Source organism: Vibrio sp. MMG023 (assembly GCF_021654215.1).
In the GTDB taxonomy this organism is placed as follows: Bacteria; Pseudomonadota; Gammaproteobacteria; order Enterobacterales; family Vibrionaceae; genus Vibrio; species Vibrio jasicida.
Map to the genome: position 1 here is coordinate 401,118 of NZ_JAKFZP010000002.1, position 57,671 is coordinate 458,788.

Genomic DNA, 57,671 nt, shown 5'->3' on the forward strand with positions numbered 1-57,671 from the left:
AACGGTCTTATCCCTGGTACTGAGTTCGAAGGCAAAACACTAGAAGAAATCATCAAGACTTCTACTGGTGGCGTATTCAACAACGCAGCACAGATCTGGAACCACACGTTCTACTGGCACTGTCTAGCGCCAAACGCAGGCGGCGAACCAACAGGTGCAGTTGCTGACGCGATCAACGCAGCGTTCGGTTCTTTCGAAGAATTCAAAGCAAAATTCACTGATTCAGCAATCAACAACTTCGGTTCTTCATGGACTTGGCTAGTTAAGAAAGCTGACGGTTCTCTAGAGATCGTTAACACGTCTAACGCAGCGACTCCTCTAACAGAAGAAGGTACTACTCCACTTCTAACTGTTGACCTATGGGAACACGCTTACTACATCGATTACCGCAACGTACGTCCTGATTACATGAACGGCTTCTGGGCTCTTGTAAACTGGGACTTCGTAGCAGAGAACCTAGCGAAGTAATTTACTTCCCTCTAAGTTCAATTTAGTCATATTTAAAAGCTCGCACTATTGCGGGCTTTTTTATTGCTCCTAAAACCAGTTTATTCAATTAATCCCCTCTTTTTCCTAAAGTTCTTTCCGTTGTTGCCGTTAAAAGTGCATCAAGCGAGGAACATCATGCAAATCCATACTTTAGACAAAGCAGCAATCATCAACGAACTTCAGTTCGGTAATGGTATTAACCATGCCGTACACGAAGGTCGTCGCGCTGATTTCTCGCTGATCCTGTCTATGTTCTCTAATGATGTTCGCGATGTGGTTCCGGTTGAAGAAGTCCAAGAAGTACTCACGAGTGATGACATTCTTCGCCAACAGTTCGGGTTATCTCAACCTCAAGCGCTTCGCTCAGACAGCAGCAGTTACGAGCTAGCTGCAGAGCAAGCAAAACAGTTCCATGATGCAGGATTGCCCTCAGCAAAACTGAGCCACTACTTAAAACCAGATGCGCTAACCTATTTGCCTCAAGACACGTTCAACCTACCGGAAAACGTCTATCACAACCTTTCCGGTCATGAGCGCCGTAGTTTAGGCGAACGTAACAAAACACTGATTCCTGACGCTGGGCTTTACAATCAATTAGTGACGGCACAGCGTCAGTATCAAATCCAAGCGCAAGCTTAACACTCCGTGTTCACCCCAACAGATTGCATTCTGCACACGTCAGAAATGTGACGCCTTACAAATTCCCAAACAATAGTTGCGGTTCAAAAGCGTTACTTTGAAGCTTTTCACACTGAGCTCATAAAAATTCATCCATGCTGTTAGCACAAACCACTGATGTATTGTTAACACAAGAAATGACAGTGTAGGTGCTATGGATATTAAAGAATCAATCATTCTCGTCACTTCCGCAGGAACTATCCTCGGCAGAACATGCTCTAGTCACTTTGCCCATTTAGGGGCAACGATTGTTCTTTGCGACCAGAATCCAACGGCCTTGAGAGCCAGTTATGAGCAAATTAGCGCCTTTTCAGATAAGGTGTACGCCATTAATGTGTGCAGTGATAACACCACGTCCATCAATTTATTGTTTGACCAAATAGAATCTCAGCTTGGTGCGACACCAGATGTCATCGTCAATTGTTGGACTAGTTCACCAATGCCAAGTTTGATGGCTCCAGAACCAATGAGTACTTATATCGATCATCTTTCATCTGCGGCTCGCTTTCTTTATACCTATGGTCAAGTGAGCGCAGAGCGCTTCCGCTCCAGAGAAAAGAAAGGCGTAATCGTCAATGTCATTTCTCATGATAATCATGAAGATCTCACGGGTGTGGAAAGCATGGCGGCATTAGTCTCTGGTTTTACCCACAGCTGGGCAAAAGAACTGACCCCTTTCAACATCCGAGTTGGTGGTGTCATCCCTTCAGTAAATCATACGAGTGAAGATGTAGATGAACGACATTGGGCTCAGATCCAAGATGAGCTAGTGAGGAATACGGCTTATATTGTTGCTAACGAGTACTTTAGCGGTCGAGTCGTAACGACCGAAGTCTGAGTAAACCTCCTAACCAAAACACCTCTTCAAGCAGAACTTCTCATAATCATAAAAAAAGCCCCAGTCTCTCGACTGGGGCTTTGCTTTTTCCCGATGGTAGATTTCGTGCTAGCGAAAACCTATCCCATAACTAACGTCTTGCTTATGCGTTAGCTTTTTCTTTCTTAGCTTTTGGTGCTGCTTCTTTCGCTACTTGGTCTGCTTTCTTTTTGATAACAGTTGTACCTTCGAAAGTTTCGCCTTCAACGAATGCTTTACCGTAGTAAGAAGCCATTAGTACTTCTTTTAGCTCTGTGATTAGAGGGTAACGTGGGTTCGCACCAGTACATTGGTCATCGAACGCTTCAACCGCTAGCTCGTCTAGCTTCGCAACGAAATCTGACTCTGCAACGCCTGCTGCTTGAATCGACAGCGGGATGTCTAGGTCACCTTTCAGCTCTTCTAGCCATGCTAGTAGACGTTCAATTTTCTGAGCAGTACGGTCACCAGCTTGGCTTAGGCCTAAGTGGTCAGCAACTTCAGCGTAACGACGACGTGCTTGTGGACGGTCGTACTGAGAGAATGCAGTCTGCTTAGTTGGGTTATCGTTCGCGTTGTAACGTACAACGTTCGAGATTAGTAGCGCGTTAGCAAGGCCGTGTGGTAGGTGGAACTCAGCACCAATCTTGTGCGCCATTGAGTGACAAACACCTAGGAATGCGTTCGCAAACGCGATACCAGCGATAGTTGCCGCGTTGTGTACTTTCTCACGAGCGATTGGGTCGTTTGCACCGTTTGCATAGCTTGATGGTAGGTATTCTTTAAGCATCTTAAGTGCTTGTAGAGCTTGACCATCAGAGTATTCGTTAGCAAGAACAGATACGTAAGCTTCTAGAGCGTGAGTTACTGCATCGTAACCACCGAATGCTGTTAGAGACTTAGGCATGTTCATTACTAGGTTCGCATCAACGATAGCCATGTTTGGCGTGATTTCGTAGTCAGCTAGTGGGTACTTAGCACCAGTCTTGTCGTCTGTAACAACCGCGAATGGAGTAACTTCTGAACCCGTACCTGAAGTTGTAGTGATACATACAAGCTCAGCTTTTTGACCCATTTTAGGGAACTTGTAGATACGCTTACGGATGTCCATAAAGCGCATTGCTAGTTCTTCGAAGTGAGTTTCTGGGTGCTCGTACATTACCCACATGATCTTCGCAGCATCCATTGGTGAACCGCCACCTAGAGCTAGGATTACGTCAGGTTGGAAGCTCTTCATTGCTTCTGCGCCTTTCTCAACAACAGATAGTGTTGGATCCGCTTCTACGTCGAAGAATGTTTGAACTTCGATGCCTTGCTCTTTAAGCAGTTTAACTACTTCGTCAGCGTAACCGTTGTTGAATAGGAAACGGTCAGTTACTAGGAATGCGCGTTTCTTACCTTCTAGGTCGCTCATTGCGATTGGAAGGCTACCACGACGGAAGTAGATAGACTTAGGTAGTTTGTGCCACAACATGTTTTCAGCTCGCTTAGCTACAGTTTTCTTGTTGATAAGGTGCTTAGGACCAACGTTTTCAGAGATAGAGTTACCACCCCATGAACCACAACCTAGAGTTAGAGAAGGTGCTACGTTGAAGTTGTAAAGGTCACCGATACCACCGTGAGTAGTTGGGATGTTTACAAGGATACGTGCAGTCTTCATCTTGTCACCGAAGTAACGGATGCGGTCTGCGTTAACGTCTTGGTTAGTGTAAAGACCAGATGTGTGACCGATACCACCGATTTCAACCATTGTTACTGCTTGAGCAACTGCGTCTTCGAAGTCGTCAGCGCGGAATAGACCAAGAGTTGGAGATAGTTTCTCGTGAGCGAATTCATCATCGTAAGAAACTTTACCTAGGCCTTCACCTACAAGTACTTTTGTATCAGCAGGAACTTTAACACCAGCCATTTCAGCGATTGCAGGAGCAGGTTGACCTACGATTTTCGCGTTTAGTGCGCCGTCGATAAGAAGTACTTTACGTACTTTATCAGCGTCAGCTTTAGATAGAACGTGAGCTTTGTGAGAAGCGAAGCGCTCTTTCACTTCGTCGTATACTTCACCAACTACGATTGCAGCTTGCTCAGAAGCACATACTACGCCGTTATCGAAAGTCTTAGACATAAGGATAGAAGCAACAGCACGTTTGATGTCAGCTGTTTCATCGATAACTACAGGAACGTTACCTGCACCTACACCGATTGCTGGCTTACCAGAAGAGTAAGCTGCTTTAACCATGCCTGGACCACCTGTTGCAAGGATAAGAGCGATGCCATCGTGCTTCATAAGAGCGTTAGAAAGCTCTACAGATGGTTGGTCGATCCAACCGATGATGTCTTTTGGAGCACCCGCTGCTACTGCTGCATCTAGAACTAGTTTCGCAGCATCGTTAGTTGAGTTCTTCGCACGTGGGTGTGGCGAGAAGATGATGCCGTTACGAGTTTTTAGAGATATTAGAGATTTGAAGATTGCTGTAGAAGTTGGGTTCGTTGTTGGAACGATACCACAGATGATACCTACAGGCTCTGCGATAGTCATCGTGCCTAGGTTGTCATCTTCTTCCAAGATGCCACATGTTTTTTCATCTTTGTATTTGTTGTAGATAAATTCTGAAGCGAAGTGGTTTTTGATTACCTTATCTTCAACAATACCCATTCCAGATTCAGCAACTGCTTGTTGTGCCAGTGGGATACGAGCATGGTTAGCTGCAAGAGAAGCTGCGCGGAAGATTGCGTCTACTTTCTCTTGTGAGAACGTTGCGAATTCTTCTTGTGCTGCTTTAACGCGTGCTACTAGAGCATCTAGTTCAGCTAAGTTAGTTACAGGCATGGTGGATCTCCTAAAATAATAAATATTAAAAACTTTTTAGTAAGGCTATTGTCTTTCGTTTTGACTGTTTATCAGCGTTTTAACTAACAACCATCTTAGTAAATTGCTTTCAGGGCTGAGTATAATATTTCAGAGTGTGAAAAAAATTGACTTGGATCAGTTCTCACAACTGAAATACCCCCAAAGTAGTGGTTTACCACAACAAAACCAGCTAAATAATTGATAAACAAACAAATTAAGCTTAATTTTTAATTGCACAAAAAAGAAGCAAACGAACTAAAAAATAAAAGAAACAACAACAATCTGTAAAAAAGTTTCATTTTTAGCCAACAAAATTACATGTGGACCCTAATTTTTGTGCTACTGAGAGTATATCGAATGCGTCATATCTCTCTACAAACCACCCTTCTTTTTGTGAAAAATGTGCGAATGTTAACGTTTGTGTAAATCAGTTCAGGTTCTCACCAGCCTTCTACGTAACAATTCGTTTCCAGAATGCATACATTTCTTTCAATAATTAGTTTTTCTCACAAATACTAGCCCAAATACGTTAGTTTTTTTCATTTCTTCCCAACGCACTTTTGCCTTACATTACCGCCTAAAATTACCCCCTCTCTTTTTCACTATTGTGAACGTTTACGAGTAAGCAACATGCAGACTTTAGAGTTAGCTATTTTCCTACAGTTTTTCTTAGGTTTGGTCGCAGCAGTGAACCCTGTTGGTATCATGCCTGTGTTCGTATCACTAACCGGTCATATGACGCCAGAAGAGAAAAGCAAAACCGCCACGACAGCCAATATTGCTGTCGCGAGTATTCTGATTATTTCTTTGTTTGCTGGTCAGTTGTTGCTGGACATGTTCAGTATTTCGCTCGATTCGTTTCGCGTAGCTGGCGGTTTACTGCTTCTAAGCATCGCATTTTCGATGATGAGTGGTAAGTTGGGTGAAGATAAGCAAAACAAGCAAGAAAAGACGGAATACGTAAGCCGTGAGCAAATTGGTGTCGTACCACTTGCCATGCCGTTAATGGCAGGTCCAGGTGCAATTAGCTCAACCATCGTTTACGGTGCACGCTACCCTAGCGCGCTGGATACAGTTGGTATCAGCTTAACGATCGTTTTGTTTTGTTTCTGCTCTTGGTTACTGTTCCGCTCCGCGCCTTTAATTGTGCGTTTCCTTGGACAAACTGGCATCAACGTGATCACTCGTATTATGGGCCTAATCCTCGGCGCGCTTGGTATTGAGTTTATCGCGAACGGTCTAAGAAACCTGTTTCCTGGTTTAGCCTAAGTTTCTTAACTTCTGGTATGATGTTGCAATCCGTTTCATTTTAACGTCGATAGTGCAACATCATGCCTCGCAAGTCTCTAAAGCATCATTTATATGTGATTATTTTCGGTACTCATACTCGTGCCGGACGCATCTTTGATATCGCGCTGATCGTCGCGATCATCGCATCTCTCGTGGTTCTTATTCTGGAATCTCTGCCGACTGTAATGACAGAATGGTCGCAAGAGTTGCGCTACGTGGAATATACTTTCACCGCTTTATTCACCATTGAGTATCTGCTGCGACTGTATTGTTCGCCCAAACCTAAGTCCTACGCCACCAGCTTTTATGGTGTCGTCGATCTCTTAGCGATACTGCCAACCTACTTAGCTATCATCTTCCCTGGCGCTTCCTTTATGGGGGTAGTCAGACTGCTGCGTGTTATGCGCATCTTCCGTATTTTAAAGTTAGTTCGCTATTTGCAAGACTCGAATATTTTATTGCGCTCCCTTTTAATGGCGCGACGCAAGATTATTATCTTCTTTAGTACGGTGGGAATTCTCGTCACCATCTTTGGTGCGTTGATCTTCGTAATTGAAGGGCCACACAACGGTTTTACGAGTATCCCAAAAAGCATCTACTGGGCGATTGTGACGATTACTACGGTAGGCTATGGCGACATGGTGCCGCAAACGCATCTCGGTAAAGCAATCGCGTCATTAACTATGTTGCTTGGTTATTCGATATTGGCAGTTCCAACCGGGATTATTACCGCAGAACTGAGCAATGAGATGAATGCTCACAAAGAGCTTGTGAAATGCCCCAACTGTAATCGCTCCGGTCATGATTCGGATGCCATGCATTGTAAGCATTGTGGTAGTGAGCTGGCAGATCCTGATAATCGCGTCGTCAGAGCGGATGAGGAAGATTAGAATCGGGAATCGGGAATCGGGAATCGGGAATCGGGAATCGGGAATCGGGAATCGGGAATCGGGAATCGGGAATCGGGAATCGGCGATATTTTGTCTTTCTGGGGACAAATTCTGTCAACGCCTTTTAGAACGTAGTTTCTTGCCTAGCGCTCCAACAAAATCCTCTCGATTCTTAAAGCAGAGTGCTCCCAAGTATTGGAGCGTAGCGTTCCCAACGACCCTGTACTCCAACTCTACGATTAAAAAAGCCGATGAACTCACATCGGCCTTTGCATAGCTGTAGGCTCTCAGGAAATAAACAAACCCTAAGGAAAAGTCTATTCTCGATTTAACAACCGTCAGTAAACACTTCCACGTTGTATTCGTCACCCGGCTCCATTGCAGCGGTGTACTTAACATAGCATTGCGTATCTTCAATTGCTTTGTTGTACGCACTTTCATCATCAGGAGCTGCGTCAATATATTCAGAGCGAGTCACAATCCAAGTGTCAGGATTACTTACTGACCCATGGTTGTGTGCACCCCATACCCACTCTTTTGTTAGATCATGGTATCCAGATTCGATATCTAAGAAGTTTTCCATCCCTCCCCTTTGAACAGCTGGATAACCATATTGAACGGAACCATAGCCTTCAACACTATATGACTCCTCATGTTCCATTCCCTCTACAGCCGTTTTGCCGAAAGCCATCTCCGAAGCATTATGGACAGAGCCACCTAGTCCCTTAATTACCGCTTCTCTCGCATCATGTTGAAGATTTAAAAACTTAGGTGCGGCAACGACGGCTAGAATGCCGAGTATGACGATGACAACCACTAACTCTATGAGAGTAAAACCTTTTGTATTTTGTTTCATTACCGCACTCCAATGGATTAATTTCGCGGCAACGGTATGCAACAAAAGTCAGCTTACTGTCATTGTAATATCAAAAAAGCGCCCAATTGGGCGCTTTCAAAATGACCATCTCAACATTGAGACAAATTAAGCTTTCTCAGCAAGTATGATTCGTAGAGTGCGGCGTAGTGGCTCAGCAGCCCCCCACAATAGTTGGTCACCTACTGTAAAGGCATTTAGGAAGTCATCACCCATTGCCATCTTGCGTAGACGGCCTACTGGAATAGACAACGTACCTGTCACTTTCGCTGGTGTAAGTTCTTGAGCCGTAATGTCACGATCGTTAGGAACGACTTTCACCCAATCGTTGTGCGTTGCGATGATCTCTTCGATCTCATCCATTGGTACATTTTGCTTCAGCTTGATTGTCAGAGCTTGAGAGTGACAGCGCATCGCACCAATGCGGACACATGTACCATCGATTGGCACTGGCGCATTTTGGAAGCCCAAAATCTTATTCGCTTCTACGCCCGCTTTCCACTCTTCTTTGCTTTGGCCGTTATCACGCTTGACATCAATCCAAGGGATAAGAGAGCCAGCTAGTGGCACACCAAACTTTTCTGAAGGGAAAGAAGAGCTGCGCATTGTGTCTGCAACTTTCTTGTCGATATCGAGAATAGAGCTTGCTGGATTAGCCAATTCAGAGCTTACAGAATCGTTGATCACACCCATCTGAGAAATCAGCTCACGCATGTTTTGTGCACCTGCGCCAGACGCCGCTTGGTACGTCATTGCGCTTGTCCACTCAACCAAACCCTTCTCGAATAGGCCACCAAGACCCATTAGCATTAGGCTTACTGTGCAGTTACCACCAACAAATGTATTGGTTCCACCATGAATACCTTGCTGAATTTGCGCAAGGTTTACTGGGTCTAGGGTAATAATAGAATCTTGTGCCATACGTAACGTAGAAGCAGCATCAATCCAGTAACCTTTCCAACCCGCTTGGCGTAGTGCTGGGTAAACTTTTTCAGTGTAACTACCACCTTGACACGTAACGACCGCATCAAGCTGTTTTAAACTTTCAATATCGAACGCATCTTGAAGTAGACCAGCATCTTTACCTAGGTTTGGTGCAGGAATACCTATTTGAGACGTGCTGTAGAAAACTGGCTCGATCAAATCGAAGTCTTTCTCTTCGACCATGCGCTGCATAAGGACTGAACCAACCATGCCACGCCAACCAACTAAACCTACTCTCATCGCATTAACTCTCCATGTATATTTCTGAAACTTTCTCCATAGTTCAATTTTCGACACAAAATCTCAAGCCCTAATTTGCAAATAAACGCAACTTTTTTAACGTTTGCGGCGAAATTTTATAATCAAGTCCATTTTCTTCCTTTTTCTTTACGCTCAACTGGATAGATGAAGAAAGAAAAGTGTGAAATCAACACCGATGGTCCTACCACCCAATGAGAAAACAACATTTGAAGCACATAATTTTTACATCACAAAACATTTCAAACCGTTAATATTAATAATTAATGGTGATTAATTTCACAAGCAAACGTTTTTACCGACGAACATCAAGATAAAGCACCAAATGTTCGAAATATAATTTTTGTTAATGTATGTTAGGCGCCGATTAAAACAGGGAGCGGCCTTCCTCTATTGCTCCAAGAACGACAGAGGCACATATGAAGCAAGTTACAACACGCTTACCTAGTCTGATACAGGTATTTATCTCACTAGGTTTGTTTCTACTTTTGGCATTTTCATTTACTGCCAAATTAGACCTTCCTATTCAGCTAGCGCTGTACATTGGTTGGTTCATTATCATACTGTTGGGTTTAAGGCTCGGCCATCAATACAAAGACCTAGAAAAAGCCGCATTAAGTGGCATTTCTAATGGCCTAGGTGCCGTGCTAATTCTTCTTGCTGTAGGAGCCTTAGTCGGTACTTGGATCTCAGGTGGTATTGTTCCGACCATCATCTATTACGGTTTGAAAGCAATCCACCCTTCTATCTTCTTGCTTGCTACCATGATCATCTGTTCTTTGACTGCGCTAGCAACGGGAACTTCTTGGGGTGCTGCGGGTACAGCCGGTATTGCCATGATGGGTATTGGTCAAGGTCTTGGAGTTCCAGCCCCAATCACCGCAGGCGCGGTGCTATCGGGTTGTTACTTTGGTGACAAAATGTCTCCACTTTCAGACTCTGTGATCCTTGCTTCTTCTATGTCGAATGTAGAAGTCGTTGAGCACATCAAGGGTATGCTACCTATCGCGCTGATCAGCTACATTATAACTGGTATCATGTTTACCGCATTTGGCTTTCACTTCGCTGGCAAAGTGGACATGAGCCAAGTGGATTCTGTTATTCAGGCAATGGAGCAACAATTTTTCATCACGCCTTATTCCTTTGTTCCAGTGGTCATCGTATTGGCTCTACTTGCGATGCGTATGCCTTCTTTCCCTGTGATTAGCTTTGGCTCTCTGCTAGGTATTATCTGGGCAGTGATGATTCAGGATGTGGACTTCCTGACAGCGTTTAACACGGCTTGGGCGCCATTTGCGATTTCTTCAGGAGTCGACTTCATTGATTCGATTCTCAACCGTGGCGGCATGTCTTCTATGTTGGGCTCTGTAGCGGTAATCGTGTTTGGTCTTGGTTTCGGTGGCCTGCTCGACAAAGTAGGCGTGCTTGAGACTATTGCAAAGCTGTTCGAACGACGTGTTCAGAGCGCGGGTTCACTTGCGACGAGCACGATTGGTACGGCCTTCATGGGTAACGTATTTGGCTCTGCGATGTACGTATCACTGATTCTTACGCCTAAGATCTGTGCGAAGAACTACGACCGCCTTGGCTACAAACGCAAAAACTTATCTCGTAACGCAGAGTTCGGTGGCACACTGACATCAGGTATGGTGCCGTGGAGTGACAACGGAATCTATATGGCAAGCATCTTGGGTGTGGCAACATTATCATACGCACCGTTCATGTGGCTGAGCTTCGTATGCATTATCGTTACCATCTTTACTTCTTACATGGGCTGGTTTGTTGATAAATGCGAGCCGACGGCTCCAGCAACAGAAGAACAAACAGAAGCTGAACTCAAGCAGCAAACGGCTTAAATCAGCTTTCCATAGATAGAAACTTTCCGTAAATAAAAAAGGACCGAATCATCGGTCCTTTTTTATGTTTGTCATTTAGTATTTACGCACAGGTAATCAAGCTGATTTAGACCCTGCTCTTACTGCTGAACGCTTACCTAATGCATAACCCAGTACCAACGGAGCAAAGAAGATAACCAAAATAAATAGAATGAAGTAAATAATTGTGCTCTTAACCAATTGAATCAATTTGTCCATCGCTAGATTCACAACTTCTTGTGAAACATGGTCTAGGTCTTGTGCAAACTTCTCACGCTCATTCGTAATAATTTGTGCGATTTCTTGGCGCTCTCTTGCCACCATCAATTCCAGAGCTTGACGCTCTTCACTCAACTGAGACAAACGCTCTTCCGTTTTCTGGTCAATGTCTTCAACCAAAGGCTGTAACTGTACCGCCATTTGCTCGGCTAAGTTACGCATGTACTCAGGGTTATTATCGATAAAGTCCTTTAACGACTCAGAAGTCACCTTCAAGCTATTTAGTGCTGCGTTTACTTGCTCAATACTTGCGGAACTATTTAACGCCAATAGTTGCGCTTTCCACGTCATGATCTTAGGCGTTTGCTCAGACACCAAACTTAAGCGGTCAGAAACATCACCGATGGCTTCTGGCATCGTGCCCAATGTTGTGACAGCTTCTTCTTCACTGATTTGGTTAGCCTCAAGCCAAGCACGGTAAGCGGGTGTACGAATCATGCTTAGATCCGCGAATGGGTATTTCTCTACAAAGTCAGCGACAAACACTTTGGTGTTTTCATAAACGTCTTTTTTCAAAAGAGACTGAGCGAGTTTATCGACTTCTTTGGCTAGATGTGCAGAGACTTGTTTAGCTTCACCCGTCGCAAACAAATCTTTGCCCGCACCTTCACTATAGAACTGGTTCATCTGGTGAGTGAACACCCACGTATCTATGAGCGCAGCCATTGGGGAAACTTGGTAAGCCGCCGCTTGAAGACCTTCTTCAGCATTGATCTTCCACAGCAGAATATAAGATTGGTTTACTTTGTCGCTCGGCTCATAGTTTTTTTGGAGCACATCAGCAGCTTGTTCGACTTGAGCAAAAAACTGTTGTGCGTATTCACGCGTCATTATACGCATGTTGAGTTCTTGTTTGGTGAGCGGTACAGTTTGGCTGTCGATTTTCACCTCTAGCAGGGAACACCCTGAAAGACTCAAAACCAAGCAAGCTACCATCAAAGAGGACAGTCGACGGATGGACATGAAATTACCTATGGTCAAAATGTGTAGAACAGGAACAGAACGAACCAAGGCATCAGGTTCGTGAACGCACCTTTAATACCTCAGCACCCTATATTTTAAGTCAGAGGAATATCAATCCGTTAGCACTTCTCGAATGTTTTCACTAATGAGAACTCTTTCGGCAAAAAGTGTCGTTTTCTTTAACGTATCTTCTAACTGACTCAATTTATCGTCTGAGATTTGCTCGCCTTGTTTAATTAAAGATTCGATATCTCCAGAGATATAGTGTAGAGGCATTGCACCTATACTGCCCGATACCCCTTTCAAGCTGTGCGCAACTCGCTGAGCATGTTCTTTATCTTCCAGTAACAACCTTCTTAGCTTACTGCCGTCATCAGTATGATCTTGAATAAACACGTCTAACAGCATGCGCACGGACTCTTCATCGTCGGACAAAGAATCAAGCATTCTTTCTATATCAATGTAAGGTTCGGGACTTTCATTTAACAACTGTTGGTGGGACTCGGAATCGCTTCTCTCAGGCCCGTTCGTCACCTCAGTTGAATTTGCTGGTTCAAGCTCCGTCTGCTCACTCCCCCGCTCAACCCTATCAAGTTGGTGAGAGAGTGGTTGTATTGGCGAATTTATGTTTTCTGAATCGGATTGATTTCCTTCGGTTAGAACTGACTCTTTAGAAGACAAAGCCCAACAAACACATACAAGTAAGGAAGCACTTACCATTATCAACAGCGAGAGGTAAACCAACAGTTTTTGTTCTAGCGAAGCACTAATCGCAGCCAGCTGGTTCGGGAATTCAGGGTTGAGCAATTGGCTCGCAAGATGACTGCCTTTTGCGTGAGCAGCAAGCACGCTGGATGTTTGAGCAAGGCGACGTTGGAAAGAGGACTGTTCTTCAAGCGCTAAAGTTTTCGATTCTGTAAACAACAAATCTAATTCTTGATAAGTGTCTGCACTCGTCGCAGAGTCACTAAACATCGCTTCTAGCACTAATGCGCCGAGCCGAAAGTACATCGTCTGTAGTGATTGAGAGTTGCTTGCCGACTCTCGACTGTTGCGTAATTGGTCTGCGAGCGCGACGAGTTCACTATCACTACCAATAAAGCTCTTCGCACCCTCTAAAAAACGGTCTGTCGAATAAAGAAGTTGGGTTAAGTCTGGAGCACCCAGTCCTTGGCCCTGTTCACTTTCGAGTTGTAAGCGAACCGCATAAACCAATTGGAGCTTAAGAGAAACTTGATCGACATGTTGAGCACGATATGGAAGTTCGAAATGAAAAATATTTCTTACTTCATCTACTTTGCTACCAAGTTCGTCCACGGTAGACATCGTTCTCATGGTCTGTTGCGCCTGAAGCCATATACCTACGGCAAACGCACACCACACAACAAATAAAATCCAGACGACTCGTCTTATTCCCTCTTTTAATTGCTGCAACACTCATTCCTCGACTATTTCTATTAATAACAAGCATATACCATGATTCATGCTCAAACTGTGCACACTTCACATAAAAAAAGAGAGCACATGGCTCTCTCTTTCTTGAATTAGTTGCGACTCAACTGATCTTTCAGATTCGGAGGCGTCCCTTTAATGGTCAGCGTATCCGTCTCCGGATCGTAGAAAATACGCTCGCCAAGCAACAGGCTGTCAAAGCTAATGTTCAAACCGCCACCTGCTCCTACGTATTTCGTCAATTTGCGTACGGTTGAGCGATCACCTGGGAAAGACTCTTCCAACTCGTAACCTTGTTCTTTAGTAAAGTCCATGAAACTGGTGCCATCTTGGCTAGGCGGTAATTCACCAGATAGCTCAGAAATTTGAACTTCATCACCAGTTTTAATTTGCTCGTTACAGTAGTTGTAAACTTGCTTTTTGTACTCATTCGCTTCTTGCTTCTCAAGCTTAGAGTCTGCACAAAAGTCTTCAACTGCCTGCATCAACACTTGGTTTTGCTGTTTGGTATCTAAGCCAACATCGGCTTGTAAGAAATCTAAGAAGAAGTCTGCCACTTTACGGCCAACACGTCCTTTGATGTAAGAAAGGTAACGATTTGATTCACGGTCAGTATCGTAGCTTGATAGGTCAATGCGCGCAGCAATATCCATTTTAGTGATGTCTAGATAATCTGTTGCATCAATATCCAAGCCTTCAGTTACCTTTAGGCTCTGGTTCATAGGCAAAATGCCGATAAACAAGTAATCCGTTGCTAAACTTTGGTATTCCGCAAACACTAAAATGCCTTCGTCTGCAAATGGGTACTTAATCAACTCTTCTTTCAAGCGATTTGCACTAATTTGTGAGAAGTCGTAAAAATCTCGCTCTCCTTTGCGCATTTCTTGAAGCCAAAATTGAAATTCGCTGTCTGACTGGAAAGAGCCAAAACCTTTACCTGCTTTAGAATGGAATACGCGATGCAGTTCCGCGACGAGGTTTTCTGTAGCGGTATCGTTCTCTAACGATGCCGGGCGAAGTTTAACAACCAGTTCGTCCTGATCGTTTTTGCACAATTGATGCAGAATAACGTTTGAAAGATGAAGGCTCATAGTGATTTTATCTTGCTACAAGGTTTAAGTTGTTGGGCATTGTAGGTTATCATAAGCCGCTTTTACTATCATTATTAGAGTCTTTATGCCGATTACATCTAAATATACTGACGAACAAGTAGAGAAAATTCTTGCTGAAGTGGGCGCTGTACTAGAAAAACACGCCGCCTCTCCTGAGTTGACGCTAATGATTGCCGGAAATATCGCAACCAATGTCTTAAATCAACAAGTTGCTGCTTCACAACGCAAAGTTATTGCTGAAAAATTTGCTCAGGCGCTCGTATCTTCTCTTGAAGTGCCAAAATCACACTAATAACGGATAATAGAACAAGTACATGGTAGACAGCGGAAACTCATACGGCGAACGTGTATCTCGACTGGTTGGTTGGGGTCACTGGTTTGCATTCTTCAACATCGTTGCATCGATGTTGATAGGTACGCGCTATATCGTTCAGTCGCCTTGGCCAGAGACCCTAATGGGGCAATTCTATCTGGCGGTATCCTGGGTTGGCCATTTTGGCTTTCTTGTTTTCGCGCTCTACTTGTTGGTTCTATTCCCGCTGACGTTTGTCCTGCCATCTAGGAAGCTTTTCCGTTTGGTGGCAGTGATATTCGCAACCGTCGGTCAAACGGTCTTACTGATCGATACCCAAGCTTACCAATCCATCAACTTGCACTTAAACCCCGTGGTTTGGGAGTTGTTGTTTAGCGAAGATAAAAGTGCCATCAGCTCTGACTTGCAGCACCTTTTTGTGGTTATGCCACTTATCTTCCTGGTTCAGTTAGGCTTATCAGAATGGGTTTGGCGTAAACAACGCAAACTTTCCCATAAACACGTTGGCCGCCCTTTGGCCGCAGTGTTCTTCTTGAGCTTTATCACTAGCCATCTGGTTTATATTTGGGCTGATGCCTATTTCTATAACCCGATTACTAGCCAGCGCTCTAATTTCCCGTTGTCTTACCCAATGACCGCGAAGAGCTTTATGGAAAAACATGGCCTACTAGACCGTGAAGAATACCTAAAACGCTTAGCGGAAAACCAAGGTAATATTGACCTGGTGAGCTACCCGCTCGAAAAACTCGAATTTAATCGTCGTGGTAACAAATTGAACGTACTGATGATCAGTGTGAACAACTTACGTGCAGATGCACTAAACCAAGACGAAATGCCAAACATTTACCAGTTTGCACAAGACAACCAAAACTTTGTAAACCACTACAGTTCTAGCAATGACACGTACGGTGCATTCGGTCTGTTTTATGGCTTACCAAGTAGCTACGCAAGTAGCATCAAAGCACAAGGTTCTGCACCAGTTCTTTTGGATGTATTAAAAGATCAGGGCTATAGCTTTGGTTTGTTCAGCGGAAATGGTTTTGAAGATGACCTTTACTCAGAAGTGATCTTCCGTGGAGTTAATCTTGCTAACACGTTAGACGGTACTCAAGCACACACCGACAAACAATCCATTGCGGCATGGAATACATGGCTAACCGAACAAGCAAGCCAACCTTGGTTTAGCTATATCGAAGTCACCACTGTCGATAACTTTGAATCTGAACCAGAAGCGGCAAATGAAGAAATGCCAGCCAGCGAGCGATTCAAGAAAGCATATGAGAAAGCGGTAAAATCTGCCGATAAGACAGTTGCTGAAATCATTTCTGATCTCGATGAAAAACAACTACTTACCAATACGATAGTGGTCATCACCTCTAATCACGGTAGCGAGTTTAATGAGACCAATACCAACAGTTGGGGAGCGAACAGCAATTACAGCCGCTACCAGCTTCAGGTTCCTATGGTTATTCATTGGCCAGGAATGCTGCCAGGTGAATTTACGCACAGTACAAGCCATCTGGACTTGTCGGTGACGCTGTTACAAGACATGTTAGGCGTCTCATCGAACCCTTATGATTACAGCAGTGGTCGTAACCTATTTGACGAAAGTCGCCGCCGCTGGATTTTAGCGGGCGACACTCGTGAAATCGCGCTGATCACCAGCTCCCAAACGACAGTTATCGATAAATTTGGTAACTACAAGCTGTATGATGACAACTACAAACGCTTAAGAGAAACAACGCCTAAACTGCCTGTCTTGATGCAAGGACTAACAGAACTTCAGCGCTTCTATTCTAAAAGCAATTAATTGAAAAAAGCTCTCCACTCGGAGAGCTTTTTTGATTCTTTTATCCGCAAACAACACAAAATTGAACAGTAAACATCCAAACAGTTCATTTTGGGGTTTACAAGGTTTTCAAAGCCTTATATTATGCGCCTCAACAACGGAGAGATGGCTGAGTGGTTGAAAGCACCGGTCTTGAAAACCGGCATACGTTAATAGCGTATCTAGGGTTCAAATCCCTATCTCTCCGCCACATTTAGAAAAAGCCCGCTAAGCAATTAGTGGGCTCTTTCGTATCTGAAGGCTTAAAGAGGGATTTAGACAAATCCCTCCTTGAGTGCAAGCCCAGCACTCACGCCACATTTAGAAAGCTCGTTGAGAAATCAACGAGCTTTCGTCGTTTTAGCACTTGGAAAATTTCGGGATGTCTAAATCACTCCTAGTTGAGCGCAACCCCGAACTAGGCGTCCCCACACTCAGCCAAGTTCAGAAAAAGCCGGTCTGGTCCTCTAGGCACTTTCCAATACGCAAGAAAAAAGCCCACTAATATTTAGTGAGCTTTCATTGTTAAGTGTTGGAATGACAGAGTTAGTTTCCTTTCGCTGCCTCAATCCTTTTATCGAGATCTGGATGAGTACTCAACCACTCTGGCAACTCTTCATAACCTTGGTTACGAAACAACTCAAACATTTCAGCCATCGGCTTTGCGTCGCCATAAACCTTGAGCATCCCCTCTCTTGCAAATGCATCGGCTTGTATTTCGGCTTCTCTGGAGTAACCACTGGACAACACAAACACACTTGCGCCGGCAAGATTGTCCACGATGCCAGAGCTTTCACCGGTTAAAAGAGCGACACCAACAGAAAGGACACTCGAATACACCAACCTCTTTAGCATGTGGCGATGATGAATATGACCAAGCTCGTGAAGAATAATACTGTCCAGTTGTTGCTGGTTTTTAGACAGCGCGACTAATTCATCGAGCAGCACAATCTTTCCACCAGGTAAGGCAAACGCATTCGCCCCTAGCTCAGAAGATAGGAAAACAATCTCTACTTGGTAAGGCAACGCCTCTAACTGTGTTAAGTGCTGCTCTACCCTGCTTCGAATGGCTTCTTGTTCGGCTTTACTCAGCTCGCTCGGTTCCCAACGGGAATCCAAGCTTTGAAGTACCTTTTCGCCAAGTACAACTGAGACACTGTCAGGAATAGCGTATGCGACTTTGTCGCTCACCCAAGGTAACGCGTAATAATATCCCCCGAGCACAACGGCAATACATGCCATCGCAGACACGACCCAAGCAAGCCAGTTTGATTCTATTTTATCAATGAAGCTCGATCTTTTATTTGCCTGTAGCCACCGAGACACTTCTTCAGTCCGTTCGGTAACGAAAACCCAACCATTGGGCAGCTTAAATCTGACGGGTAAATTGCCGACTGGAGCAGTAATGTCCGCGTGCTGCTGGTCACAGCTGAAAATATTGTCAGCAACAACCAAACTCAACGAGTTGGCCTGAGCGACATCCAATTTGGCTTGATGTCGCTCAGAGCTTTTGGGTGGAAACGCGGTTCCTTCAAACTGCATTAACCGATTCCAACACCGAGATCGAAGGCTTGTGCAACTTCATCAGAAATCGCTGATTTCACTTTTGAATCTTGGTCTGCTGCTTTCAGTTGGCTCATGTCTCCAACGACGACCGTCTTGTCAGCAACATAGCGAGAAGTACGAACCATTACCCATGGTCTCGCAATACTCAAGGTCACAACTTGTAATAGGAAGTTTGAGATAATCAGCCACATGTAGCCATCAACTGTATAGGTAGACTTAAACGTAAAGTTGTTTTCTTCTTGCCCTTCTTTTTCTAGTTTCATTTGGGAGAACAAGTAGTTACGAGTTCTTGTTGCTGTGTATGCCGTCAAGCCGATGGTTAAGCCAATCATACCAAGGTACATGACAACCATTGTAATGACAGGGCTAGATTTATTCAGTGAAGCCAAGTCGCCCGTTGCTGCTTCCATTAGCCCTGAGCTCCCAACCATCACAATGACCGCTACAATCGCAATCGCGACAGCTGTGCTAAGGCCTATTGCTACGGCTTTCAGGTAGGTTTTTACAAAGAAACTGGTTTCAAGTTCACCACTAAACTGCCAATCACCATAGCGGTAGCCATTAACAAAGTAACGTTGAACGCCAACCACAACCCAACCATAAAGTGCAGCCATAACGACGACTGAGCAAAGCCCTAAAATAACCGACGCAGCTTGCGAAACGCTCGCAACCGCCACACAGATACCAATGAAAACCATGACCGCCAGCGCTGCACCAAAGCCTCTGCCAAGTATGGTCATGTATGCATCTTTCAGTGACGAATTAAAAGAGAAGTGAACATTGCGGTAACTCGTCATTGCAGAATCAAATCGTGCGTTGCTCCATAACAACCATGGCAGAGCGACATAAAACAGAAGTAAGAGCACAAGCGCCAGTTGGGGAATGAACGAGTTTGCGATACCCCATACCAATACAATCGCCAGCGCGACTAAACGCCCCTTTAAAATTTGCATTGGCTCAGCATGATACTCAAAGTTATCACCGTCGATGTACGTGTTACCGTAGAAGTAGCGCTTTGTTCTTACTTTGGCCCAAGCAGAGTAAATTCCAAGCGTAACGATAGAAAGTAGAACATTGACAATCCAGATGCCAAAAAACTCTCCCCCTCGCCCTTTAAAAGAGATGGTATTGGAAATGCGTTGATGGTTCATATACAGTCCGAATAGTTTATTTAATTTTATGAATTTAAAGGCGTTATCCTATCTCATTCATAAATGGATAAACTTGACTGCTATAAGCAAACTAAACATCAATTATTTATAAAATACATATTAATTATGAATTCAAATTCACCGAAAAAATAATTAAATGGTCAATTCCGCTCAAATAAATCCACTTAAAGTGATAGAAACTACTCTCTCAGTGAATTTAATCGACAATGGTTCATTATCACTAAAAAAGCCCACATTCAGAGATGCGGGCTTGCCAATCAACAGGTTAGTTGCTGATTACATTTTTTATCAGACGAATTGTAAGGTGTTTATAACTATCTAAATGCCGCGAAGCCCCCTAATATTCGCCTCGGCATAAGGCAGGAGCATCTTCTTTCTGCATTAGCTAAATCCATCCATTTGTTGTTTTAGACAACGTCAAAGGCTAGGAAAATAAAATTGGGAAAGGATTCCCAGCCTTAAATGTTCATTCGAGAACTGAGTCCGCTACCTCAATTTCAACATTCTAGATTCAGTCTTTAAAAACGAATTCAGCGGCATTCAACAACTGCATATGAATAGGCACCAAATCCGCGTGTTCACTTCGATAACCACCACCGACGACAGCCGCAACAGGAATCCCTCTATCTTTCATTAACTGCATTAAAAAGCGGTCACGTTCGAATATGCCTTCCGTCGACACGTTGAAATACCCCAGTTCGTCGTCGACATGAATATCCACACCAGCGTCGTAAATCACCATGTCAGGGCGATGCAGATTAATTGCCATTTCGACCACTTCTTTAAACGTCATCAAAAAAGCTTCATCACTGGTTCCACGACTTAATGGAACATCAAGGTCAGAGTCTGGCTTTCTCGCCGGGAAGTTTTTATCGCAATGGAAAGACAAAGTAACGATGTCGGGTTCACTTTCACAAATCGTTGCCGTGCCATCGCCATGGTGGACATCACTATCGATGATCATCACTTTATCGACGTGTTCATGATCAAGCATGTGCTTAGCAGCAATCGCCAGATCGTTGAATAGACAAAAACCACTGCCAAAGTTTTTGTGCGCATGATGATAGCCACCGCTTAGGTGAATCGCGACACCATGCTCTAATGCCTTTTCTGCGGTCAGCACTGTTCCGGCGGTGGATGTCAGTGTCCGTGTTATCAGGACCTCGCTCCAAGGAAACCCAATTCGACGCATTTTGGCCGCAGGCATAGCTCCCGTCACCAACAAGTCGACATACTCCCCATCATGCACCTGTTTAATATCATCCGTACTTAGAGGGCTTGGTTGGAAGAATTCAATTTGCCCTCCCCAATCTTCACTCGCGAGTTTCTTCATCACAGCTTGATAAAGATAGCGATATTTCATGATCGGATAACGGTGACCATCTGGTAGATCGAGTTGCGAGTAAATAGGGTGATAAATCAGTGGCAGCATGAGACATTCTTTTCATAAAACGTTGTGAAATAGTACCAACTCCTTGAGTTGATTAAAAAGAAATTTAATTGATAATGATTTTCAATATCAATTAAATTTTCTACCTGTTATGAATAAAACCTTATATACGATACTCGGCGCTTTCTTTGGTTCTTTCTGCGCGATTTCTCTGTTCATGTCGATGATGTTAGGTGCATGGTGGTTAGTTGATTTTATCGCCCTTAGCTAACACAATGGTTCTGTTTCCACTTAACCTTATTGAATCAGACAGATAGGTGTACTCATGAGTCAGACAGTCTTTATTACTGGTGCGAATCGCGGTATCGGTTTGAGTTTAACCGAGCTCTATTTGCAACAAGGCGCTCAAGTTCACGCGACAAGCCGTAACCTAACAGACAGTAAAGAACTACACGCATTAGCGTCGCGTTATAATACCTTGGTGCTACATGAATTGGACGTGACGGATTACCAACGAGTCGCCCAACTCGCAAGCGAACTCCCGGCAATCGATCTGCTGATCAACAATGCAGGTTACTACGGGCCTAAAGGCTATGGATTTGGTAACACCGACATCGAAGAGTGGCGACAAGTCTTCGAGATAAATACCATCGCTCCATTGAAGTTAGTGGAAAGCTTTTATCCGCTGCTACAACAAGGCAAAGCGAAGAAAATTGCGTGTATCTCCTCTAAAGTCGGCAGCATGACGGAAAACACCTCTGGTGGTGGTTACATCTATCGCTCTTCCAAAGCGGCACTCAACTCTGTTGTTAAAAGTTTGAGTAATGACCTAACCGATGAGGGCTTCACTGTCTTGGCACTCCATCCGGGCTGGGTACGTACTGAAATGGGTGGGCCTAATGCGCTTATCGACCCACAAACATCTGCTGATGGTTTAGCAAAAGTGATTGAGCAAAGCACGCAAGAAAATTCGGGGCAGTTTATTAACTATGATGGCACCGAACTTCCTTGGTAATAGTCAAGTATCAATAAGTTAACGTTAGGCGACGAAAGGTTCCCAGTTTCGTCGCCCATTCTCCAATCTCATTACTTAACTTGAATTTCACCGTTTCCTATCCAGACTTAGTGAGGTATTAACCCCACTAAGGAGAGTAACAATGGCCGCAGATAAAGATCTGGTGAATTTTAGTGAAGAGCATGAGCTCAATTACTGCTTAAGAAGTGCAGGCAAGCGTCAAACTCAAGCAAATCGAGATGCATTGATCGACTTGGGTAAACAAGTAAAGCAGGATTTAGGTAAACGCGTATTAACGCAAGATGACGTCAGAGGCGCAATCGACAAGAACGATAACTTGTTCAACTAGTCATCATATTGATATCAAAAGCGGCACTAGCTGGTGCCGCTTAGTCGCCGGAAGGCATGAATTACTTGGAGGATTTACGTTTGGTGGTCGTCGTTTTTGATGAACCTGTTTTATTGTAACTGCGCTTCTTACGCTTGAATGCTGGTCGCTCTACTTTTGGAAGATGACGCAGAGATTCCGGAATCGGACCTGACTTTACCTCACCCATAAGCCCATCTATACGTTGTTCTAACGCTTGCATGAAAGGTTGATATGCTTGGTTTCTTTCTGCCATTCCTTGTAATTGGTGTTCCCAATGCGCGGTCATATCCGGGTACGTCGAGTCCATTGGCAAAGCGTGGATCAAGCCACGTCCTGCTGGTGAGCTCAAAATCGATTTACCCTGACGAGTCAGCAATTGACGTTTGAACAAGGTATCAAGAATACCAGCCCTCGTCGCTTCTGTGCCCAAGCCATCGGTTTCACGCAATATCTTCTTTAGCTCTTTATCTGCCACATAACGAGCAATACCCGTCATTGCTTGTAATAACGTCGCTTCGGTAAAATGCTTTGGCGGCTCTGTCTTGCGATCTCTAATTTCCCCTTCACGACATGTCAGTACGGTGCCTTCTGTTAAAGGTGGCACAGCATCAATACCCTCATCTTCTTTGTCTGTTTTCCCCATCAACGCTTTCCAGCCCGGGGAAACAAGCTGGCGTCCTTTCGCGATAAACGTACCACCAGCAATATCAAAGACGAGCTTCGCTTCCGCATAAACTGCAGCTGGATAGAATTGCATTAAATATTGACGTGCAATGAGCTGATATACCTTCATCTCATTACCTGATAATGCATTCACATTCGCTTGTTTTGGTGTTGGAATGATTGCGTGGTGAGCATCCACTTTTTTGTCATTCCACGCTTTAGACTTAATCGATAAATCCGCACCTTGCACCGCGCTTTGTAGCTCTTTGGCATTGTTAGCAATAGCGGAAGTGACAGAACCCGCTTGCGAATAATGCTCCGTCGGTAAGTAACGACAATCAGAACGAGGATAAGTAATCAACTTATGCTTTTCATACAACGCCTGACAGGTATCTAAGACTTGTTGTGCACTCATACCGTAACGCTTGGCGGCATCAATTTGCAAAGCTGATAATGAATAAGGAAGCGGTGCAGATTGTTTGGTTTGCTTTTGCTCTGATTCCGTGACTTTCGCAGGCTGGTTAGCAATGCGATTCGCCACGTTCTCGACGAGCTTTCGGTTAAGAACTCGACCTTCTTCATCTTGCCAAGGTTTGCATGCCTCGCTTGGCTTCCAACGAGCGCGAATATCAAACGAACCATTTTGATCTTGATAAGGGATCAATGCATGCAGAGTGAAATAGTCTTTAGGCACAAAGTTTTCGATTTCTTCGTCGCGGCGCACCACCAAACCAAGTACAGGCGTTTGAACTCGCCCTACCGATAAGACACCTTGGTAGCCTGCTTTTTGGCCCAGCAAAGTATAAGCGCGAGACATGTTCATCCCATAAAGCCAATCGGCTCGGGAACGTGCAAGGGCGGATACAGAAAGAGGAATGAAGTCGCGGTTACTACGCATCGAACTCAAAGCCCGCTTAACCGCGGGTAAGTTCAAGTCTGAAATGAGAAGTCGTTGTGTCGCTTCTTTCTTGGTTTTGGAGAGCTTACAGTAATCCAACACCTCATCCACCAACAATTGCCCCTCTCGATCCGGGTCGCCTGCATGGATAACTTCTGTCGCATCTTTAAGGAGTTTACGTATTACCGTCAGTTGTTTGCTGGCCGTTTTTCTCGGTCTTAGTTGCCATTGCTGGGGAATAATTGGCAAGTCAGCCATATTCCACTTTTTATAACGTTCGTCGTAGGCATCAGGTTCGACTTGCTCTAACAAGTGACCGATACACCAAGTGACTACGTCACCATTACCACAGCGAATAAAGCCTTGGTCTTTCTTTTGAGGGTTTGGCAGGGCAGCCGCTATCGCACGGCCTAGACTTGGTTTTTCAGCAATAAACAGACGAGACATAAGGTTTTGGAAATCATAATAATTAGGGCCACATTATCTAATGTAGCCCTAACAAATCAAGAAAAACTGTACAGATGAACAGTGAGTAGTGTGTTATTGAAACTCAACAAACTGAGATAGGTCACGCTCCGGCACTTTCATCGGTGTACAACCTGGGGTACCTAAGTAAAGGAAACCGACAATTTGATCTTCGCCTTTTAGGCCAAAAGCTTGATGCACTTCTGGGTGGAACATCCATTTACCTGAACGCCAAAACCCTTGAAAACCTTGTGCTACCGCCGCCATTTGCATTGCTTGAACAGCACAGCCCGCTGAGAGGTATTGTTCCATTGCTGGCACTTTTTCATGCTCTGTCACATTTGCAATAACGGTAATCACCATAGGCGCGCGGAAAGGTGCATTCTTCACTTTTTCAATGACCGCCTCGTCGCTATTTTCCGCTTCCGCTGCTCGTACTAAAATATCAGAAAGCTTTTTAAGGCCATCGCCTTGAGCAATCACAAAACGCCAAGGAGTTAAACCTGCATGATCAGGCGCACGTAAACCCGCACGAATAATATTTTCCAGAGCTTTCCCTTCTGGTGCTGGCGCTGACAATTTGGCGATAGAACGACGGTTGAGCAAGAGATCGAGAGCTTCCATGAACAAGTCCTTATTTGATTGAATTATTATTTTTACGCAGCTCACTTTAGCATAATCCAAACTTTCGAATAACAACCTGTTTTCTGGGGGTTTAGATAGCCAATTTTAGATTTCTAGGCGTTAAGTAGGCAAAAAAAAAGCTGCGCACTTGGCGCAGCAAAATAGTTAAGAAAGAATGATACTTACAGTTTGACAGCCAGTTTCACACCCTGGCGGATGGCGCGAACCGCGTCCAATTCCCCAGCATGGTCTGCACCACCAATGATATGTAATTTCTCGCCCAGCTCATGCCATTTGTCTTCAAACGGACGAACCGACTCTTGACCCGCACAAATAACCACTTTGTCAGCTTCTAACAATTGCGCCTTGCCACTGACTTGAATATGTAGGCCACCATCATCAATCTTGTCGTATGACACACCACCGACTAAGTGAACACCGCGCTTTTCAAGCGTACGTTTATGAATCCAACCTGTGGTTTTACCCGGTCCTTTTCCAACGCGACCTTTACGACGTTGAAGTACCCACACTTCTTTATCAGCAACGGCGTCAGGATAAGGGTACAATCCCCCCGGTTGAGACATTTCTTTGTCGATTCCCCATTCATGCAGCCAATCATCAAGTGTTTGTCCCGCGGGCTCAGTAAGCATCGTTGCCACATCAACACCAATCCCGCCTGCGCCAACAATGGCTACCTTTTCACCTACTGGCGTTTTATCACGGATCAGCGTTTGATAGTCGATCACTTTTTCTGGGTTTTCTATCCCATCAATTTTTACCTTGCGAGGTTCAACACCCGATGCCATGACGACTTCATCGTATTCGGTCAGCAAGTCGTAATTGGCTTCTGTCTCTAGGTGAAGATTCACACCCGTCTCTTCAATGCGGTTCGCAAAGTAACGGATGGTCTCACGAAACTCTTCTTTACCTGGAATTTGCATGGCTAAACGGAACTGACCACCAATGCGATCGTTCTTCTCAAACAAATCTACTTTGTGGCCACGTTCTGCCAGCGTTGTCGCACAAGCGAGGCCAGCAGGTCCTGCGCCGACGACTGCAATATTTTTCTTCTTAAACGCATCCTCGACCACGATTTCAGTTTCGTAGCAAGCTAATGGGTTAACCAAACAACTTGCTCGCTTGCCTTTAAATACATTGTCTAAGCACGCTTGGTTACAACCAATACACGTATTGATGAGCTGTGACTTATCTTGCTCGGCTTTAGCAACAAAGTAAGGATCAGCTAGGAAAGGACGCGCCATAGAAACCATGTCAGCATGTCCAGAAGAAAGAATTCGCTCGGCCTCATCCGGGGTATTTATTCGGTTACAGGTGATGATTGGAACAGAAACGTGCGGCTTCACCTTTTCAGTCACCCAAGTAAATGCTCCGCGGGGTACTTGAGTGGCAATGGTAGGAATACGCGCTTCGTGCCAGCCGATACCCGTATTAATTATTGTCACACCGGCTTCTTCAAGTGCTTTTGCCAATTCAATAACATCTTCAAACGTGCTGCCTTGCTCGACCAAGTCCAACATCGAGAGACGGAAGATAATAATAAACTTTTCGCCCACGGCTTTACGCACTGCTTTAACGATTTCGATAGGGAAACGCATACGTTTTTTGTAGCTGCCGCCCCACTCGTCGTAGCGCATGTTGGTGCGCTTACATAAGAATTGGTTAATCAAATAACCTTCAGAGCCCATTAGCTCGACACCATCATAGCCCGCTAGCTGAGCCAGCTCTGCACTATTAGCAAAAGCTTCGATGGTCTTTTTGATTTGTCGCTCGCTCATTTCGCTTGGTGCAAATTTGGCGATAGGCGCTTTCATACCCGACGCACTTTGTGCGAATGGATGCATCGCATAACGCCCTGCATGGAGAATTTGTAGGGCAATTTTACTGCCGTGCTTGTGAACCGCTTCCGTCACGACCTTATGTGCTTTGGCGTGCTTAGGCTTACTAAATTCAGCGCTTAACGGATGCAATCGGCCACGTAAATTTGGAGAAAAACCACCAGTTACGATTAAGCCAACACCGCCTTTGGCACGCTCTTCATAAAACGCAGCCAGCTTTTGAAGACCTTCTTTGTGCTCTTCTAAACCAGTATGCATTGATCCCATCAGGACGCGGTTTCGTAGCTGTGTAAAACCTAAGTCCAATGGCTTTAACAAATTTGGGTACATGGCAGACATCACTAAACATCCATTTTTATTGTTGTGGTCTGACCACAGTACGCCGCAAAAACCAAAAAATCAAACAAGCGTTTACAATTTTGCAACACGCGTCAATCTCACGTTAAACTATGCCAATTGTGAATGAGCGTGATAAGCTAAAAAAATTGTTATCTTTTGAGATCTTAGAGATAAGAACCCATACTTTGTAAGATTAGGGAAAGACTATCTCGTTATGGAGACAAGATGAAAAAACTCTTCAAATTTATTGGTCTGATATTCAAGGGGATATGGAAAGCCATCACCTTTGTCAGACTTGCGCTAGTGAACCTGATCTTTTTAGTGATGATTGCTGTCTTCTACTTTGCCTTTACCTACACTGGAGAAGGTCAACCTGTCATTGATAAAGAATCGGCTTTGGTTATGAACTTGTCGGGGCCGATCGTTGAGCAACGTCGTTACGTTAACCCAATGGATTCCATTGCTGGTTCGGTTTTAGGTAATGAAATTCCGAAAGAAAACGTGTTATTCGACATTGTCGATACCATCCGATACGCAAAAGACGACCCTAAAGTCTCGGGCCTTGTACTTGCTCTGCGTGATATGCCAGAAACTAACCTAACGAAGCTTCGTTACATTGCAAAAGCACTGAACGAGTTTAAAGCATCAGGCAAACCAGTATATGCGGTGGGTGATTTCTATAATCAAAGCCAATACTACCTTGCAAGTTACGCTGATAAAGTTTTTCTAGCACCCGATGGTGGCGTATTGATTAAGGGTTATAGCTCTTACTCCATGTACTACAAAACCTTGTTAGAGAAACTCGATGTTTCAACGCACGTATTCCGAGTAGGTACTTACAAATCCGCGATTGAACCATTCATCCGCGATGACATGTCAGACGCAGCAAAAGAATCAGCGACTCGTTGGATCACACAACTATGGAGCGCGTTTGTTGATGACGTAGCAACAAACCGTAACATTGATGCAAAAGCATTAAATCCAACCATGGAAGAGTTGCTAGCAGAGATGAAATCGGTTGATGGCGATATCGCTCAGCTTGCAGTAAAAATGGGATTGGTTGATGAACTGGCTACTCGCCAAGACGTACGTAAGCTGTTCGCTAAAGAGTTTGGTAGCGATGGTAAAGACAGCTACAACGCGATTGGTTACTACGACTACCTAGCGACCATGCGCCCTAATCTCGCGCCGTCAGAGAACGACATTGCAGTAGTCGTCGCAAGCGGCACGATCATGGATGGTCAACAACCACGCGGCACTGTAGGTGGCGACACAGTCGCAAGCCTACTTCGTCAAGCTCGCAACGACGATAAAGTGAAAGCTGTTGTACTTCGTGTTGATAGCCCTGGCGGCAGTGCTTTTGCCTCTGAAGTGATTCGTAATGAAGTAGAAGCCTTAAAAGAAGTAGGTAAACCCGTTGTGGTTTCGATGTCTAGCCTTGCGGCTTCAGGTGGTTACTGGATTTCAATGAGCGCAGACAAAATCGTTGCTCAGCCGACGACACTGACAGGCTCAATCGGTATCTTCAGCGTAATTACGACCTTTGAGAAGGGCTTTAACAAACTTGGTATTAGCACTGATGGTGTGGGGACCTCTCCATTCTCTGGTGATGGCATCACAACGGGTCTTTCTGCTGGCGCTTCTGAGGCGTTCCAATTGGGTATTGAACACGGTTACAAACGTTTTATTTCTTTGGTTGGGTCAAACCGAGATATGTCACTTGAAGAAGTGGATAAAGTAGCACAAGGCCGCGTGTGGACGGGTCAAGACGCGTTGTCATTCGGTCTAGTCGATCAAATGGGTGATTTCGATGATGCCGTTAAACTGGCAGCGAAACTGGCTGAGGTAGAGAACTACGAAATCTACTGGGTTGAAGAACCACTTTCACCGACAGAGCAATTTGTTCAAGAGTTCATGAACCAAGTCAAAGTATCACTCGGTATTGACGCAACGAGCTTCTTACCTAAGAGCCTTCAACCAGTGGCTCAGCAATTTGAACAAGACGCTAGCATGCTACAAAGTTTTAATGATCCAAAAGGTCAATACGCGTTCTGCTTAAATTGCCAAGTGCAATAGCTATCCTAGCTTAGCCAAAAAGGGGCGTCTCTGTGCGAGATGCCCCTTTTTATTAGGTTTCATTTCGCTATAATCCCCGCCACTGTTCCCCTACATGAAAGTAAAGTAGAACGATGACTAGAAAACACATCTACATCGCTTACACCGGTGGCACCATCGGTATGCAAAAATCCGATCACGGCTACGTCCCTGTCGCTGGCTTTATGGAAAAACAACTCGCCAGCATGCCCGAGTTCCACCGCCCAGAAATGCCGGAATACACCATCCATGAGTACGAGCCTCTGATCGACTCATCTGATATGACACCGGCAGACTGGCAGCAAATCGCAGACGACATCCGTGATAACTACGAGAAATACGATGGCTTTGTTATTTTGCATGGTACCGACACCATGGCGTACACCGCTTCTGCATTGTCTTTCATGTTGGAGAACCTAGGTAAACCTGTCATCGTGACCGGCTCACAAATTCCTCTGGCAGAACTGCGCTCAGACGGCCAAGCAAACCTACTGAATGCTCTGCATATTGCGGCAAACTACCCTATCAACGAAGTAACATTGTTCTTCAACAATCAGTTGATGCGCGGTAACCGCAGCACCAAGTCTCATGCTGATGGCTTTAACGCGTTTACATCGCCAAACTTGCCACCTCTGTTGGAGGCAGGTATCAATATCCAGATCAGCAACAATGTTGCAGTAGGCACAAAGCCAGAGGGTGACTTCAAAGTACACAACATCACGCCACAACCTATCGGCGTGATCACCATGTACCCTGGCATTTCACACGAAGTAATCCGCAATACACTTCGTCAACCAGTCAATGCGATGATCTTGCTGACATTTGGTGTGGGCAATGCCCCGCAAAATCCTGAGTTACTAGGTCATCTAAAAGAAGCATCTGAGCGTGGCGTCATTGTCGTGAACTTAACGCAATGTTTGGCGGGTAAAGTCAACATGGGCGGCTACGCAACTGGTTGTGCACTTGCAGATTCTGGCGTAATCAGTGGTTTTGATATGACGCCAGAAGCAGCGCTAGCAAAACTGCACTACCTTCTAAGCCAGAACCTGTCTTATGAAGAGATCAAAACGAAGATGCAAGAAGTACTGCGTGGTGAAATGAGCCTGTAGTTCGGTAAACCTACTGTTCGTATCTTAAACAACAAAGCCCAATTCAAAATTGGGCTTTTCAATATTTACTGTTCTGCCTACTGCAAGGAGAGTAAGAATAGGACTATCAGCTGTGATTCGGGTTTACTCGAACAATATCTTGCTCTTCTTCGTTGAACTGTTTCTTCAATTCTTGCTTCGATTTAAAACTGATTTCTCCACCAGCAGCCACGGTCATGTGCTGCGCATCAGTGTTGTGTTTTGATTGATACAACATCACAGCTTGCATACATGAGTCTCGCTGCTCTTTAGAAAGTGTTGTACCCTCAGGCCATCTTCCTGTTTCTACTGCGTAAACCAATCGATCATAGACTTCTGGCGTTATCGCATTTAATAATTGTTCTGCGTCCATAATGTACCTTCTTATTACATTCTATTCACAGAACATAACGGGTTAGTAAACAGAGTCAAGAATCCAAAAATGAATTGGTGTAACGGATCACAAGCAAAACCATGAAACGAACATACTGGCTACTAGCAAGCCTTGCCTCTTTGACTTTAACAGGCTGCTTTGAAGGCAACGTAACAACGGAAGAATTGTGCCAAAACAATCCCAAACTGCGTTGCGAGCAACTCAACATGGACGATGGACAGTGCCGGATTCCTAGAACGAATTTAGTCTGGCATCGATTTGAGTTACTCAAAAGCCCAACAGAAGCGAACCAAATCACCGAATACGCTTTGGTTGCTGAGTACAGGAAATGCCTTGAGCTTGCCTCTCAAATTACCCCTATCGATCAAAGCGCGTTAAAAAGAAAACGTTTCGATGCATTAGTGCATAGCATTGACGAATTAGAACGTATCGTCGCAACACTAAAAGGTTCTGACGATCCTGCGACCCTATACTTTTTATGGTCTCAAACGGGAGACGATCAAGCGAGGCGTCAATTCTTGCAAATGGAAGGCTCCCCTCAACTTAACAATGCTGAGATGCAATATGCCTTAGCAACCTTCTATACCAATAGAGACCAGCAAAAAACGTTAACATTACTTCATAATTCGCTTTCAATGTCTGACGAGAACAACCTCAATCCAGCCATCCTCAAGTCGCTCGCGAGCATCAATCAAGGGTTAGGTAACAAAGAGCAGGCCTATTTATGGGCGATGGTAGCCAAACGCTTTGATGTTCCGCTCGCCAATGAGCAACAATTAAAGCGTATGTTCAATTTTTCAAAGACAGAGAAATATGAACAACTAGACGATTTGGCTAAATCTATTTCGAAGTCGATAGAGAAAGGGAATTATTCGCCAAGGATGATCCCAAGTAATTTATAAAATAAAAAACTCCCATTCATATTGGGAGTTTTTTATTTGTCTCTCAGCTTATCTTGAGTGGGCAATTACTATTTTATTAATTGAAAGGATGAAACATTCTTTCAAGCATTATCCGGCTTATTGGTCAGATTTGTTGAAAATTAACGACACCGAGTTTACACAATAGCGTTCGCCTGTTGTTTGCGGCCCATCTTCAAAAACATGACCTAAATGACTGTCACAAGCGCCACATCGAATCTCTGTACGAACCATTCCGTGACTCAGATCTTCTAAATAACGGACCGCGGTGTCATTAATTGGCGCATCAAAACTTGGCCAGCCACACCCTGAGTCGTACTTATTATCAGAGACAAATAGAGGAGCATCACAACACGTACAGGCATAGACGCCTGTCTCTTTGTTGTGAAGCAGTTTACCGGAGAACGGAGCTTCTGTTCCTTGCTCGCGACAGACGCGAAACTCTTCCTCAGAGAGCTGCTCACGCCACTGTTCATCGGACTTCGTTACTTTTCTTCCGCTTTGTTCCACCAATTCCTGTTCCTTATTTCTTATTTTTGGCAATGACTTTTTTAGCAAAAAACTTGCTTCTCGTAACAGTTGTAGCACATACTTTCTCACCAGAACACCATGTGTAATTAATTTGATACGAGTACTTATCTCGGAAGTTATATTACGCCAACTGGGATGTAGAATAACCAGTTAAAAGTTTAAAAAACGAGCATTTGCGAAGAATTGTTAAAAAAAGCGTCGCTTTTTTTTGACTTTAAACAAGTTAAGTCCGATTATCTGTTGCAGATGTTTACTGGATTCTGTAATTTTACTACCAGTTATCTTTAATCAGAAATTAAGTTGTGGAGCAACTATAATGACTATCAAAGTAGGTATTAACGGTTTTGGCCGTATCGGTCGTTTCGTATTCCGTGCAGCGCAAGAGCGCAACGACATCGAAGTTGTAGGTATTAACGACCTTATCGACGTAGATTACATGGCATACATGCTTAAGTACGACTCAACTCACGGCCGTTTCAACGGTACTGTTGAAGTTGAAGGCGGTAACCTAATCGTTAACGGTAAAACTGTACGTGTAACTGCAGAGCGCAACCCTGAAGATCTAAAATGGGATGCTATCGACGTTGACGTAGTAGCTGAAGCAACTGGTCTTTTCCTAACTGACGAGACTGCACGTAAGCACATCACTGCTGGTGCGAAGAAAGTTGTTCTAACTGGTCCTTCTAAAGACGCAACTCCAATGTTCGTTATGGGCGTAAACGATTCAACTTACGCAGGTCAAGACATCGTTTCTAACGCTTCTTGTACTACTAACTGTCTAGCGCCTATCGCTAAAGTTCTTAACGACAAGTTCGGTATCGTATCTGGTCTTATGACTACAGTTCACGCTACTACAGCTACTCAAAAAACTGTAGACGGTCCTTCTGCTAAAGACTGGCGTGGTGGTCGTGGTGCTTCTCAGAACATCATCCCATCTTCAACTGGTGCTGCTAAAGCTGTAGGCGTTGTTCTTCCAGAACTAAACGGCAAACTAACTGGTATGGCTTTCCGCGTACCAACAGCTAACGTTTCTGTAGTTGACCTAACAGTTAACCTAGAGAAAGGCGCATCTTACGAAGCTATCTGTGCAGCAATGAAAGAAGCTTCTGAAGGCGAACTAAAAGGCGTTCTAGGCTACACTGAAGACCAAGTTGTTTCTCAAGACTTCATCGGTGAAGTTCAAACTTCAGTATTCGATGCTAAAGCTGGTATCGCTCTAACTGATAACTTCGTTAAAGTTGTATCTTGGTACGACAACGAAATCGGTTACTCAAACAAAGTTCTAGACCTAATCGCTCACATCTCTAAGTAATTATTACTTAGCTGAAAAGCAATTAGCGAAGCTTGTGTTTGAAACATAAGATTTGAATAAAAGGCGGCTCTAGAGTCGCCTTTTTTGTATCTGGAATTTGAGAGAATGAAGACTCGACGTTGCACTCAATGTGCGAAGTGCGTCTAAAAAGCTCTCTCTCCCAGCGATAGGAAGCAACACATGGATTTAAAAACTCTCCCAGCTCTAACCGTGCTATCTGATAACGTCACTATCGTTGAAGTTGATCAGGTTAAAGTCGTTCGCGTTATTCATGAGAAAGCAACGGCAGGTATCGCACTACACGGTGGTCATGTCGTGTCGTTCACACCAGCAGGCCAAGAAGACCTAATCTGGATGAGCGAAAAAGCAATCTTTGATGGCAAAGCGGCACTTCGTGGTGGTATTCCTGTTTGTTGGCCTTGGTTTGGCCGCATTGCAGCACCAGCTCATGGTTTTGCGCGCACAGCAGAATGGGAATTGGTTGAACACCGTGAGAACGACAACGGCGTGATCGTTGAACTTGCTCTCTTCCCAACCGAAGAAACTCACGACATCTGGCCACATATGTTTGATGCTCGTCTTGTTGTTGAAATCAGCGACGAGCTAAAGGTGACACTGAAAGTCACCAACATTGATGATGCAGAGTGGACATTCTCAGGTGCACTACACACATATCTAAACGTTGGTGATATCAAACAAGCACAAACAACAGGTATGGGACCTGAGTACATCGACAGCTTAAAAGAAGGTGAAATCTGCCAAGGTGGTGATGTCCTTCAACTAACTGATACCATCGACCGTGTTTACACTCAGCCAGAAGCGCAAATCTTGGTGAAAGACCCAGTGTTAGATCGCACGTTGAGCGTTGAAAACCAAGGCCATAACTCAGCAGTATTGTGGAATCCTTGGGCACAAGGCGCACAAGGCATGGGTGACATGGCAGACAACGGCTACGAAACCATGATATGTGTGGAATCGACAGTGCATGCGCCAAGTATCGAGCAAGGCAAGACGTTACAGCCAGGTGAGACACATGAACTTATCACTGTGATTTCAGCGCAGTAATACAGTTTAAAGGCCGGTTCTCCCGGCCTTTTTTTACATTTCCAAAGCACAACACAAGAATCACTCATGCCATACTAAGTCCAACCAAAACGAGTCGAGATAATGGTGTAACGATGAAATACCGCATTTATTCAATATCGCTTCTTACGGGCTTATTGTTTGGCTGTGCCAACACTGAGGTCTCGTTACAAGCCGAAAAGAACGTCGCCGAATACAAGCAATTGTCTCCAACACGATATCAAGTCTATTGCCCCACCGGAATCTGCCGCTTCCAAGTTTCCGCGAACCAGAAAACGGCAATAAGCATTGAGATGTTCTATGCCGAAAATAAACCGTTCAAGAAGATTGAGGGGCTGACCTACGACAATCAAAATCAATATCCGGCGTCGAATGCTTTTACTCTTCCCGTAAAATCAGACAACGAGAGAATATCTGTGCAAGTCATCGACTATTACAGATAACCCCACTCCGTTATCGCCTTGAATAACGAATAATCGATTCTCGATAAAGTGAAAGCAGTGTATCGCTTTTCACGCCGACCCCAACTTTTTGCGCGGAGAAAGCACTCCACTCATCGTGCATGTATTTGCGTTGATCCGTTTTCTGAATCGTCATCCCTTCGGCAGGCCCATCAGTCACCACTCGGACGGCACCACTGCGCAAAGTAAACAGCTTAGGATCAATGACATACGCAATTGCAGAAGGATCATGGACATGGCAACCATCCATTCCAACCTTCTCGGAGTAAAACTTCAAATAGTAGCGGCTCACATCCCAAATAAACTGCCCTACTTCTCCCGCATCCTCACGCAGCTGGTCTAGGTATTGCCCCGTAAAGAAGCTCTCTTCCGTAACATCCAAACCGATGATGACGACTGGCCACGAAGCCGTGAATACCTTATCTGCGGCATGAGGGTCGTCATGAATGTTTGCTTCCGCAAATGGCGTAACATTGCCTCGATGATTGTTTTCACCAAAAGCACCGCCCATTACAACCACTTCCTTAACCAAGTTAACGATTTCTGGATCTGCTTCCAAAGCGAGTGCAAGGTTAGTTAAAGGGCCCACGGCCACCAAGGTGATTTCTCCCGGTTCTGCTCTAACGCTGTCGATGATGAACTGATAGGCAGGCGTATCAATGGCACTTACATCCAGTGCGCTCGGCGCTTTTACATCACCAAAACCAGCTTCACCGTGCACGACAACCGTTGCTCCAACTGGCGCTTTTATTAAAGGCTTATCCGCACCTTTCGCAACCAAGGCTTTCATACCAAACTTCTGTTTTAGGTAAAGGGCGTTTTGCGTCGCGTTGTCTATCGTCGCATTACCATAAACGGTTGTGATAGCCATAAGGTCGATATCAGGATGGGCTTCAGCAAAAAGAATGGCCATCGCATCATCGATGCCAGGATCTGTGTCTAGGATGATTTTCTTTGTCATATCAGCTTCTATTAAACGCTTGGAAAGCCCCAACAATACCTATAAAAAACAAGGATAAACGTGACCAAAGCCGAAGGTATGAGCTTTCTTTTAGTCGCTGCTCCTTACTATTGCTTCAACCAAACAGATGAAATTTTCGCCCACTAGTATCAAATTCATTGGTGGCTCAACTTACTCAACCTTATTTGGTCATTCCATTTCTGCAATAAAATCACCCAGCCAGCGGTCATTTGTTATCTAAGCTATTGGTTGCTCTTATTTTTTGACAATTAACTTAATAAATATCAAAAAAACTCGTCATATAAATCGCTAGCATGCCGATACAACATTTATAACATCTATCAATAATCAGGAAAGACACTACATGCTAGACAAATATCGGAATCAAAGTGTCGGTTTTCAGCTCAAGCTGGTCATCACACTGTGTCTGCTTATTGCATTTTCAAGCATTGCTGCGCTTGTTTATCAAAACGCTTCAAACGTACTTTTAGAAAACACGCTGAAAGAACATCAATCTAAAGTGGAATCGATGGCAAAAACCATTGCAGGCCAGTTCAATGCTTATCTGCACACGGCAGAAGTTTTGGAATCAACCTTCCGTAATGGTTATTTAGCGGGCGTCTACGTCGAGAGTTACAACGTCGACTTTCAAGGTCACCAAGTACCAAACATCACCCAATACAGCGAAAGCTTGATTGGTGACACTAAGTTAGTTGATAGCTTCACTCGTGACACTGGCGCTGTTGCGACCCTGTTTGCTCCAATGGGCAACGACTTCATTCGCGTCGCTACTTCACTAAAAGATCCTCAAGGTAAAAGAGCACTTGGCACTACATTGGGGCTTAACCACCCGGGTTACCAAAAGCTTAAAAACGGCCAACCTTACTATGCGCAAATCAAACTTTATGGTGAGCGCTACATCACCTACTACGCACCTTTAAAAGACGCGAATGGTAAGGTCAACGGTATCTCATTCATTGGTTTACCTGTTGAGCGCGCGACCCAAGATCTATTCAGCTCGCTACAAAGCGTAAAATGGGGTGACACTGGTTACACCATTATTCTGGATAACGAAAAAGACAACCAAGGTCACTACCTTCTTCACCCAAAACACGAAGAGAGCGATCCACCGATTCAAGAAGTGTCTGACTACAACGGTAACAAGCCTTTCTACCAACTTTTTGAACAGGAAAGTGGCTTAATACGCTACCCATTTGAATACCAAGGCACCGTGGGAGAAAAGTACCTCGTTTACACTCAAGTACCAGGTTGGAATTGGAAACTCTTAGGTGGCACTTTCATCAATGAAGTCACCAAAGGCAGCCAAGCTTTACTTCAACTGATTGCGACGATTTCTCTAATTGTGGCAGCGGCAACTTTTGTGGTGCTTACGCTTGTTCTTAACCGAACGCTAAATCCACTCACCGTTTTGAATGGCTACATGAACCGTTTAGCAAAAGGTGAAGTGAGTATTGATATTCCGGCTTCAGGTAAAGCATCGAAAAACGAAATCGTTAACTTGAACAACGGCGTTGCCAATATGGCGGGACAACTGAACGAGTTGGTTGGTCAAATTCGCTCGACTAGCGACCAAGTTGAAAGTAACTCGACCAGCGTTGTGGATGATGCAAACCGCAACCTCATGCAATCGGATCTTCAACAAGAACAGGTAGAGCAAGTGGTGACTGCAATTGAAGAGATGGCTTCGTCTGCTCAATCTGTCGCTCAGCAAGTTGAGCAAATTGCCGAAAATGTGCGCTCTGCAAACACTGATAGCCAATCAGGTCTCGAAGTCGTTGAAGGCGTTTGTATTGATGTGGCTCAGCTAAACGACCAAATCGACCAATCTGCGGCAGCTATCGAGCAAGTGAACCGTGACAGCGAAAGCATCCAAACCGTGACGAAAATGATTGATGAGATCGCAGAGCAAACCAACCTACTTGCGCTTAACGCAGCAATTGAGGCTGCACGTGCCGGTGAACAAGGCCGTGGCTTTGCTGTAGTGGCAGACGAAGTGCGAACGCTTGCTCATCGTACTCAGACCTCCGTGAAAGATGTCGTAGAGATCATCGAGAAGCTTAAAGGCTCCACCAGCAATGCCGTAAGCATGATGACGGAAAGCCAGCAAAACGCGAATAAGGTATTGGATAAAGCACAAGAAGCAGGCACCGCGCTGGAAGCTATTGCAGAACAAGTTCAGTCCATTGCTTCTCAAGCCGATGCTATTGCTGCAACCTCAGAAGAACAAGCTCAAGTTTCTCAAGAGATTGCCGCAAACGCGCACTCTATTAGCGAATTGAACCGCGAAAGCCGTGATACCAGCGCTAAAACATCGCAAAGCGCAACCGAGCTACAGCACCAAGCACAAAACTTAAAACAGCAAGTGGATTTCTTCCACTAACCCTTCAATAAAACCGATAAAAGAGCCGATAATTCGGCTCTTTTTTGTTTCGCTTGCAGCATCCCTTTTTGATAGAATTTGCCGCCCTACTTCCTGTCCAGAGATCGTCATGAACTATCAATGCCCTCTATGTCACCAACCTCTTGAGCTAACAGCAAAGACGTTTAAGTGTGAAAACAACCATCAGTTCGATTTAGCAAAAGAAGGCTACGTCAACTTGATGCCAGCGCACCACAAACGCTCAAAAGATCCAGGTGACAACAAAGAGATGATGCAAGCACGTCGTCGCTTTTTAGAAGGCAATCATTACGATCCGATGCGCCAAGAAGTGGCAAACCTATGTGCCAAATACACCGAAGGCACAAGCCATCAATTGTTGGATATTGGTTGCGGCGAAGGCTACTACACAGACCAAGTTCAGCAGTCTCTGCATTCACAAAATGAAGAAGCAAAGGTGTATGGGCTAGATATTTCTAAAGTCGCCATTCGTTTCGCGTCTAAGCGCTACCCAAATTGCGATTTCAGCGTGGCATCAAGCCATCGCTTGCCATTTGCAGAACAATCTCTAGACGCGATTTTGCGTATCTACGCTCCGTGTAAAGCAGAAGAGCTACAACGTGTGATTAAAGACAACGGTGTTGTTATCACAGTCACGCCGGCAGGCCGTCACTTGTACCAGTTCCGTGAACGTATCTACCAAGAAATACGCTTACACAACGAAGAGCCAGAGAACATTGAAGGGTTCGAACTTGAGCATCAACAAGAGCTCAACTACACCATGGACTTAAGAGACGGCGTCGCATTCGACCTACTGCAAATGACACCATTCGCATGGAAAGCCAGCGAGGAACTTCGCGAAGAGCTAAAGTCATCTACACTTTTCCAATGTGAGGCTGACTTTATGTTGCGCGTTTACCGTAAGAAATCGAATCAATCTGAGAATGAAGCATAAAATGTAACGCTAATTATTCTCATTACCATTGATTCATTTATCAGCCTCCATTAATATCATTCGGACATTTTTGGAGGCTTTTTAATGCGCTTTTCTACACTAAGTCTGATTTTTGCAGGCTTGCTTACTGGCTGTGCTTCAAATGCACCGACCGCTCCCAACGCCGCAACTGACGACGTAACCAGTTTCTACGACTACCAGCTTCATGCCCCTTCCGGTGAAGCCATCTCAGTCAACCAGCTAACCCCAGCCCTACAACAAGCCGACGTAATTTTGATTGGTGAATGGCACACACACGCCGGTATCCACCGTTTTCAAACCGACATGCTAAAGCAGTTGTCTTCTGCTAGTCGCCCTCTTGCGCTTTCAATGGAGCAAGTCACACGCGACAAGCAAGCAATCTTAGATTCATACCTAAACGGCGAAATTGGTGAGCAATACTTTATGAAGCAAAGTAATGCTTGGCCAAACTACGAGAGTGATTACCGCCCGCTGGTTGAGTTTGCCAAGCAAGCTGATATTCCAGTGATTGCTGCAAATGCACCGAAAAATATTGTGCGTTGCATTGGTCGCCAAGGCATCGATTACTTAGATAAGCTCGGCAGCGATGAGCGCAGTTTTGTCGCGGACAAAGTCAACACAGCAAACAGCCCATACAAAGAAAAGTTCATGGCATCCATGCACCACGGCAAGCCAGAGCAGACTGAAAAGCAATACGCAGCTCAGGTAACATGGGATGAGACCATGGCAGAATCCATCGTCAAATACCTAGAGCAACACCCAGGAACTCAAGTGGTTCACGTCGCGGGCAAATTCCATACTGAAGGCGGTTTAGGGACAGCGGCTTCTATCTTGAATCGCAACCCAGATTTAAACGTTGTCGTCATTACCCCTACTGCGGACATTACTTCAGACGGTTCGGATTACCAATTAGAAGTCCTTGCGCCACCTGTGCGTTATGTACAAAACGCAAACCGCATGGCCGCGTACAAGCATCTAGCTAAGCGCAACAGCGATCTTCAATGTAAGTAATCGGAAAAATCCGACCACGACTTAAGATAAATAGGTCTGCTTTTTGCTAGCTATTCTAGATATACATAGAAAGCGGCAAAAACAGACCTATTTTTGTATTTGATTGATTCAAGAAATAGCCTTTGCCGTCGATATAGGGATAACTGCTTTTTATACCCAAGTAACCTCGAGATGCTAGGTTCAGCGAGAATGACTTGGTTTGTAGACGCGGCGGCGATTTAAAGGTTTGGTGGATCCAAATCAAGAATCGACAACAAAGTATACAAGCCAAGTCAACTCGCCCTTCGGGAGCGTGTCATTGACCCAATTTCTGCGTCAAACAACTTGGAAAGAGCCAGCTATTACGCTGCGTTGTTTTCCTTGACCTCGAATCAATGACAACGCTCTGAATCCTGCATCTTGAAGTCACTTGGGTATACCTGCACTCATAAAGGAGTGTCGTTGTTCGAAGGGGTAACAGATGAATCCAGTAGGAAGCAATTCAGTCAACCGTCAATCGGTTTATAGTAATGCAGCACAGCAAAATAACCGAGACCAAGCGAAAGTGGCTGAACAAAGTGCCAATGCCGCACCATTAAAGGTCGACCAAAATACGGTCACGCTGTCCTCTGAAGGGAAAGCCTTACTCGTCGCATTACAACAGATAGATCACGAGAGCAAAAAGGTGGAAGCCGAAAATAAGACCGTTGGTGACAAAGTCGAATCTTTCGCTCATGGCGCACTCGGGATGGATCACCCAGATACGATTGAAGAAGAGGATGATGGCTCATACTCTGCTGGTCAATATTTGTCTGCGGCATTGACCGTTGGTGGTATTATTCTCGCTCTTGTTTAAAATATCGCCTTAAATTATTGGTTAAAAAAGAGTTTTTTCCGTTACGACAACCATCCTCATTTGAACACTGTTTTTACCCAAGTCCATAATGGATAACTATTCATTAACGGACGATGAACTGTGAAAAATGCATTTTCTCTCATAGACAAACCAACCTTCTTTGGCGCTATCGCGCTGTTACTTTCTATTGTCTTTCCATTAATTATGTTCCCGACTGAGGGTGCAGAATGGATTGCGATCGCAAAAACCTTCATGACGGATAAATTGGGGTTCTTGTACCTTGCACTCGGCCTTGCTGCCTTTATTTTCATGATTTACGTTGTCTTCAGCGACATGGGACAAATCAAACTCGGTGACCCTGACGAGAAACCAGAATTTACTACTGCGTCATGGGCGGCGATGCTGTTCTGTGGCGGCATCGGTGCCAGCATTCTTTACTGGGGCTGCATCGAATGGGCGTATTACTACCAATCACCACCTTTTCAACTAGAACCAGGCAGTGAAGAAGCGGTGCGTTGGGCGGCGACCTATGGCCTCTTCCACTGGGGTCCAATCGCATGGTCTATCTACCTTATCCCTGCTCTGCCAATTGCGTACTTTTTCTACGTACGTAAACAACCCGTTTTGAAAGTATCCAGTGCATTGATGCCAGTGCTTGGCGAAGAACGTAGTAAAGGCGCCGCCGGTAAAATCGTTGATGTACTGTTTATCTTCGGCCTGCTTGGCGGTGCCGCAACGAGCTTAGGTTTAGCCGCTCCGTTGATCGGCGAAGGTCTGCATTATCTTTTCGGTATGCCTAAAAACACATATAGCCAAGTGTTAGTACTGCTGATCTGTACGGCCATTTTTGCTTACTCCTCTTACGCAGGTATGGAGAAAGGCATTAAAGTTTTAAGCAACATTAACTTCTGGGGCGCGATGGGCTTACTGGCGTTCATCTTAGCGGTTGGACCTACCATCTTCATGCTGGAAACGGGTTTAGACTCGATTGGCCGAATGCTATCTAATTTCTTTGTGATGGCAACATGGGCGGAACCGTTCGGCGGTTACGGTACGTTTGATAACACCCACTTCCCACAAGATTGGACCATTTTCTATTGGGCATGGTGGCTAGTATTTGCACCTAGCATGGGCCTGTTTGTGGCGCGTATCTCTCGCGGTCGCACTATCAAACAAATGGTATCTGGCTCGATTTTCTTTGGTTCTCTAGGCTGTTTCTTATTCTTTATGATTCTAGGTAACTATGGCTTGTCGCTACAGTTATCAGGAGAACTAGACGTTGTTGCTATCCTAAATGCAGAAGGCGCAACCGCGGCGATCTTCTCGATGTTAGATGCACTGCCAATGAGTACGTTAGTCATCGCCGTGTTTACTGTGCTTTGCATTATTTTCACTGCCACGACCTTTGACTCGATTTCCTACATTCTTGCGTCTGTTGTACAAAACAACGTCACGGAAGAACCAATGCGTTGGAACCGAATGTTCTGGGCATTCACCTTATCCTTTCTTCCAACGGTTCTGATGTTTATGGGTGGGTTAAGCACACTACAGACCGCGGCTATCGTGGGTGGTTTACCTTTGTTGGGTATCTCAATCATGCTGATGGTTTCTGCGGTACGTGCAACCACGCTGGATATTCGTCATCAAGAAGATTACATCGAACCAACCATCAACATTGAAGAGCTACCAGAATTTGATCCGTGGTCAACAGAAGGCATGGCAATGGCGAAGTTTGAACGTGCGCGTGATGCAGCTCAAGATGCGGCAGAAGAAGAGCGTGAAGCGTTAGCCGAGCTCATGAAACTACGTAAACGAATTCGCGCTTTTGCTCTGGAGCATAGCGACGACAATGATTTTGCTGATCATCACTTACCTCAGGAGATGCAGGATGAGCTGCAGACCCTATTGGATAATGTCATGAAAGCAAAAGAGAGAAAACTCGAGCTATCTGATGCGGCCCAGCAATCAAGAGTCGAGTTTAATCAAATCGTGGCCCAAAGCCCTGCTTACGCGGTGTAGCTTTAGCTCATGACTTTCCACTCCTAAACCTAATTCAAGCCCACTTCTGTGGGCTTTCTTATTTCTGCCCTAGTAAAAAGAAATGAAGTACACATGAACCTTTTGTGACGGTAGCAATTTTGTCATAAATCCTTGTTTTAATTTGCACGCTTTTATAAATAAGGAATATACAATGAAGCACTTAGTGACCCCAATTGTGACCGCAGTAGCGGCGTCCACGCTCTCTTTCAATGCTCTATCAGCAGAAATCAAAAACGTTATCCTAATGATTGGTGATGGCATGGGCCCTCAGCAAGTAGGCTTGTTAGAGACTTACGCGAATCACGCACCAAACTCGATTTACAAAGGCGAAACGACCGCCATTTACAAGCTCGCACAGGAAGGGGTAATTGGTTCATCCTTAACCAACCCTGAAGATGCGATTGTCGTCGATTCTGCTTGCTCGGCCACAATGCTCGCTACTGGCACCCCGACGGCATCAGAAGTGATCGGTATTGATAGCCAAGGTAATCACGTGGAAACCATTTTGGAAAAAGCCAAAGCGAAAGGCAAAGCAACAGGCTTGGTGTCGGATACACGAATGACACACGCTACACCAGCAGCTTTTGCTTCTCATCAACCGCATCGCTCTCTCGAAAATAGTATCGCAGTTGATATGCTAGAGACCGGCGTGGATGTGATGCTTTCTGGCGGCCTTCGTCATTGGATTCCTAAATCAACCAACGAGAAAGGCGACACATACAAACAACTTGAGAAGCTGACCCAGGGTGACGTTTACCTAAAATCGAAACGCAAAGACGAGCGAAACCTTCTGACGGAAGCGCAGCAGCAAGGTTACAGTTTGGCGTTTAACCGCAATATGCTTGAGACCTCCAACGGCGATAAGCTACTGGGGTTATTTGCCTATTCAGGCATGGATGATGGCATCGCTTACAGCAAAAACAAAAATGATCCGAAACGGACTCAACCGTCACTAGAAGAAATGACCGTAAAAGCGCTCGATATCCTATCTAAGGATAAAGATGGCTTCTTCTTAATGGTCGAAGGAGGTCAAATCGACTGGGCAGGTCACAGCAATGACGCCGGAACCATGTTGCACGAACTGATTAAGTTTGATGAAGCAGTGAACTCTGTATACGAATGGGCAAAAGGCCGTGAAGACACGTTGGTGATAGTCACTGCCGATCATGAAACCGGTTCATTTGGCTTCAGTTATTCTTCCGCTGATTTACCCAAACCACAAAAGCGCAATGGTGAGGCTTTTACGAACCGCGATTATGCTCCCAACTTCAACTTCGGCAAGTTCGATATTCTTGATGGACTTTATAATCAAAAACAAAGCTACTACGGCATGATCAGCGAGTTTCAAAAGCTTGATAAAACAAAACAAACACCAGCTAAATTGGCCGAAATCGTAAACGAAAATAGTGACTTTTCTATCACACCAGAACAGGCAGAGCGCGTCTTAGCAAGTAAACCAAACCCTTATCGCTTAGCAAGCCACAAATATTTAAGTGAAGAAAACGTCCCAGCAATTAACGATTTTGATGCGTTTTTTCCTTACAACGATAGAGGTAACCTACTCGCTCGCGAACAAGGGACGAAACAGAATACAGTCTGGGGAACTGGCACACATACGCACACCCCTGTAAACGTATTTGCTTGGGGGCCTGCTGGCACGATTTTACCTATCTCCAAGATCATGCATCACTCTGAGCTAGGTCAATACCTCATCAAGCAAATTAACTAACTCGTCAACGCATAAGCACACTCATGCCACTTTCGTGGTGATACTCAAACGCTCTCTTCTGGGAGCGTTTTTTTGTGATAGAAACGGTTGACGGCTTACTCCCTCCCTTCAATAATTGCGGCTCTTTTATAAAAACGAATAACCTTATGTGCGAAATATTTGCTAAACAACCACAAGAAAACTATCAGTTTGTTACCCGCTCCATCCGCATTGATGGCCATGCCACCAGCGTAAAGTTGGAATCGAGTTTTTGGTTGATTCTAGAAGAAATTGCCTCTGCCCAAGACATGACCGTACCTAAGTTCATCACGACCGTTTACCAAGAAGCGTTAGAACACAACGGGGAGGTCAATAACTTCGCCTCTCTGCTTCGCTGCGCCTGCCTTACCTACGCTCGACAACCACAAGCGACGCTAGATCAAGCACTAAGTGAGCAAAACTAACCACTCACGTTATTGTCGTACCTGAGTACTACCAAACTCGCGCTAAAACTGACTAGTCTAGGCGCAGTATTAAGGAGTACTCATGACAAAAATGATTCATACCATGATTCGCGTAAGCGATCTGGAGCGTTCTCTTAAGTTTTATCGCGACGCACTTGAGCTAGAAATCAAAGACCAATACGTATTCGACGGCTTTTCTCTCACCTACTTAGCAAACCCTGAAACGGGATTCGAGTTAGAACTCACTCACAATCACGACCAAAGTGAGCCATACACACATGGTACGGCTTACGGGCACCTTGCGGTAAGCGTAGAAGACATTGCGGCGACTTATCGACGCTTGAACTCGCTAGATATCGAAGCGAGCGACATCAAAGTCTTTGACCATCAGGAAAAACACTTAGCGACATTTTTCTTCATTACCGACCCAGACGGCTACAAAATTGAGTTCTTGCAGCGTCAAGGTCGCTATCTCTGATAGTAAGTTCTGTCCTAACAGAAACTGCCACTATCCCCTTTAATAAAAACAAAGAAGCAAACACAACTATGATTCATTTAACTGCTGCATTTCACGCAAAACCTGACTGCGTATCTCAACTAAAACAAGCATTAGAAGCGATGCTAGAGCCGACTCGAAATGAGACGGGCTGCGTGCGTTATCACTTGTTCCAAGACAAAAATGACCCAAGCCAACTCTTATTCCAAGAGCAGTTTGCAGACCAAGCCGCGTTTGACGAACACTGCAAAACAACGCATTTCCAGACTCTATTGAGTGAGATTGATGGTTTACTTGCCAGTGAGCCAAAAATCACGTTCTTGGATGAGCTGTAATCTTTACTGCTAAACCGATAAAAAAGGCGCTCTAATTGAGCGCCTTTTTGTTGATTTTGGATTCAAGTAAAAGAAATTTATGCTTCTTTCTTTTCCACCATGTGCAAATGCACATCTTGTTGTGGGAATGGAATCGAAATGCCTTCACGGTCGAAGCGCAGTTTCACTTCTCGGGTTACATCCCAGTAAACATCCCAGTAGTCATCCGTTTTAACCCAAGGACGAACAATGAAGTCAACTGAAGAAGTGTTCAGTGTATGAAGCTTGATCATTGGCTCTGGAGAACGAAGTACTGAAGGGTGAGACGTCACGATATCTGCCAATACTTCTTCTGCTTTTAGTACGTCATCTGAGTAACCGATACCAAAAACCATATCGACACGGCGAATGCGCTCATGTGTCACGTTCTTAATCACGTCACCCCAAATCTTGCTGTTTGGCACGATGATGATTTGGTTATCGAAAGTACGGATTGTTGTGTTCACCAAGCTCATGTGGCTTACCTTACCGTCTACACCACCTGCGTAAACAAAGTCACCAACATCGAACGGACGGTAGATCAGTAGCATCATACCCGCAGCGAAGTTTGATAGCGTATCTTGTAATGCGAAACCGATGATCACACCAGCAATACCGAAACCGGTCAGGATTGGAGCAAGGTTAAGGCCGATTTGAGATAGACCAACCATGATACCGATGATCCACACGGCTTTGCCTGACATCGAGATAAAGAAGTCTTGCATCAAGTGTGACAGCTTCAAGTTCTTCGATGCCACCGTCTTGCTAACCACTTTACGCGTTAGCTTCGCCAGTGCGCGGGCAATCAGCAGGATCAGAGCAAACACAAATAACTGGAAGATGTGCTGTGGTGCGTTCTCAGCAAACCAATCCACCATTGAGTTCGACCAATGACTCAAGATAGACAGAATTACTTTGGTGTTCAGCAAGTCGTGAGTAATGCTGCCTGTTACTTCAAAAATCTGACGTTTATATTCAGAGGTTTCTAAACCAACCTTATCGCCAATCGCGATCAGAGTGCGCAGACTGTCCGTTGCAATGTTCAATCTCTGCTTCAAAATTAACTGACTTAATTGCAGCGATGCTTTCTCTGATTCCGGACTAGAGGAAACTTGAGATCCAATGATCCCGCTTTGCTGGTTCAGATACTCAATGGATGCAGAAAGCAAACGCATACGCTTATCAACATTGTCTTTAAACGCGATATCTGCATCTTCATCTTGAACACCTAACGTACTTAACCAGCTCAAGTTTTGCCAACTTGACTGGTAGCTGACGTCTAGGTACTGCTGTAATTCACGGTACTCATTCAAAAGAGAGAGTTTATCGGCGTCTTTTGCTTTGTTGATTTCTTCATTCAAAACTTTGATTTTTTCATCCAGATAAGCGATCGCGCCTTCTGAATATTTTTCTTGAGTTTGAACTAATTCAATCAATTTATCATGAGCGATCGATTTATTGCTGATCGCTGTCGCAAGGCGGCTTCTCAGTTCTTCATTTTTCTGGAACAGTTGCAACTGAAGCGCATCGCGCTCATCGCCACTTGCTATTTTTAAGGTTTCGGACAAATCGATGATATCTTGATTGATATTATCGATCGCTTTTTCAGCGGCAGAAACCTCTGGCACTTCTACGACCTTTTCTGTGCTTTCTGTTGCATTAACAATGAAGGAACTCATCGTCAAAACAAACGCCATAAACAACACCTTGAATGGTGTAAAACGCACTGTTAGGGGGGATAGTAACGTCATTTTTACCTCGTAAGAGACGAACTTGAACGGGATGGTCAAGCGCCAGGATATAAATCCTTGAAAGTAGATGCTGTAAGTTTACACCACGAAATAGAAAACGAGCACTAATAAAAAGTGCGTACTAAATTCACAATTCTCCTCTTATGACAACTTAATTCATGTGCCACATGGTGTACGTCTCTGATATTTGCCTAATCGAGCACAAAATAAAATAAAACAACGTGAAATAAGCAACAAAATGCTTATTTTTCCTGACATTATAGAAAACCCTGCTATGTTTATTTTGCTGCCGTCATTGCTATTAACCCTACAAAAAATAGCAATAAGTGGATTTAATTCAATAAGATAAGGGATTCACCATGCCTCTTCATAAAAAATCAACCGTTCGTGGCTCAATCCTAGACGATGTGTATTCGTCTAAAGATCTTTCCATTGTTATGCCCAAGTACCGTATTCCAGAGCATGAGCATGCTCCCGATCATGCTTACCAAGTTGTCCATGATGAGCTCATGCTTGATGGCAATTCGCGTCAGAACCTTGCGACATTCTGTCAAACATGGGTCGAAGACGAAGTCCATAAATTGATGGACGAGTGCATCGACAAAAACATGATCGACAAAGATGAATACCCTCAAACGGCGGAAATCGAATCTCGATGTGTGCATATGCTTGCCGACCTTTGGCATGCACCGGATGCTGAAAACCCTATGGGATGTTCAACAACAGGCTCAAGTGAAGCGGCAATGCTAGGCGGCATGGCGCTAAAATGGGCTTGGCGCGAAAAAATGAAGAAGCAAGGCAAACCAACTGATCGCCCGAATCTTATCTGTGGCCCAGTTCAAGTTTGTTGGCATAAGTTTGCGCGCTACTGGGACATTGAACTTCGCGAAATCCCAATGCAAGGCGACCGTCTTATCATGACCCCAGAGGAAGTAATCAAACGTTGTGACGAAAATACGATTGGTGTTGTCCCAACGTTAGGCGTGACCTTTACTTGCCAATACGAGCCAGTACAAGCGGTGCACGAAGCGTTAGATAAGCTACAAGAAGATACCGGGCTAGATATTCCGATTCACGTTGATGGTGCGAGTGGTGCCTTTCTTGCCCCATTCTGCGATCCAGATTTAGTGTGGGACTTCCGTTTACCAAGAGTAAAGTCCATCAATGCCTCTGGACATAAGTTTGGCCTTTCCCCACTCGGCGTTGGTTGGGTTGTTTGGCGAGATGCCGATGCTCTACATGAAGACTTGATCTTTAACGTCAACTACCTCGGTGGCAACATGCCCACCTTTGCACTCAATTTCTCTCGCCCTGGTGGTCAAATCGTTGCTCAATATTATAACTTCTTGCGTCTTGGCAAAGAGGGCTATCGTAAGATCCACGATGCTTGTTATGACACAGCTCGTTACCTTGCCAAAGAAGTCGAAAAAATGGGTATGTTCCACATCATCTATGATGGACATGGTGGTATCCCTGCACTGAGTTGGTCAATAAAAGATGGCGCAAACCCAGGCTTCAATCTTTACGATCTTTCTGATCGCATTCGATCTCGTGGCTGGCAAATTGCGGCTTACGCTATGCCTGCCGAACGCGAAGATCTAGTGATCATGCGTATTTTGGTTCGACATGGATTTAGCCGAGACATGGCGGATCTTTTGATTTCCGATTTACAACACTGCGTGGACTTCTTCGACAAGCATCCTGTCGTCAACGGTAGCGACGCTGATGAGTCGAGTAACTTTAACCACGGCTAATTGTCCCCTTCCACTTAAAGCAAGGAACTCTCATGGTTCCTTGCTCTTATATCAACAAATTCACAGGTGACACTATGTCCTTTCTATTTAGTTACTTGTCAGAAAATCCGTTCGTTTTTCTCTTTCTATCTCTCGCTATTGGATACCCGCTTGGTCGACTTACATTCAAAGGAGTGAGCCTAGGAACAACAGCTGGCACTTTAGTTGTTGGTGTTGCTTTAGCTCTTACCTCCTTTTCGGTTTATGGGCTAAAAATTGAAGAGCCGGGTCTGGTCTCAGATATCTTCTTAATGATGTTCATGTACGCGATTGGGATGAAAGTTGGGCCACAATTTTTCTCCGGTCTTGCTAGAGGAGGGATCGACTTCGTCGTCATTGGTTTGATTGTCGTGTTCAGCAATTTTGCGATTGTTGTCATCGGCGCCAAGCTAATGGGTCTGGAGCCCGGCTACGCCGCTGGCATCATTTCTGGCAGTTACACAGTGACCGCCGTAATGGGCGTAGCGCAGTCAGCAATTAGTTCAGGCGCATTTACGCCACCTGAAGGGATGAGCATTGATCACGTCAGTGCCAATATTGCGGCGGGCTACGCGATAAGTTATGTCCTTTCGACCGTCCTCATCATCTTGTTCATTAAGTACCTCCCTTCGCTCTTTGGTATTGACCCCGTCAAAGCAGGTAAAGAGGCAGAAGCGGAATTCTCAACTGGCGATGACAACGAGAAACTCCCAAGCACCTTTGGGTTTTCAGACGTGGGCGTCCTACCGATTGATGTTCGTGCCTATAAAGTCACACACCAAGAGTTAGTTGGCCGTTCAGTGCAAGAGTTGTATCAGAAGTTCCCTGATGCGGCCGTGCTTAAAGTGGTTCGAGGTGAGCAAGTCATTGATGCTTCTGATAATCCAATGCTTGAGTTAAATGATGTTATTGGCATTCGCGGAGAATATCGCGTCTTGATTGCGGAAGGTGAAGCCGATATCGGAAATGAAGTCGATGAGCCACGCGCAAGAAATGTCGACATTGAAGTGGCTGATATTCACGTTGGTAAATCTGAGCATGCAGGGAAAACTGTCGCACAATTGCATGCCGAAGTCGGCTTTGGTGTTTATTTCAAAGCGATATTTCGACAAGGCCACCAGCAACCTTTATTGCCACAAACTAAGGTCGAAGTGGGCGATGTTGTGCGTATTGCAGGCTCCCAATGGTGCGTAGAACAAACCGCATCCAAACTCAATAGCGTTCCGATTGTAGAGAGTACGGTCACTGAAACCTTCTACCTCGCCCTCTCCCTTCTTATTGGCTATGTTTTTGGACATTTGAGTGTCACCGTTGCAGGTATCCCTTTTGCCCTTGGCACATCGGCGGGTTGCATGTTAACCGGGATCGTTTTCTCATTCCTACGAACTCGTAACCCTAGCTTTGGCGGCCCCATGAGTGAAGGGGCAAGAAGCTTTCTACAAGACATCGGCCTAAACCTATTTGTCGCGGTATTAGCGGCAACCGTGGGGCCGAAAATCTTAGCGTCATTCCAAGGCATCATTGTCATCAAGATAGCTTTACTGGGTGTGACTGCAGCACTCGTACCACCTCTGCTAGCTTGGTTATACGGATTGTACTTCCGCAAAATGAACCCTGCTATTTTAGCGGGAGCCTGTGCCGGAGGGAGAAACAGTACCCCCGCAATGAAAGGAGCCCAAGATGCAAGCCACAGTGACATGCCAGCGATTGGCTACCCCGTGCCATACGCATTAACTTCAGTTTTAGTCCTGATATTAGGTTACATCGCGATGGTCATCAGTTAGTTAAATCTACGCTTTTGGATGAATGGTCTATGATTGAAACGTAACCATGAATGCGTAACGACACGTACCTAACACAATAATGAGTAAGGAGAAATTATGGGCTTTCTATCTTGGATTATTCTAGGTTTGATTGCAGGAGCATTGGCTAAGTGGCTGATGCCTGGTAACGATGGCGGTGGCTGGATTGCCACTATGGTGCTAGGTATCGTTGGTGCTTTCGTTGGCGGTTTTTTAGGCAGCTTTGTTGGCCTAGGCGGTGCAGACGGTGTAAACATCGGCAGTATCGTCACTGCGACTTTAGGTGCTTTCGTTATATTGTTTGTCTATAACCGTTTCTTAAAAGGTTAGGTACTTTTGCCTCACCCCAAAATAAACAAGCCTTTCAATGAAAGGCTTGTTTTACATTCGGCTATGGGCGATTTGGGTGATTTAAAATGTGGTCTTCCCAGTCCACCACATCGATTTCATACACCACTTTATTTCGTACACTTTCCCCAACTGCGTGCATTGCAGACTTAGAGCCAGTGATTAATGGGTGCCATTCTGGCAGTGGCTGGCTTTCTGCCAACAAGCGGTATGCACAAGTGTGTGGCAGCCACGTAAAGTCATCAATATCTTCACGCGTCAACTTGGTGCACTCTTCGCCTGAAGTGAAACGGTTCGGGTAGTCTTTGCACGAACAAGTTTTGCTGTTCAGCCAACTACACGCCACGTTGGTATAGTAGATTTCGTCCGTATCTTCATCCATTAGCTTGTGCAGACAACATTTGCCACACCCATCACAGAGAGATTCCCATTCTTCTTCTGTCATGTTCTCTAACGATTTACTTTGCCAAAATGGAGTGCTCATACGCTTACTACTTATTTCTCGAATGGGAATGAATTGGGTGCGTTTTATACCCCTCTGACAACAAAAGTTCAAGTTTTGCCGAATTACGCCTCGTAATACGAACTATTATCAACGTTTGTTCTGTTTCATCAATAAGGACACTCAACACTGATATTTTTACTAATAGTGATTCCTATCCTATGGTTTTAGCTCATAGTGTGAATAAAGGAATCAATATTATGAAGCTCGCAATGATCACCATTATCTCTCTTGTTTCGTTCGGAGCTGCGGCAAGTACCGATGCAGAACTTTGTCAACAATACGGCAAGGATCTAGCGTCTAATGTTCAAGAAGGTCAAGCAACGTTCCTAACAGAAATGTCCTCTCGCACCGAGGCTGGAACCTGGGGTTTAAGCATGCAAGAGTGCAACCGTTATATCCAACAGGCTAAACGCGATCAGAATTTTGAAGTCGCTGCTTTACTTAATGATGAGTAAAAAGGACTTAATGACGAGTAGAAAGGGCTAACTTTGTTGGCGTGAATTCACGCACGCCTCTTCCAATCTGACGAGAAATGGCCATAATGCCCCCTTCATTTTTACGAGGGCTTTTAGATGGATTGTCGATTAGGTTGTGGGGCGTGTTGTATCTCACCAAGTATCTCTTCTCCGATTCCGGGCATGCCAAAAGGCAAACCTGCTGGAGAGCGCTGCATTCAATTAAATGACGACAACTTATGTAAGCTTTTCGGAATGCCTGAACGCCCAAAAGTTTGCCACGACTTCAAACCTTGCCCAGTTGTGTGCGGCAAAACGAATCAAGAAGCGATAAATAATATCACCGAACTTGAACAACTGACCTAGTCGTTACTACCCAATTCTCTCAAGTAAAGGTAAATAGTATCGCGTGAAATACCGAGATGATTTGCCACCATCAATACCGCATCTTTGTATTTAAAAATCCCCAAACCTTGTAAACGCGTGACCAGTTCGCGGTTGCGTTTTGAAGGGGAAATCGCTTCGTTCGACCACACTTCTGCTTGTACGGTCTCAATGGTACTAATAATGGTTTCATCGATGTTACGAGCGAAGGTTTCTGGTGAACGAGCGCCCGCACAGCAGTCATTTTGTTGAGTTGGCATAATCGATCTCAAAAAATCCTGCATCGGTACATCCATGTCGACGTTGATACACAATAACCCAATAGGTTTGTTCTTTGGGTTACGGACAATGGTCGTGATGGAATGCAAGGTTTTACCGCTTACGGTTTTCGTCACATACGAATCTGAAACGTCGTTACCTTCAAGCAGCTTCATTCTTGCTAAGTTGGTAATCGGTGCACCTTCTCCACGCTCAGTAACATGGCCATTGGCAATTTTGATGATTTCCGGAGCTTCTGCATCAAGACTGTGAAGAACGACCTCGGTATGCTTGCCATACATGCGCGCAATGCCATCGACGACGTTCTTCATCGAATTCAAAATATCTAAATCACTTTTGGTGAGTTTCTTAAGCTGCAATTTACTTCCCTTAGCAAAAACTTTGAGGCTAGGCCGACATGATATCGATAATAGATTTGTCCGTATACGGCATACCAAGTCTAACCATAGAGCCTACGTTTCTTATAGTTTGTTCGACTTCATCGCCTACTATACCTTGATTCTTCACACTGTGGTTACCCATCGCCATCAAATATGAGCGAACTGCCGTCGTTGATGAGGTGCAAACTTTCATTGCACAAGATGACTTCGCGCCATCACACACCATGCCTGAACTGTCACTAATGACGTTTTGAATTGCAGAGCAAGATTGCTCAAACGAGCCGCCTGCTAGATACACTAGTGCCATGGATGCGGCAGCACTAGTGACGGTGTTACCACAGAATGCAGATAAAGGTGGGTAGTATGACTTAATGTAGATCGCGCCTAAATGACTCATGATTAGTGCGCGAGCGAGTTGTTCTTCGTTACTTTGAAACGCTTCTGCTGCGATAACAACCGGAATCGTCGCGGCAATACCTTGGTTACCGCTGCCAAAGTTACTCATCGCTGGCAGCGTCGCACCGCCCATTCGAGCATCGGATGCTGCAGAGGTCATCATTTGGATTCTGCTCATCAGATCATTACCAAGCAACCCCTGTTCGATATTGCCTTTTAATGTTCGGCCAATTTCTAAGCCGTAACCTCGGTCGATACCCTCTTGCGCTAAGGAAGAGTTGAGTTCCGCCGCTTGCAGAATGAATTTGATGTCATCAAATGGCGCTTGAAGGGCAAAGTCGTAAATCTGCTTAATAGAGATATCCACCCCTTCACATACTGATCCTGTCGCGACTCGCTGCTGCAAAGGGGCATCGAACGTCACCGCTCCATTGCGAGTGATCTGGATAATATTAGTGTGTCCACCGCTGATAGTCACCGAGACGGTGTCTTCTCCAACGCTCATGGTGACACTGCAAAAGATAAATTCTTGTGTATCAGTGCGAGCAACACTGACTCGCTCTTCATCAATAAGTTGCTGGGCAGCAGTCACATCGTCTTGATTAATTTTAGCGAGCACTTCCAGTTCTGCGTTTGGGTCTCCCGCTAATGCCCCAACTGACGCCGCGATCTTAAGGCCAATTTTCCCAGTGCCGGGAACGTAAACCCCCATGGAGTTTTTAAACAAGTTATCTGAGACACGTACTTCAATCATGTCCGGGGTTTGGCATCCAAGCTCACGCTTTGCAACTGCTGCCGCATATGCAGCAGCAATGGGTTCGGTACATCCGAGGGCAGGTTTCACAACTTGCTTAATGATTTGGATATATTGGTTCCATTGCTGATTCATGCTTCTTCTCCGTATTACTTTTTACTAGCAATCGCTTCAACTTCAATCAAAACACCTAGCGGAAGATCTTTCACCGCAAAGCAGCTTCGTGCTGGGCAATCTTTTTGGAAAAACTCTGCATACACTTTGTTGAATTCCGCAAAGTCGCTGATGTTTGCCAAGTAACACGTCGTTTTTAGAACCGTATCTAAACTGCCGTTACCCGCTTCAAGCACATGTTTTAAGTTCGTTAGAGATTGATGACTTTGAGCAGTAATCCCTCCCTCTACTACTTTACCTGTCGCGCTATCAACTGGGAGTTGGCCAGACGTAAAAATCAAATCCCCGTAAGTGGTTCCGTGTGAATATGGGCCAATTGCGGCAGGAGCGTGCTCTGAAGTGATCAATTCTTTCATGTTAATCCTCACATAGTTTTTAGTTTTAGTCGTAAAACTCAGCTTTTGCTTTCGTTTCAAAGCTATTCTTTCAACTATATGTGAGCAAAACAACCGCTACAGATCACACAAATCGATCTAAATTCAGATTTTATTGAGTAATTTTGTCGAGATCTCAAATTTATCTGAATTTTCCACAAAAAAATTGTTGTTAATCTTTTTCTCAAATAGATTTGAGAAAAATTCATACTAACAAAGAGAAAACGACAATGAGCGTTACTGTACCTACACAAACTCTTCCAATAACTAAAGAACCACCTCACGTTAAAGCCGGAATGACAGCCACAGAATGGAAAGCGGCGACTAAATTTGATAGCACTGACTGGGGCTGGGTAATCATGAGCATCGGCATGGCAATCGGTGCTGGTATTGTTTTTCTTCCAGTAAAGGTGGGCGTACTTGGCATATGGGTATTTCTTGCCTCCGCGGTGATTGGTTATCCAGCGATGTACTTGTTCCAACGCCTATTTATTAACACGCTTTCCACCTCTCCGAAGTGTCAAGACTATGCGGGCGTTATCTCAGGCTACCTTGGCAATAAATGGGGCGCCTTGTTAGGCGTGCTCTACTTCATCATGTTGGTGATCTGGGTATTCGTATACTCGACGGCAATCAATAATGACTCAGCCTCTTTCCTACACAGCTTTGGTATCACTGAGGGGCTGTTGTCGGAAAACCCGTTGTATGGTCTAGCATTGGTTTGCGCTTTGGTGGCGATCGCGTCTCGTGGAGAAAAGATCTTATTTAAAGTCAGTACGGGCTTAGTGTTAATTAAGCTCTGTACCGTTGCCCTGTTGGGTTTCATGATGGTAGAAAAGTGGGATTTAGCTAATCTCGGTACGGTACCAACGGCTGGTACTGGCTTAAAAGATGCGATTGAACTGCTGCCGTTCACCCTCACTTCTATTTTGTTTATTCAAAGCTTGAGTCCGATGGTGATCTCTTACCGTTCGAAAGAGAAGTCTATTGAAGTTGCCCGTTTTAAAGCGATGCGCGCCATGAATATCGCTTTTGGCATTTTGTTTGTGACCGTGTTTTTCTACGCGATTTCTTTCACGTTGGCGATGTCTCATGAACAAGCAGTCCGTGCAGCAAACGAGAACATCTCTGCGCTTGCGATGGTAGCACAAGGCATGGACGGCACGACGCTTAAACTGCTCAGCTTGATGTTGAACATCTTTTCTGTGATGACAGCGTTTTTCGGTGTTTACCTAGGCTTCCGTGATTCTTGCCAAGGCCTTGCGATGCTAGCGCTGAAAAAAGTCATGCCTGAAGAGCAAATCAACAAAGATCTCGTGACGAAAGGTATCATTCTATTCGCGATTTTGATGGCGTGGGGCGCTATCGTACTTAACCTACCGGTTCTGAGCTTCACTTCGGTTTGTAGCCCAATCTTCGGTTTGATTGGCTGTTTGATTCCTGCTTACTTGGTGTATCAAGTGCCTTCTCTACATAAATACAAAGGTGCTTCACTATACCTAATCATCGCGACGGGCATCTTGTTGTGTATCTCACCATTTATTGCTTTTAGCTAACGCTTCCTCTCGCCTCGGTTATCAAACTCTATAACGATAGCCGAGGTTTTCCTTTGAACTCATCCACCTACCCTCTTTCTACACATTCCGTTTCATATATGAGACAGAAACGCGCATATCTGGCATTTTGGTTAATTTCCGTGCTTCAACTCACACTTTTCTGACAATTCTCTACTATGTTCAGCGGGTAATCTAAATCCGCAATAGGAAACAATATGAATAAATACATGG

General features: G+C 44.8%; 52 protein-coding genes and 1 tRNA gene (2 of these 53 cut by a window edge). 33 read left to right on the forward strand and 20 right to left on the reverse strand.

What is annotated here, in order from left to right; all coding sequences use genetic code 11:
* The 3 genes from sodB to L1076_RS06990 form a co-directional block, all read left to right on the forward strand.
* On the forward strand, positions 1–468 hold the 3' portion of the coding sequence (gene sodB, locus L1076_RS06980; RefSeq protein ID WP_005439697.1) for a superoxide dismutase [Fe]. 117 nt of this gene lie to the left of the window's left edge; the window shows 468 of its 585 coding nt (coding positions 118–585); its start codon lies beyond the left edge, outside the window; the stop codon is at positions 466–468.
* Positions 469–624: 156 nt separating this feature from the next.
* Positions 625–1,128, forward strand: a complete 504-nt coding sequence (locus L1076_RS06985) for a VC2046/SO_2500 family protein (protein WP_042606170.1) — start codon at positions 625–627, stop codon at positions 1,126–1,128.
* Positions 1,129–1,321: 193 nt separating this feature from the next.
* Positions 1,322–2,005 (forward strand): SDR family oxidoreductase, encoded by a 684-nt coding sequence (locus L1076_RS06990; RefSeq protein ID WP_038869498.1) that lies wholly within the window; start codon positions 1,322–1,324, stop codon positions 2,003–2,005.
* Between the two features lie 142 nt (positions 2,006–2,147).
* Here L1076_RS06990 and adhE read toward each other — a convergent pair whose 3' ends face one another.
* The gene (gene adhE, locus L1076_RS06995) at positions 2,148–4,850 is read right to left on the reverse strand and encodes a bifunctional acetaldehyde-CoA/alcohol dehydrogenase (RefSeq protein ID WP_042606169.1); all 2,703 of its coding nucleotides are present in this window, start codon (positions 4,848–4,850) and stop codon (positions 2,148–2,150) included.
* Between the two features lie 651 nt (positions 4,851–5,501).
* Between adhE and L1076_RS07000 the strand changes: the two genes are divergently transcribed.
* Both L1076_RS07000 and L1076_RS07005 read left to right on the forward strand, forming a co-directional pair.
* A complete protein-coding gene (locus L1076_RS07000) occupies positions 5,502–6,140 on the forward strand; it encodes a YchE family NAAT transporter (RefSeq protein WP_038869216.1) in 639 nt (212 codons plus the stop codon).
* A gap of 62 nt (positions 6,141–6,202) precedes the next feature.
* Positions 6,203–7,051: an ion transporter gene (locus tag L1076_RS07005; RefSeq protein WP_038869214.1), complete on the forward strand. Its 849-nt coding sequence runs from the start codon at positions 6,203–6,205 to the stop codon at positions 7,049–7,051.
* A gap of 328 nt (positions 7,052–7,379) precedes the next feature.
* On the opposite strand, the gene L1076_RS07010 is transcribed toward L1076_RS07005, so the two are convergent.
* Together L1076_RS07010 and asd are read right to left on the reverse strand one after the other, a co-directional pair.
* The gene (locus L1076_RS07010) at positions 7,380–7,907 is read right to left on the reverse strand and encodes a type II secretion system protein (protein ID WP_039974092.1); all 528 of its coding nucleotides are present in this window, start codon (positions 7,905–7,907) and stop codon (positions 7,380–7,382) included.
* Between the two features lie 126 nt (positions 7,908–8,033).
* Positions 8,034–9,149 (reverse strand): aspartate-semialdehyde dehydrogenase, encoded by a 1,116-nt coding sequence (gene asd / locus L1076_RS07015; RefSeq protein ID WP_038869210.1) that lies wholly within the window; start codon positions 9,147–9,149, stop codon positions 8,034–8,036.
* A gap of 437 nt (positions 9,150–9,586) precedes the next feature.
* Here asd and nhaC point away from each other — a divergent pair, with 437 nt between their 5' ends.
* On the forward strand, positions 9,587–11,023 hold the full coding sequence (gene nhaC / locus L1076_RS07020) for a Na+/H+ antiporter NhaC (protein WP_237303442.1): 1,437 nt from the start codon (positions 9,587–9,589) through the stop codon (positions 11,021–11,023).
* 96 nt (positions 11,024–11,119) lie between these two features.
* Here nhaC and L1076_RS07025 read toward each other — a convergent pair whose 3' ends face one another.
* The 3 genes from L1076_RS07025 to yejK form a co-directional block, all read right to left on the reverse strand.
* Complete coding sequence (locus L1076_RS07025; RefSeq protein WP_042601270.1) at positions 11,120–12,283, reverse strand: hypothetical protein; 1,164 nt, start codon at positions 12,281–12,283, stop codon at positions 11,120–11,122.
* Positions 12,284–12,394: 111 nt separating this feature from the next.
* Positions 12,395–13,717: an Hpt domain-containing protein gene (locus L1076_RS07030; protein ID WP_039974099.1), complete on the reverse strand. Its 1,323-nt coding sequence runs from the start codon at positions 13,715–13,717 to the stop codon at positions 12,395–12,397.
* 110 nt (positions 13,718–13,827) lie between these two features.
* Positions 13,828–14,826: a nucleoid-associated protein YejK gene (yejK, locus tag L1076_RS07035; protein ID WP_038869205.1), complete on the reverse strand. Its 999-nt coding sequence runs from the start codon at positions 14,824–14,826 to the stop codon at positions 13,828–13,830.
* An 85-nt stretch (positions 14,827–14,911) separates the two neighbouring features.
* Here yejK and L1076_RS07040 point away from each other — a divergent pair, with 85 nt between their 5' ends.
* From L1076_RS07040 to L1076_RS07050, 3 genes are all read left to right on the forward strand, one after another.
* Positions 14,912–15,139, forward strand: a complete 228-nt coding sequence (locus L1076_RS07040) for a YejL family protein (RefSeq protein ID WP_038869203.1) — start codon at positions 14,912–14,914, stop codon at positions 15,137–15,139.
* Between the two features lie 22 nt (positions 15,140–15,161).
* Complete coding sequence (locus L1076_RS07045; protein WP_104036841.1) at positions 15,162–16,970, forward strand: DUF3413 domain-containing protein; 1,809 nt, start codon at positions 15,162–15,164, stop codon at positions 16,968–16,970.
* Between the two features lie 138 nt (positions 16,971–17,108).
* Positions 17,109–17,199, forward strand: a tRNA-Ser gene (locus L1076_RS07050).
* 335 nt (positions 17,200–17,534) lie between these two features.
* Here the strand turns inward: L1076_RS07050 and L1076_RS07055 are convergent.
* The 3 genes from L1076_RS07055 to L1076_RS07065 all read right to left on the reverse strand — a co-directional run bounded on the left by L1076_RS07055 (position 17,535) and on the right by L1076_RS07065 (position 21,158).
* On the reverse strand, positions 17,535–18,530 hold the full coding sequence (locus tag L1076_RS07055) for a M48 family metallopeptidase (protein WP_104036840.1): 996 nt from the start codon (positions 18,528–18,530) through the stop codon (positions 17,535–17,537).
* The gene (locus L1076_RS07060; protein ID WP_038881882.1) at positions 18,530–19,705 is read right to left on the reverse strand and encodes a YjgN family protein; all 1,176 of its coding nucleotides are present in this window, start codon (positions 19,703–19,705) and stop codon (positions 18,530–18,532) included. Before L1076_RS07060 ends, L1076_RS07055 begins: the two co-directional genes overlap by 1 nt.
* Before the next feature lie 532 nt (positions 19,706–20,237).
* Positions 20,238–21,158, reverse strand: coding sequence for a histone deacetylase (locus tag L1076_RS07065; protein WP_039974104.1), 921 nt, complete (start codon positions 21,156–21,158; stop codon positions 20,238–20,240).
* Between the two features lie 283 nt (positions 21,159–21,441).
* Here L1076_RS07065 and L1076_RS07070 point away from each other — a divergent pair, with 283 nt between their 5' ends.
* Both L1076_RS07070 and L1076_RS07075 read left to right on the forward strand, forming a co-directional pair.
* Complete coding sequence (locus tag L1076_RS07070) at positions 21,442–22,131, forward strand: SDR family oxidoreductase (RefSeq protein ID WP_039974106.1); 690 nt, start codon at positions 21,442–21,444, stop codon at positions 22,129–22,131.
* A 142-nt stretch (positions 22,132–22,273) separates the two neighbouring features.
* Positions 22,274–22,480 carry a hypothetical protein gene (locus tag L1076_RS07075; RefSeq protein WP_237303443.1) on the forward strand — a complete coding sequence of 69 codons (207 nt, stop codon included), beginning with the start codon at positions 22,274–22,276 and terminating at the stop codon, positions 22,478–22,480.
* 61 nt (positions 22,481–22,541) lie between these two features.
* On the opposite strand, the gene L1076_RS07080 is transcribed toward L1076_RS07075, so the two are convergent.
* The 3 genes from L1076_RS07080 to L1076_RS07090 all read right to left on the reverse strand — a co-directional run bounded on the left by L1076_RS07080 (position 22,542) and on the right by L1076_RS07090 (position 27,346).
* Positions 22,542–24,509 (reverse strand): DNA topoisomerase III, encoded by a 1,968-nt coding sequence (locus tag L1076_RS07080; RefSeq protein WP_237303444.1) that lies wholly within the window; start codon positions 24,507–24,509, stop codon positions 22,542–22,544.
* Positions 24,510–24,602: 93 nt separating this feature from the next.
* A complete protein-coding gene (locus L1076_RS07085) occupies positions 24,603–25,151 on the reverse strand; it encodes an NAD(P)H nitroreductase (RefSeq protein ID WP_038881888.1) in 549 nt (182 codons plus the stop codon).
* 182 nt (positions 25,152–25,333) lie between these two features.
* Positions 25,334–27,346, reverse strand: a complete 2,013-nt coding sequence (locus tag L1076_RS07090; protein WP_045405704.1) for an NADPH-dependent 2,4-dienoyl-CoA reductase — start codon at positions 27,344–27,346, stop codon at positions 25,334–25,336.
* A gap of 225 nt (positions 27,347–27,571) precedes the next feature.
* Between L1076_RS07090 and sppA the strand changes: the two genes are divergently transcribed.
* Entirely contained in the window at positions 27,572–29,422 is a 1,851-nt protein-coding gene (gene sppA / locus L1076_RS07095; protein ID WP_237303445.1) for a signal peptide peptidase SppA, read from the forward strand.
* Positions 29,423–29,535: 113 nt separating this feature from the next.
* Entirely contained in the window at positions 29,536–30,549 is a 1,014-nt protein-coding gene (ansA, locus tag L1076_RS07100; RefSeq protein ID WP_104036837.1) for an asparaginase, read from the forward strand.
* Between the two features lie 106 nt (positions 30,550–30,655).
* Here the strand turns inward: ansA and L1076_RS07105 are convergent, their stop codons facing one another.
* Entirely contained in the window at positions 30,656–30,940 is a 285-nt protein-coding gene (locus L1076_RS07105) for a DUF1315 family protein (protein ID WP_038871251.1), read from the reverse strand.
* A gap of 101 nt (positions 30,941–31,041) precedes the next feature.
* Here L1076_RS07105 and L1076_RS07110 point away from each other — a divergent pair, with 101 nt between their 5' ends.
* Positions 31,042–31,863, forward strand: a complete 822-nt coding sequence (locus tag L1076_RS07110) for a DUF2989 domain-containing protein (RefSeq protein ID WP_038871253.1) — start codon at positions 31,042–31,044, stop codon at positions 31,861–31,863.
* Between the two features lie 117 nt (positions 31,864–31,980).
* Here L1076_RS07110 and msrB read toward each other — a convergent pair whose 3' ends face one another.
* Positions 31,981–32,394: a peptide-methionine (R)-S-oxide reductase MsrB gene (gene msrB, locus L1076_RS07115; protein ID WP_080774313.1), complete on the reverse strand. Its 414-nt coding sequence runs from the start codon at positions 32,392–32,394 to the stop codon at positions 31,981–31,983.
* A gap of 334 nt (positions 32,395–32,728) precedes the next feature.
* Here msrB and gap point away from each other — a divergent pair, with 334 nt between their 5' ends.
* From gap to L1076_RS07130, 3 genes are all read left to right on the forward strand, one after another.
* Positions 32,729–33,724, forward strand: a complete 996-nt coding sequence (gene gap, locus L1076_RS07120) for a type I glyceraldehyde-3-phosphate dehydrogenase (protein ID WP_038871258.1) — start codon at positions 32,729–32,731, stop codon at positions 33,722–33,724.
* A 180-nt stretch (positions 33,725–33,904) separates the two neighbouring features.
* The gene (locus L1076_RS07125) at positions 33,905–34,789 is read left to right on the forward strand and encodes a D-hexose-6-phosphate mutarotase (protein ID WP_038871260.1); all 885 of its coding nucleotides are present in this window, start codon (positions 33,905–33,907) and stop codon (positions 34,787–34,789) included.
* Positions 34,790–34,902: 113 nt separating this feature from the next.
* Positions 34,903–35,250, forward strand: coding sequence for a spore gernimation protein (locus tag L1076_RS07130; RefSeq protein WP_104026981.1), 348 nt, complete (start codon positions 34,903–34,905; stop codon positions 35,248–35,250).
* Between the two features lie 10 nt (positions 35,251–35,260).
* Here L1076_RS07130 and L1076_RS07135 read toward each other — a convergent pair whose 3' ends face one another.
* Complete coding sequence (locus L1076_RS07135) at positions 35,261–36,229, reverse strand: nucleoside hydrolase (protein WP_237303446.1); 969 nt, start codon at positions 36,227–36,229, stop codon at positions 35,261–35,263.
* A gap of 364 nt (positions 36,230–36,593) precedes the next feature.
* Here L1076_RS07135 and L1076_RS07140 point away from each other — a divergent pair, with 364 nt between their 5' ends.
* The 9 genes from L1076_RS07140 to L1076_RS07180 all read left to right on the forward strand — a co-directional run bounded on the left by L1076_RS07140 (position 36,594) and on the right by L1076_RS07180 (position 46,492).
* Positions 36,594–38,630, forward strand: coding sequence for a Cache 3/Cache 2 fusion domain-containing protein (locus tag L1076_RS07140; RefSeq protein ID WP_237303447.1), 2,037 nt, complete (start codon positions 36,594–36,596; stop codon positions 38,628–38,630).
* Positions 38,631–38,739: 109 nt separating this feature from the next.
* Positions 38,740–39,582 carry a 23S rRNA (guanine(745)-N(1))-methyltransferase gene (gene rlmA / locus L1076_RS07145; protein WP_237303448.1) on the forward strand — a complete coding sequence of 281 codons (843 nt, stop codon included), beginning with the start codon at positions 38,740–38,742 and terminating at the stop codon, positions 39,580–39,582.
* Positions 39,583–39,666: 84 nt separating this feature from the next.
* Positions 39,667–40,614 (forward strand): ChaN family lipoprotein, encoded by a 948-nt coding sequence (locus L1076_RS07150; protein ID WP_237303449.1) that lies wholly within the window; start codon positions 39,667–39,669, stop codon positions 40,612–40,614.
* Between the two features lie 460 nt (positions 40,615–41,074).
* Complete coding sequence (locus L1076_RS07155; protein WP_038881897.1) at positions 41,075–41,449, forward strand: hypothetical protein; 375 nt, start codon at positions 41,075–41,077, stop codon at positions 41,447–41,449.
* Positions 41,450–41,569: 120 nt separating this feature from the next.
* A complete protein-coding gene (locus L1076_RS07160) occupies positions 41,570–43,468 on the forward strand; it encodes a BCCT family transporter (protein WP_038871275.1) in 1,899 nt (632 codons plus the stop codon).
* A gap of 172 nt (positions 43,469–43,640) precedes the next feature.
* Positions 43,641–45,218 (forward strand): alkaline phosphatase, encoded by a 1,578-nt coding sequence (locus L1076_RS07165; protein WP_042605998.1) that lies wholly within the window; start codon positions 43,641–43,643, stop codon positions 45,216–45,218.
* A gap of 146 nt (positions 45,219–45,364) precedes the next feature.
* Entirely contained in the window at positions 45,365–45,661 is a 297-nt protein-coding gene (locus tag L1076_RS07170; RefSeq protein ID WP_038871280.1) for a ribbon-helix-helix domain-containing protein, read from the forward strand.
* Between the two features lie 82 nt (positions 45,662–45,743).
* Positions 45,744–46,139, forward strand: a complete 396-nt coding sequence (locus L1076_RS07175; protein ID WP_038871282.1) for a VOC family protein — start codon at positions 45,744–45,746, stop codon at positions 46,137–46,139.
* Between the two features lie 68 nt (positions 46,140–46,207).
* Positions 46,208–46,492 (forward strand): putative quinol monooxygenase, encoded by a 285-nt coding sequence (locus L1076_RS07180; protein ID WP_237303450.1) that lies wholly within the window; start codon positions 46,208–46,210, stop codon positions 46,490–46,492.
* Positions 46,493–46,569: 77 nt separating this feature from the next.
* On the opposite strand, the gene L1076_RS07185 is transcribed toward L1076_RS07180, so the two are convergent.
* Positions 46,570–48,261, reverse strand: coding sequence for a mechanosensitive ion channel domain-containing protein (locus L1076_RS07185; RefSeq protein ID WP_038881899.1), 1,692 nt, complete (start codon positions 48,259–48,261; stop codon positions 46,570–46,572).
* A gap of 359 nt (positions 48,262–48,620) precedes the next feature.
* Here L1076_RS07185 and L1076_RS07190 point away from each other — a divergent pair, with 359 nt between their 5' ends.
* The 3 genes from L1076_RS07190 (at position 48,621) to L1076_RS07200 (ending at position 52,165) form a co-directional block, all read left to right on the forward strand.
* Complete coding sequence (locus L1076_RS07190) at positions 48,621–50,015, forward strand: glutamate decarboxylase (RefSeq protein WP_038881900.1); 1,395 nt, start codon at positions 48,621–48,623, stop codon at positions 50,013–50,015.
* Positions 50,016–50,089: 74 nt separating this feature from the next.
* Positions 50,090–51,817, forward strand: a complete 1,728-nt coding sequence (locus L1076_RS07195; protein WP_038871386.1) for a hypothetical protein — start codon at positions 50,090–50,092, stop codon at positions 51,815–51,817.
* A gap of 96 nt (positions 51,818–51,913) precedes the next feature.
* Positions 51,914–52,165, forward strand: coding sequence for a GlsB/YeaQ/YmgE family stress response membrane protein (locus L1076_RS07200; RefSeq protein ID WP_005439775.1), 252 nt, complete (start codon positions 51,914–51,916; stop codon positions 52,163–52,165).
* A 61-nt stretch (positions 52,166–52,226) separates the two neighbouring features.
* On the opposite strand, the gene L1076_RS07205 is transcribed toward L1076_RS07200, so the two are convergent.
* Entirely contained in the window at positions 52,227–52,667 is a 441-nt protein-coding gene (locus L1076_RS07205; protein ID WP_237303451.1) for a YcgN family cysteine cluster protein, read from the reverse strand.
* A gap of 218 nt (positions 52,668–52,885) precedes the next feature.
* On the opposite strand from L1076_RS07205, the gene L1076_RS07210 reads away from it, so the two are divergent.
* The gene (locus L1076_RS07210) at positions 52,886–53,143 is read left to right on the forward strand and encodes a hypothetical protein (protein WP_038881903.1); all 258 of its coding nucleotides are present in this window, start codon (positions 52,886–52,888) and stop codon (positions 53,141–53,143) included.
* Between the two features lie 117 nt (positions 53,144–53,260).
* The gene (locus L1076_RS07215) at positions 53,261–53,509 is read left to right on the forward strand and encodes a YkgJ family cysteine cluster protein (RefSeq protein ID WP_038871300.1); all 249 of its coding nucleotides are present in this window, start codon (positions 53,261–53,263) and stop codon (positions 53,507–53,509) included.
* On the opposite strand, the gene L1076_RS07220 is transcribed toward L1076_RS07215, so the two are convergent.
* Genes L1076_RS07220 through L1076_RS07230 form a run of 3 tightly spaced genes read right to left on the reverse strand, consistent with a single transcriptional unit; the run spans position 53,506 to position 55,866 of the window.
* Complete coding sequence (locus L1076_RS07220) at positions 53,506–54,165, reverse strand: PAS domain-containing protein (protein WP_038871302.1); 660 nt, start codon at positions 54,163–54,165, stop codon at positions 53,506–53,508. The genes L1076_RS07215 and L1076_RS07220 overlap by 4 nt on opposite strands.
* Positions 54,166–54,193: 28 nt before the next feature.
* The gene (locus L1076_RS07225; protein WP_237303452.1) at positions 54,194–55,471 is read right to left on the reverse strand and encodes an L-serine ammonia-lyase, iron-sulfur-dependent, subunit alpha; all 1,278 of its coding nucleotides are present in this window, start codon (positions 55,469–55,471) and stop codon (positions 54,194–54,196) included.
* 14 nt (positions 55,472–55,485) lie between these two features.
* Entirely contained in the window at positions 55,486–55,866 is a 381-nt protein-coding gene (locus L1076_RS07230) for a RidA family protein (RefSeq protein WP_038881906.1), read from the reverse strand.
* Between the two features lie 314 nt (positions 55,867–56,180).
* Here L1076_RS07230 and L1076_RS07235 point away from each other — a divergent pair, with 314 nt between their 5' ends.
* Both L1076_RS07235 and aqpZ read left to right on the forward strand, forming a co-directional pair.
* Positions 56,181–57,440: an amino acid permease gene (locus tag L1076_RS07235; protein WP_045405805.1), complete on the forward strand. Its 1,260-nt coding sequence runs from the start codon at positions 56,181–56,183 to the stop codon at positions 57,438–57,440.
* A 215-nt stretch (positions 57,441–57,655) separates the two neighbouring features.
* Positions 57,656–57,671: the 5' portion of an aquaporin Z gene (gene aqpZ / locus L1076_RS07240; protein WP_009707332.1), read on the forward strand. The gene runs 683 nt beyond the window's last position; the window shows 16 of its 699 coding nt (coding positions 1–16); the start codon lies at positions 57,656–57,658; its stop codon lies beyond the right edge, outside the window.

Coding starts and splice junctions, on each gene's coding strand:
- L1076_RS06985 (WP_042606170.1), top strand. CDS start 625: ATGCAAATCCATACTTTAGACAAAGCAGCAATCATCAACGAACTTCAG.
- L1076_RS06990 (WP_038869498.1), top strand. CDS start 1,322: ATGGATATTAAAGAATCAATCATTCTCGTCACTTCCGCAGGAACTATC.
- adhE (WP_042606169.1), bottom strand. CDS start 4,850: ATGCCTGTAACTAACTTAGCTGAACTAGATGCTCTAGTAGCACGCGTT.
- L1076_RS07000 (WP_038869216.1), top strand. CDS start 5,502: ATGCAGACTTTAGAGTTAGCTATTTTCCTACAGTTTTTCTTAGGTTTG.
- L1076_RS07005 (WP_038869214.1), top strand. CDS start 6,203: ATGCCTCGCAAGTCTCTAAAGCATCATTTATATGTGATTATTTTCGGT.
- L1076_RS07010 (WP_039974092.1), bottom strand. CDS start 7,907: ATGAAACAAAATACAAAAGGTTTTACTCTCATAGAGTTAGTGGTTGTC.
- asd (WP_038869210.1), bottom strand. CDS start 9,149: ATGAGAGTAGGTTTAGTTGGTTGGCGTGGCATGGTTGGTTCAGTCCTT.
- nhaC (WP_237303442.1), top strand. CDS start 9,587: ATGAAGCAAGTTACAACACGCTTACCTAGTCTGATACAGGTATTTATC.
- L1076_RS07025 (WP_042601270.1), bottom strand. CDS start 12,283: ATGTCCATCCGTCGACTGTCCTCTTTGATGGTAGCTTGCTTGGTTTTG.
- yejK (WP_038869205.1), bottom strand. CDS start 14,826: ATGAGCCTTCATCTTTCAAACGTTATTCTGCATCAATTGTGCAAAAAC.
- L1076_RS07040 (WP_038869203.1), top strand. CDS start 14,912: ATGCCGATTACATCTAAATATACTGACGAACAAGTAGAGAAAATTCTT.
- L1076_RS07045 (WP_104036841.1), top strand. CDS start 15,162: ATGGTAGACAGCGGAAACTCATACGGCGAACGTGTATCTCGACTGGTT.
- L1076_RS07055 (WP_104036840.1), bottom strand. CDS start 18,530: ATGCAGTTTGAAGGAACCGCGTTTCCACCCAAAAGCTCTGAGCGACAT.
- L1076_RS07060 (WP_038881882.1), bottom strand. CDS start 19,705: ATGAACCATCAACGCATTTCCAATACCATCTCTTTTAAAGGGCGAGGG.
- L1076_RS07065 (WP_039974104.1), bottom strand. CDS start 21,158: ATGCTGCCACTGATTTATCACCCTATTTACTCGCAACTCGATCTACCA.
- L1076_RS07070 (WP_039974106.1), top strand. CDS start 21,442: ATGAGTCAGACAGTCTTTATTACTGGTGCGAATCGCGGTATCGGTTTG.
- L1076_RS07075 (WP_237303443.1), top strand. CDS start 22,274: ATGGCCGCAGATAAAGATCTGGTGAATTTTAGTGAAGAGCATGAGCTC.
- L1076_RS07080 (WP_237303444.1), bottom strand. CDS start 24,509: ATGTCTCGTCTGTTTATTGCTGAAAAACCAAGTCTAGGCCGTGCGATA.
- L1076_RS07085 (WP_038881888.1), bottom strand. CDS start 25,151: ATGGAAGCTCTCGATCTCTTGCTCAACCGTCGTTCTATCGCCAAATTG.
- L1076_RS07090 (WP_045405704.1), bottom strand. CDS start 27,346: ATGTCTGCCATGTACCCAAATTTGTTAAAGCCATTGGACTTAGGTTTT.
- sppA (WP_237303445.1), top strand. CDS start 27,572: ATGAAAAAACTCTTCAAATTTATTGGTCTGATATTCAAGGGGATATGG.
- ansA (WP_104036837.1), top strand. CDS start 29,536: ATGACTAGAAAACACATCTACATCGCTTACACCGGTGGCACCATCGGT.
- L1076_RS07105 (WP_038871251.1), bottom strand. CDS start 30,940: ATGGACGCAGAACAATTATTAAATGCGATAACGCCAGAAGTCTATGAT.
- L1076_RS07110 (WP_038871253.1), top strand. CDS start 31,042: ATGAAACGAACATACTGGCTACTAGCAAGCCTTGCCTCTTTGACTTTA.
- gap (WP_038871258.1), top strand. CDS start 32,729: ATGACTATCAAAGTAGGTATTAACGGTTTTGGCCGTATCGGTCGTTTC.
- L1076_RS07125 (WP_038871260.1), top strand. CDS start 33,905: ATGGATTTAAAAACTCTCCCAGCTCTAACCGTGCTATCTGATAACGTC.
- L1076_RS07130 (WP_104026981.1), top strand. CDS start 34,903: ATGAAATACCGCATTTATTCAATATCGCTTCTTACGGGCTTATTGTTT.
- L1076_RS07135 (WP_237303446.1), bottom strand. CDS start 36,229: ATGACAAAGAAAATCATCCTAGACACAGATCCTGGCATCGATGATGCG.
- L1076_RS07140 (WP_237303447.1), top strand. CDS start 36,594: ATGCTAGACAAATATCGGAATCAAAGTGTCGGTTTTCAGCTCAAGCTG.
- rlmA (WP_237303448.1), top strand. CDS start 38,740: ATGAACTATCAATGCCCTCTATGTCACCAACCTCTTGAGCTAACAGCA.
- L1076_RS07150 (WP_237303449.1), top strand. CDS start 39,667: ATGCGCTTTTCTACACTAAGTCTGATTTTTGCAGGCTTGCTTACTGGC.
- L1076_RS07155 (WP_038881897.1), top strand. CDS start 41,075: ATGAATCCAGTAGGAAGCAATTCAGTCAACCGTCAATCGGTTTATAGT.
- L1076_RS07165 (WP_042605998.1), top strand. CDS start 43,641: ATGAAGCACTTAGTGACCCCAATTGTGACCGCAGTAGCGGCGTCCACG.
- L1076_RS07170 (WP_038871280.1), top strand. CDS start 45,365: ATGTGCGAAATATTTGCTAAACAACCACAAGAAAACTATCAGTTTGTT.
- L1076_RS07175 (WP_038871282.1), top strand. CDS start 45,744: ATGACAAAAATGATTCATACCATGATTCGCGTAAGCGATCTGGAGCGT.
- L1076_RS07180 (WP_237303450.1), top strand. CDS start 46,208: ATGATTCATTTAACTGCTGCATTTCACGCAAAACCTGACTGCGTATCT.
- L1076_RS07185 (WP_038881899.1), bottom strand. CDS start 48,261: ATGACGTTACTATCCCCCCTAACAGTGCGTTTTACACCATTCAAGGTG.
- L1076_RS07190 (WP_038881900.1), top strand. CDS start 48,621: ATGCCTCTTCATAAAAAATCAACCGTTCGTGGCTCAATCCTAGACGAT.
- L1076_RS07195 (WP_038871386.1), top strand. CDS start 50,090: ATGTCCTTTCTATTTAGTTACTTGTCAGAAAATCCGTTCGTTTTTCTC.
- L1076_RS07200 (WP_005439775.1), top strand. CDS start 51,914: ATGGGCTTTCTATCTTGGATTATTCTAGGTTTGATTGCAGGAGCATTG.
- L1076_RS07205 (WP_237303451.1), bottom strand. CDS start 52,667: ATGAGCACTCCATTTTGGCAAAGTAAATCGTTAGAGAACATGACAGAA.
- L1076_RS07210 (WP_038881903.1), top strand. CDS start 52,886: ATGAAGCTCGCAATGATCACCATTATCTCTCTTGTTTCGTTCGGAGCT.
- L1076_RS07215 (WP_038871300.1), top strand. CDS start 53,261: ATGGATTGTCGATTAGGTTGTGGGGCGTGTTGTATCTCACCAAGTATC.
- L1076_RS07225 (WP_237303452.1), bottom strand. CDS start 55,471: ATGAATCAGCAATGGAACCAATATATCCAAATCATTAAGCAAGTTGTG.
- L1076_RS07230 (WP_038881906.1), bottom strand. CDS start 55,866: ATGAAAGAATTGATCACTTCAGAGCACGCTCCTGCCGCAATTGGCCCA.
- L1076_RS07235 (WP_045405805.1), top strand. CDS start 56,181: ATGACAGCCACAGAATGGAAAGCGGCGACTAAATTTGATAGCACTGAC.